41 protein-coding genes and 1 pseudogene (1 of these 42 running past the window's edge) are annotated in these 57,671 nt (G+C 67.1%); 25 read left to right on the top strand and 17 right to left on the bottom strand.

The window, feature by feature from the left end:
* Positions 1–289, bottom strand: the beginning of a protein-coding gene (yghU, locus tag QO207_RS26385) for a glutathione-dependent disulfide-bond oxidoreductase (RefSeq protein WP_301535210.1). It extends 548 nt beyond the left edge of the window; 289 of the gene's 837 nt are visible here — the first part of the coding sequence; its start codon is at positions 287–289; its stop codon lies off the left edge, out of view.
* A gap of 254 nt (positions 290–543) precedes the next feature.
* Between yghU and QO207_RS26380 the strand changes: the two genes are divergently transcribed.
* From QO207_RS26380 to QO207_RS26350, 7 genes are all read left to right on the top strand, one after another.
* Complete coding sequence (locus QO207_RS26380) at positions 544–2,076, top strand: sugar ABC transporter ATP-binding protein (protein WP_301535209.1); 1,533 nt, start codon at positions 544–546, stop codon at positions 2,074–2,076.
* A 13-nt stretch (positions 2,077–2,089) separates the two neighbouring features.
* Complete coding sequence (locus tag QO207_RS26375) at positions 2,090–3,112, top strand: ABC transporter permease (protein WP_301535208.1); 1,023 nt, start codon at positions 2,090–2,092, stop codon at positions 3,110–3,112.
* Positions 3,113–3,140: 28 nt separating this feature from the next.
* Entirely contained in the window at positions 3,141–4,196 is a 1,056-nt protein-coding gene (locus QO207_RS26370; protein WP_301535207.1) for a substrate-binding domain-containing protein, read from the top strand.
* 3 nt (positions 4,197–4,199) lie between these two features.
* A complete protein-coding gene (locus QO207_RS26365) occupies positions 4,200–4,871 on the top strand; it encodes a sulfite oxidase-like oxidoreductase (protein ID WP_301535206.1) in 672 nt (223 codons plus the stop codon).
* A gap of 371 nt (positions 4,872–5,242) precedes the next feature.
* A complete protein-coding gene (locus QO207_RS26360) occupies positions 5,243–7,624 on the top strand; it encodes a TonB-dependent siderophore receptor (RefSeq protein ID WP_301535205.1) in 2,382 nt (793 codons plus the stop codon).
* A 57-nt stretch (positions 7,625–7,681) separates the two neighbouring features.
* Positions 7,682–9,058: an APC family permease gene (locus tag QO207_RS26355; RefSeq protein WP_301535204.1), complete on the top strand. Its 1,377-nt coding sequence runs from the start codon at positions 7,682–7,684 to the stop codon at positions 9,056–9,058.
* Positions 9,058–9,510 carry a DUF3574 domain-containing protein gene (locus QO207_RS26350; RefSeq protein ID WP_301535203.1) on the top strand — a complete coding sequence of 151 codons (453 nt, stop codon included), beginning with the start codon at positions 9,058–9,060 and terminating at the stop codon, positions 9,508–9,510. The genes QO207_RS26355 and QO207_RS26350 overlap by 1 nt, the downstream gene beginning before the upstream one ends.
* On the opposite strand, the gene speE is transcribed toward QO207_RS26350, so the two are convergent.
* The 5 genes from speE to QO207_RS26325 form a co-directional block, all read right to left on the bottom strand.
* Positions 9,495–10,361, bottom strand: a complete 867-nt coding sequence (gene speE, locus QO207_RS26345; protein WP_301535215.1) for a polyamine aminopropyltransferase — start codon at positions 10,359–10,361, stop codon at positions 9,495–9,497. The genes QO207_RS26350 and speE overlap by 16 nt on opposite strands.
* Positions 10,355–10,813, bottom strand: coding sequence for a DUF3574 domain-containing protein (locus QO207_RS26340; RefSeq protein WP_301535202.1), 459 nt, complete (start codon positions 10,811–10,813; stop codon positions 10,355–10,357). Before QO207_RS26340 ends, speE begins: the two co-directional genes overlap by 7 nt.
* A 140-nt stretch (positions 10,814–10,953) precedes the next feature.
* Entirely contained in the window at positions 10,954–11,544 is a 591-nt protein-coding gene (pnuC, locus tag QO207_RS26335; RefSeq protein ID WP_301535201.1) for a nicotinamide riboside transporter PnuC, read from the bottom strand.
* Between the two features lie 33 nt (positions 11,545–11,577).
* Positions 11,578–12,717, bottom strand: coding sequence for a phosphotransferase enzyme family protein (locus QO207_RS26330; RefSeq protein ID WP_301535200.1), 1,140 nt, complete (start codon positions 12,715–12,717; stop codon positions 11,578–11,580).
* Between the two features lie 177 nt (positions 12,718–12,894).
* Positions 12,895–13,788, bottom strand: coding sequence for an acetoacetate decarboxylase (locus QO207_RS26325; RefSeq protein WP_301535199.1), 894 nt, complete (start codon positions 13,786–13,788; stop codon positions 12,895–12,897).
* 251 nt (positions 13,789–14,039) lie between these two features.
* Here QO207_RS26325 and hflK (QO207_RS26320) point away from each other — a divergent pair, with 251 nt between their 5' ends.
* From hflK (QO207_RS26320) to QO207_RS26305, 4 genes are all read left to right on the top strand, one after another.
* Positions 14,040–15,995 (top strand): protease modulator HflK, encoded by a 1,956-nt coding sequence (gene hflK / locus QO207_RS26320; RefSeq protein ID WP_301535198.1) that lies wholly within the window; start codon positions 14,040–14,042, stop codon positions 15,993–15,995.
* Positions 15,996–16,022: 27 nt separating this feature from the next.
* Complete coding sequence (gene hflC, locus QO207_RS26315) at positions 16,023–17,090, top strand: protease modulator HflC (RefSeq protein ID WP_301535197.1); 1,068 nt, start codon at positions 16,023–16,025, stop codon at positions 17,088–17,090.
* On the top strand, positions 17,083–18,111 hold the full coding sequence (gene hflK / locus QO207_RS26310) for a protease modulator HflK (RefSeq protein ID WP_301535196.1): 1,029 nt from the start codon (positions 17,083–17,085) through the stop codon (positions 18,109–18,111). Before hflC ends, hflK (QO207_RS26310) begins: the two co-directional genes overlap by 8 nt.
* A 91-nt stretch (positions 18,112–18,202) precedes the next feature.
* The gene (locus QO207_RS26305) at positions 18,203–20,146 is read left to right on the top strand and encodes a heavy metal translocating P-type ATPase (protein WP_301535214.1); all 1,944 of its coding nucleotides are present in this window, start codon (positions 18,203–18,205) and stop codon (positions 20,144–20,146) included.
* Between the two features lie 19 nt (positions 20,147–20,165).
* On the opposite strand, the gene QO207_RS26300 is transcribed toward QO207_RS26305, so the two are convergent.
* Positions 20,166–20,501 (bottom strand): hypothetical protein, encoded by a 336-nt coding sequence (locus tag QO207_RS26300; RefSeq protein ID WP_301535195.1) that lies wholly within the window; start codon positions 20,499–20,501, stop codon positions 20,166–20,168.
* Between the two features lie 119 nt (positions 20,502–20,620).
* Here QO207_RS26300 and QO207_RS26295 point away from each other — a divergent pair, with 119 nt between their 5' ends.
* The 7 genes from QO207_RS26295 (at position 20,621) to QO207_RS26265 (ending at position 35,490) form a co-directional block, all read left to right on the top strand.
* Positions 20,621–21,268, top strand: coding sequence for a TetR/AcrR family transcriptional regulator (locus QO207_RS26295; RefSeq protein ID WP_301535194.1), 648 nt, complete (start codon positions 20,621–20,623; stop codon positions 21,266–21,268).
* Positions 21,269–21,346: 78 nt separating this feature from the next.
* Entirely contained in the window at positions 21,347–22,129 is a 783-nt protein-coding gene (locus QO207_RS26290) for an efflux RND transporter periplasmic adaptor subunit (RefSeq protein ID WP_301535193.1), read from the top strand.
* On the top strand, positions 22,126–23,469 hold the full coding sequence (locus QO207_RS26285; protein ID WP_301535192.1) for an efflux RND transporter periplasmic adaptor subunit: 1,344 nt from the start codon (positions 22,126–22,128) through the stop codon (positions 23,467–23,469). The genes QO207_RS26290 and QO207_RS26285 overlap by 4 nt, the downstream gene beginning before the upstream one ends.
* Positions 23,470–23,471: 2 nt before the next feature.
* Positions 23,472–25,571 carry an HlyD family efflux transporter periplasmic adaptor subunit gene (locus QO207_RS26280; RefSeq protein ID WP_301535191.1) on the top strand — a complete coding sequence of 700 codons (2,100 nt, stop codon included), beginning with the start codon at positions 23,472–23,474 and terminating at the stop codon, positions 25,569–25,571.
* 149 nt (positions 25,572–25,720) lie between these two features.
* Positions 25,721–26,545, top strand: a complete 825-nt coding sequence (locus tag QO207_RS26275; protein WP_301535190.1) for a sulfotransferase — start codon at positions 25,721–25,723, stop codon at positions 26,543–26,545.
* Between the two features lie 147 nt (positions 26,546–26,692).
* The gene (locus QO207_RS26270) at positions 26,693–33,940 is read left to right on the top strand and encodes an Ig-like domain-containing protein (RefSeq protein ID WP_301535213.1); all 7,248 of its coding nucleotides are present in this window, start codon (positions 26,693–26,695) and stop codon (positions 33,938–33,940) included.
* 53 nt (positions 33,941–33,993) lie between these two features.
* A complete protein-coding gene (locus QO207_RS26265) occupies positions 33,994–35,490 on the top strand; it encodes a TolC family protein (protein WP_301535189.1) in 1,497 nt (498 codons plus the stop codon).
* Positions 35,491–35,745: 255 nt separating this feature from the next.
* Here the strand turns inward: QO207_RS26265 and QO207_RS26260 are convergent, their stop codons facing one another.
* Positions 35,746–37,134 (bottom strand): aldehyde dehydrogenase family protein, encoded by a 1,389-nt coding sequence (locus QO207_RS26260; protein ID WP_301535188.1) that lies wholly within the window; start codon positions 37,132–37,134, stop codon positions 35,746–35,748.
* Positions 37,135–37,274: 140 nt separating this feature from the next.
* On the opposite strand from QO207_RS26260, the gene QO207_RS26255 reads away from it, so the two are divergent.
* The 6 genes from QO207_RS26255 to QO207_RS26230 all read left to right on the top strand — a co-directional run bounded on the left by QO207_RS26255 (position 37,275) and on the right by QO207_RS26230 (position 47,000).
* A complete protein-coding gene (locus tag QO207_RS26255; RefSeq protein ID WP_301535187.1) occupies positions 37,275–38,159 on the top strand; it encodes a LysR family transcriptional regulator in 885 nt (294 codons plus the stop codon).
* Positions 38,160–38,240: 81 nt separating this feature from the next.
* Entirely contained in the window at positions 38,241–39,824 is a 1,584-nt protein-coding gene (locus QO207_RS26250) for a response regulator (protein WP_301535186.1), read from the top strand.
* 103 nt (positions 39,825–39,927) lie between these two features.
* Positions 39,928–40,761, top strand: a complete 834-nt coding sequence (locus QO207_RS26245; protein WP_301535185.1) for a hypothetical protein — start codon at positions 39,928–39,930, stop codon at positions 40,759–40,761.
* A gap of 47 nt (positions 40,762–40,808) precedes the next feature.
* On the top strand, positions 40,809–45,248 hold the full coding sequence (locus tag QO207_RS26240) for a YadA-like family protein (protein ID WP_301535184.1): 4,440 nt from the start codon (positions 40,809–40,811) through the stop codon (positions 45,246–45,248).
* Positions 45,249–45,298: 50 nt separating this feature from the next.
* Entirely contained in the window at positions 45,299–46,123 is an 825-nt protein-coding gene (locus QO207_RS26235; protein ID WP_301535183.1) for an OmpA family protein, read from the top strand.
* A 10-nt stretch (positions 46,124–46,133) separates the two neighbouring features.
* Positions 46,134–47,000: a hypothetical protein gene (locus tag QO207_RS26230; protein ID WP_301535182.1), complete on the top strand. Its 867-nt coding sequence runs from the start codon at positions 46,134–46,136 to the stop codon at positions 46,998–47,000.
* A gap of 45 nt (positions 47,001–47,045) precedes the next feature.
* Here the strand turns inward: QO207_RS26230 and QO207_RS26225 are convergent, their stop codons facing one another.
* From QO207_RS26225 to QO207_RS26185, 9 genes and pseudogenes are all read right to left on the bottom strand, one after another.
* The gene (locus QO207_RS26225) at positions 47,046–47,489 is read right to left on the bottom strand and encodes a hypothetical protein (protein ID WP_301535181.1); all 444 of its coding nucleotides are present in this window, start codon (positions 47,487–47,489) and stop codon (positions 47,046–47,048) included.
* A 448-nt stretch (positions 47,490–47,937) separates the two neighbouring features.
* Entirely contained in the window at positions 47,938–48,528 is a 591-nt protein-coding gene (locus QO207_RS26220; RefSeq protein WP_301535180.1) for an NAD(P)H-binding protein, read from the bottom strand.
* A gap of 76 nt (positions 48,529–48,604) precedes the next feature.
* Entirely contained in the window at positions 48,605–48,919 is a 315-nt protein-coding gene (locus QO207_RS26215) for an AzlD domain-containing protein (protein WP_301535179.1), read from the bottom strand.
* Positions 48,916–49,614, bottom strand: coding sequence for an AzlC family ABC transporter permease (locus tag QO207_RS26210; RefSeq protein ID WP_301535178.1), 699 nt, complete (start codon positions 49,612–49,614; stop codon positions 48,916–48,918). The genes QO207_RS26215 and QO207_RS26210 overlap by 4 nt, the downstream gene beginning before the upstream one ends.
* A gap of 96 nt (positions 49,615–49,710) precedes the next feature.
* Positions 49,711–49,917 (bottom strand): annotated as a pseudogene (locus tag QO207_RS26205) (SulP family inorganic anion transporter); the annotation flags it as partial.
* A gap of 246 nt (positions 49,918–50,163) precedes the next feature.
* Positions 50,164–51,123 carry a hypothetical protein gene (locus QO207_RS26200; protein WP_301535177.1) on the bottom strand — a complete coding sequence of 320 codons (960 nt, stop codon included), beginning with the start codon at positions 51,121–51,123 and terminating at the stop codon, positions 50,164–50,166.
* On the bottom strand, positions 51,114–53,828 hold the full coding sequence (locus QO207_RS26195) for a toxin VasX (RefSeq protein WP_301535176.1): 2,715 nt from the start codon (positions 53,826–53,828) through the stop codon (positions 51,114–51,116). The genes QO207_RS26200 and QO207_RS26195 overlap by 10 nt, the downstream gene beginning before the upstream one ends.
* A gap of 5 nt (positions 53,829–53,833) precedes the next feature.
* Complete coding sequence (locus QO207_RS26190; RefSeq protein WP_301535175.1) at positions 53,834–54,394, bottom strand: DUF4123 domain-containing protein; 561 nt, start codon at positions 54,392–54,394, stop codon at positions 53,834–53,836.
* Positions 54,391–56,829 (bottom strand): type VI secretion system Vgr family protein, encoded by a 2,439-nt coding sequence (locus QO207_RS26185; protein WP_301535174.1) that lies wholly within the window; start codon positions 56,827–56,829, stop codon positions 54,391–54,393. Before QO207_RS26185 ends, QO207_RS26190 begins: the two co-directional genes overlap by 4 nt.
* A 225-nt stretch (positions 56,830–57,054) precedes the next feature.
* Between QO207_RS26185 and QO207_RS26180 the strand changes: the two genes are divergently transcribed.
* Positions 57,055–57,671 (top strand): methyl-accepting chemotaxis protein (locus tag QO207_RS26180; RefSeq protein ID WP_301535173.1); only part of this gene is annotated, 617 nt, incomplete at its 3' end.

Genomic DNA, 57,671 nt, shown 5'->3' with positions numbered 1-57,671 from the left:
GGTTGATGCCGACGAAGCCGCTGCCGAACTGGTCGCCGTCGCCGATCTTGATCAGCCAGGCGTCGTACTCGGCCGCGCTCACGCCCAGCTCCAGCAGTTCTTCCAGCAGGATGGTGACCTTCACGCCGTTGGGCGTGGCCAGCGAGTACAGCTGCAGCGGGTGCTTGCCCCGTGGCAGTTCCTTCTCGTGGGTCGGGCCGGCGATGGGCCGGTTGATGCTGGCGAAGGCGCCGCCGTTGCCCTTGTCCCAGGTCCAGACGCGGGGTGGAGTGTAGGTATCGTTCGCCATCGTGAGTGCTCACCTTGTGGGTTGAATGCTGTCGATGCTACCCGCCCGGTCTGCGTCGCGTCAGCCGTTTTTCCAGGCTGCTGTTGCTGGGTGAACAGTGCACGTCGCTGCGCTCGGGCGGTTGTTAGCTTATGCATAAACGATATTAAAATTTAGTTGATGCATGGTTTGAGATTATAAAAGAATCGCCGCTCAGTCCAACGGCGAAGCTCTGATACGACGCTTTCGCTCTGCCGCGTCGTATCGAGAACGTCATGTCCGTCCAGCCCGCTTCCACCGCATTCCTCCGCCTCGCAGGCGTCGGCAAGTCCTTTGCCGAGAACCGCGTGCTGGTCGACCTGGACCTGGAGATTCGTTCCGGCGAAGTGCTCGCCCTGCTCGGTGCCAACGGTGCGGGCAAGTCGACACTGGTGAAGATCATCGCCGGCTCCCACGGCCACGATGCCGGGCAGTTGCTGATCGATGGCGAGGCGGTGCGTTTCGCCTCGCCCCACGATGCCCGCCGCCACGGCATAGTTGCCGTCCACCAGCAGGTGGAGCAGGGCGTGGTGCCTGGCCTGAGCGTCGCGGAAAACCTCCTGCTGGACGAACTCTGCGGTGCCTCCGGCGCGCTGTTCTTCCGCCCCGGCAACGCGCTCAAACGCGCGGCTGAAATCGCCGCCGGCCTGCAGTTGAACCTGCCTCTGCAAGCGCCCATCGAAACCCTTGGCACCGCCGAACGGCAACTGGTGATCCTGTCCCGCGCGCTCGCGTTGAAGCCGCGTCTGCTGATCCTCGACGAACCCACCGCATCGCTGTCGACCGTCGAAGCCGAGCGTCTGTTCCAACTCATCGACCACCTGCGCGAACGCGGCGTGGCGATCCTCTACATCTCCCATCGGTTGTCTGATCTGCAGCGCGTGGCGGATCGCGCGCTGGTGTTGCGAGACGGCCGCCTGGCGGGCGAGTTCGCTGCGCCGCTGGACCTCGCCGCCGCCGTGGAATCCATGCTCGGCGCCGCTTTGGGTGAAGTGAAGTTGCAGCCGCTGGAGCGCGGAGAGACGGTGCTGGCCCTGCGCGACTGGCAGCTCGAAGCCCACAGCGCTGCCTTCGACCTGGACCTGCACGAAGGTGAAGTAGTCGCCCTGACCGGCCTGCTTGGCGCCGGCAAGAGCGAGATCGCCGAAGTGCTGTTCGGCCTGCGCCGCCACCACACCGGATCGATCCGCCTCGATGGCCGCGACTGGCTGCCACGCACGCCGCGCGAAGCGATTGCCGCCGGCGTGTTCTTCGCCGCCGAGGACCGCGCGCGCAATTCGCGGGTGCCCGGTTTCTCGGTGCGCGCCAGCATGACGCTGCCGTTCCTGCGCAGCTTCAGCCGCTTCGGCTTCATCGACCACAAGGCCGAGCGCGCCAGAGTTGCCGAGCAGATCGAAGCACTCGGCATCAAGGGGCCAGGCGCAGAACACCCCCTGGAACTGCTCTCCGGCGGCAACCAGCAGAAGGTCATCCTCGCCCGCTGGCTGCTGGGGCAGGGCCGCGTGCTGATCCTCGACGAACCCTTCCAGGGCGTCGACGTGCGCGCCCGCCGCGACATCGGGCAGCGCATCCGCGCCAGCGCCGCCGGCCGCGCCACGCTGGTGATCTGCAGCGACCCGGATGAAGCCCTGGAAATCGCCGACCGCATCCTCGTTGTGCGCGACGGAGCGGTGGTTGCCGAGCTGCCCCGGCACGACCTGCAGCGCAGCGAGATCGTTGCCCATCTCACCCCATCCAACCCTTCACGCCAGGAAATGGCGCGTATCTAGAAAGGAGCCATGCGTGTCCAGAACTGCCGTGGGCAGCCCGGCGACGTCACCCGTCGCACGCTTGCTCGACTTCCTCATCCACTACGCGCTGCTCCTGCTGCTGGCCTTGCTGGTGCTGGTGTTCGCGCTGCTGGAGCCGGCCTTCCTGCGGGTCGGCAACCTGTTCCTGGTGCTGCAGTCGGTGTCCATCGTCGCACTGCTCGCCCTGGGCGTGACCCTGAGCATGGCGGTGGGCGGGCTGGACCTGTCCATCGGCGCGGTCGCCGCGCTGAGCCTGATGACCGCCAGCTACGTGATGGTGGTGCTGGACTGGGGGTCGCTGGCGGCGATCCTCATCAGCCTCGGCCTCGGCACCCTGGTGGGGCTGCTCAATGGCTGGCTGATCGTGCGTATGCGCGTGCCGGACATCCTCGCCACCCTGGGCAGCATGTTCCTGGTAGTCGGCGTGCAACTGATCCCCACCGGCGGCCGCTCCATCGCCGTCGGCATGACCCTGCCCAATGGCGATGAAGCACCGGGCGCCTTCGCCAGCTGGTTCCTCGCCCTCGGCCGCGCTCAACTGTGGGACCGTGTGCCGGTACCGGTGGTGATCATGCTCGGCTGCGCGCTGCTGGTCTGGTTGTTCCTCGAACGCACGCGGCCGGGCCGGCTGTTCTACGCCATCGGCGGCAACGAGCAGGCCGCGCGCCTCGCCGGGGCGGCGGTGGAGCGCTACAAGTTGCTGGCCTACGTGCTCTCGGCGCTGCTCGCTTCGCTGGGTGGGTTGTTGCTGGCGGCGCGCCTCGGACGTGGCGACGTCAGCTCCGGCAACGGGCTGGTGCTCGATGCCCTCGGCGCCGCACTGATCGGCTTCGCCGTGCTCGGTGCACAGAAGCCCAACGCCTTCGGAACCCTGGTCGGCGCGGTGCTGGTAGCCACGCTGCTCAACGGCCTGACCATGCTCAACGCGCCTTACTACGCCCAGGATTTCGTCAAGGGAGCCGTGCTGGTCTCGGCCCTGATGTTCACTTTCGGTCTGGCCCGGCGCGGGCGCTGATCGTCACCTTATTTCGGAGATTCAACGGATGAAGTTCACCCCCGCCAAATCCCTGCGCGCGCTGTTCGCCGCGGGGCTGTTGTTGTCCGGCGCAGCCAGCGCCGTAGCAGCCGGCTTGCCCGGTGCCCCGGCACCGTTCGACAAGGGCGGCGTGCAGATCGCCCTGGTCGGCTACCTGTTCTCCGGCGACTTCCCCGAAGCCTACCTGCGCGGCGTGGAGAAGCAGGCCGACGCGCTGGACGTGAAGCTGCGCGTGTTCGACGCCCGGCAGCAGGCGGCCACCCAGCGCGAGATGCTGGAGCAGGCCATCGACCTGGGCGTGGACGGCATTATCGTGCAGCTCGGCCTCGCCGAAACACTCAAGGACTCCATCGACAAGGCGCTGGCCAAGGGCATCAAGGTGGTGACCTTCGACGTCGATGTGAACGACCCGCGCATCACCCGCGTCGAGCAGGACCACCGCGAACTGGCACGCCTGGCGCTCAAGCAGGTGCTGCAGGACAACGGCAACCAGTTCGACGCCGGTTACGTGTACATCGACGGCTTCACTCCCATGGAGCGCCGCGACGAAATCTGGCGCCAGGTGAAGGCGGAGAACCCCGGCATCGTCGAGAAGGCGCGCTTCGGCACGCTCAACGCACCCATCGCCAACTCGGTGGCCGACCAGGCCAGCGCGGTGCTGCGCGCCAACCCTGATATCACGGTGTTCTTCGCGCCCTTCGACGAGTTCGCCAAGGGCGTGAAGATCGCCGTGGACGAAGCCGGGCTGGGCAGCAAGGTGAAGATCTACAGCGCCGATATTTCCACCGCCGACATCCAGATCATGAAGGAGCAGGGCAGCGCCTGGAGCGCCACCGCCGCGGTCAACCCGGAAGTGGCCGGCGCCATCAGCGTGCGCAGCCTGGCCCTGCGCATCGCCGGGGAGAATCCGGGCGAGCAGGTGCTGGTGCCACCGACCCTGATCACCCGCCAGCAACTGCTCGACCTCGACGTGAAGAACGTCCGCGATCTGGCGCGCAAGGTGCCGGCCTTTGGCGAGGCGCAGAAGGTGGCGCAGGCGCCGTGGATTCCACTGGCGAACTGAAGCATGAGCGTCCATGACAAGGCCCGACGCCTGAAGAAGGCGCGCTCGCCGGCTGGCGACCCGCGCTACGGTGAGCGCCTGCCGCCGGGGCAGGTGCTGACCGAGCGCTTCCCGATCCTCCATGAAGGCGAGGTGCCGGAGTACGACCGGGCGACCTGGCGCCTGCGCCTGTCCGGGGCACTGTCCAGAACGCTGGAACTAAGCCTGGACGACCTGCTGGCGCTGCCGCAGCGCGAGCTGGTCTGCGATATCCATTGCGTCACGCGCTGGTCGAAGTTCGACACCGCGTGGCGCGGCGTGCACCTGTCCGACCTGCTCGCGCACTACGGTGTGGAGCCGGCCGGGCAGTTCGTCATGGCCTACGCCGACCACGACTACGAGACCAACCTGCCGCTGGAACACCTGCTGCGCCCGGACAGCCTGCTCGCCACCCATTACGCCGGCGAGCCGCTGACCCCGGTGCATGGCTGGCCGCTGCGGCTGGTGGTCGCCGGGCGCTATTTCTGGAAGAGCGCCAAGTGGTTGCGCGAGCTGGAGTTCAGCGACAGCGACCGCCTCGGGTTCTGGGAACGCAACGGCTTCCACAACGCGGCGGACCCGTTCCAGGAGGAGCGTTTTTCCGGCGCGGAACTGGATATTCCCGAGGACGAATGGGAGCGCAAGGCCTTCGATTGAAGAGGGCAGCTGTTGCTGGAAAGACACCAGGAGCTGTTGCTCGGCGAACACAGCAAGCGGTTATAAACAAAGCATTTTTTATTCGTTTGAAAGCATTCTGCCACTAGCTAGGATGAGGCCTTCCCCATCTGGTCAGGGATGACCGGCGATACCGAGAGCCGCGCCTTTTCGCTCATCACGAAGAGAGACCGGCCGTGACACCTGGAGCGCTTTCCCGAGCACTGTCTTCTCCACCCTGAGGGGAACAGTCGCTCGCGGTTTCCGGACTTCCGACACCAACCGCTCGAGCCAATCCGAAAACACATCAGCGGAGTTCCGGACTCGCCGCCAACGGCGAGTGGCGCTCTTTAAGCGAGACAGGAGTACTTCGCGTGTTATCCCGTTCCCTCATTGCCGTTGCGGTGGCCTCGGTCATCGCCCAGTCTGCTGCACACGCCGACGACAGCTCGTCGACCCCCGAAGCCACCACCAAGCTGGAAACCGTGCTGGTTACCGGCGCCCGTGGCAACCACCGCACCCTGCTGGATTCCCCCGTGCCGGTGGATGTGCTCACCGCCGACGACCTGAAGTCCACCGGCGCCGTCGGCGGCGAGCTGGGCCAGGCCCTGGCGACGCTGCTGCCGTCCTTCAACTTCCCGCGCCAGTCCAACTCCGGCGGCGCCGACCACGTGCGCGCCGCCCAGCTGCGCGGCATGAGCCCGGACCAGGTGCTGGTGCTGATCAATGGCAAGCGCCAGCACACCTCGGCGCTGGTCAACGATTCCTCGAAGATCGGCCGCGGCACCGCGCCGGTGGACTTCAACTCGATCCCGATCAGCGCCATCAAGCGCATCGAAGTGCTGCGCGACGGCGCCGGTGCGCAGTACGGCTCCGACGCCATCGCCGGGGTGATCAACATCATCCTCGACGACGCCCCCGAAGGCGGCGAGGTGACCACCAGCTACGGCGCCTACCACACCCACCAGGACGCCATCGGCAAGACCACCACCGACGGGCAGAACTCCTACACCGCAGCCAAGGCCGGCACGCGCCTGGGCGAAGACGGCTTCGTCCGTGGCGGCGCCGAGTTCATCAACCGCGAGCCGACCAACCGCGCCGGCTACGACGGCTTCGCCGATACGCCGGGGCAGCGCAACTACGTGATGGGCGATGGCCTGGCGCGCGACGTCAACGCCTGGTTCAACGGCGACCTCGTCCTGGGCGGTGGCAAGCTGTATTCCTTCGGCCTGTACAACGAGCGCCACACCACCGGCGCGGAGTTCTACCGCTACCCGGACGAGCACCCGGAGATCTACCCCAACGGCTACCTGCCGCAATCCCTGGGCGACAACACCGACCTCTCCGCGACCCTCGGCTACAAGGGCCTGCTGGCCGACACCTGGGACTACGACGCCAGCGTCACCCACGGCCGCAACCGCTTCGAGTCCTCGACCCGGCGCACGCTCAACGCATCGCTGGGCGAAGACACGCCGACGCGCTTCGACACCGGCGACTACGAGCTGCGCCAGAGCGTCGCCAACCTCGACCTCAGCCGCGAGCTGAGCCTTGCCGGGCGGCCCTTCGTGCTCGCGCTTGGCGGTGAGTATCGCTACGAAAACTACATCACCACCGCCGGCGACGAGGCCTCCTACTACGGCGTCGGTGCCGATGGCGCCAACGGTCTGCGCCCGAGCGAAGAGGTGGACATCGACCGCAATGTCTTCGGCACCTACGTGGACCTCTCGGGCGACCTCACCGACGACTTCTTCGTCGATGCCGCCGCGCGCTGGGAGCGCTACGACGACGCCGGCAGCAAGCTCACCGGCAAGCTCAGCGGGCGCTACCAGCTGACCCCGGTGCTGGCCCTGCGCGGTGCGGCGTCCACCAACTTCCGCGCGCCGTCGCTGGCCCAGGTAGGCTTCCAGAACACCACCAGCAACTTCGGCGACGGCGGCACGCTCACCGATATCCGCGTGCTTTCGGTGAACGACCCGATAGCCCGCGCACTGGGCGCCGAGAAGCTCGACCCGGAGACCTCGAAGAACTTCAGCCTGGGCCTGACCGCGCAGCTGAACGAGCGCTTCGACCTGTCCTTCGACGTGTTCCGCATCGATGTCGATGACCGCATCACCCTGTCCCAGCGCATCGGCAGCGATGCCATGGAGCAGTTCATCCAGGACAACTTCGGCGTGGCCGGCGTGCATGACGTGAACTTCTTCACCAACGCCGCCGACACCCGCACCGATGGCGCCGAGCTGGTGCTCAACTACCACCAGCCCTTCGTTGGCGGGCAGCTGGGCGTGACCACCGCGTACACCTACAACCACACCAAGGTGCGCAGCACCAAGGGCACGCCGCAGCAGCTCTCCAACCTCGGCATCGGCGAGGATGCGCTGGTCGGCGTGGAGGAGCGCAACACCCTCACCGACGCCGCACCGAAGGATCGCTTCGTCCTCACCACCACCTGGAGCGATCAGCAGTGGAACCTGCTCGGCCGCCTGACCCGCCAGGGCGAAACCACCCGCGTGTTCGACTTCGGCGACGGTTATCACCCGGAGCAGACCTACGGCGCGGTGTGGCAGCTGGATGCCGAGGTGGCCTACAAGTTCACCCCGCAGTTCAGCCTGGCGGTGGGCGGCAACAACCTCACCGACAACTACCCGGAACGCTCCAGCTCGGAGATCAACTACGGCGGCAACCTGCCGTACGACGTGCTCTCGCCGATCGGCTCCAACGGCGCGTACTACTACGCCCGCGCGAGCTATTCGTTCTGATAGTGGTCGTTCTGTCCGGGCCGCCTTGCGGCCCGGCTACTTTTGCGGAGCCGATTCATGGCTGACAACTTCGCCGCTGACAAATCGGCCGGCCCGCGCCGGCACCTGGGCGCCGTCCACGCGCTGCTGCTGACGCTGGGCATGGTGATCACCAGCGACATCCTGAAAACTGCGCCCACCGTGGCGCTCAACGTCGGCCAGGAGCATTTCTACCTGGTGTGGGTGCTCGGCGGCGTGCTGTCGATGGTCGGCGCGCTGTGCTACGTGGAGATGGCCGCGGCCTTCGCCCATCCCGGTGGCGACTACCACTTCCTCGAACGCGCCTACGGCCAGCGGGTGGGCTTCCTGTTCGCCTGGTCGCGCTTCGCCATCCTGCACACCGGCTGGATCGCGCTGATGGCCTTTCTCTTCGCCGACCACTTCAGTGCCTTGCTCGGTCTCGGCCAACTCGGCAACGTGCTGCTGGCGGCTGGGCTGGTCAGCGCGCTGGTGGCGCTCAACCTGATCGGCTGGCGGGTCAGCCTCGGCACCCAGGCCGGGTTGGTGGCGCTGGTGGCGGCAGGCTTCCTCGGCATCTTCGGTGCCGGGCTGTGGCTGGAGTGGCGCGGCTTCGTGCCGCCCGCAGTCGTGCCAGTGGAGCCGGAGCAGGTCGGCGTGGCCGGCTTCTCCGCCGCGCTGATCTACGTCTTCCTCGCCTTCGGTGGCTGGAGCGATGCGGCCACGCTGTCGGCGGAGCTGCGCGATAACCGCCGGGGCATCTTCACCGCCATGCTCGGCGCGCTCGCCGCCTTGCTGCTGATCTACCTGGCGCTGAACTGGGCGTTCATTCGCGGGCTGGGCTTCGACGGCCTGGCCGCCAGCGGCGCGCCGGCGCTGGAGCTGCTCGGGCTGGCCTTCGGTGCGCCGGGCATCGGTCTGATCATGGCGGTGGTGGTGGTGTCCGCCGTCGCCAGCATCAACTCCACGCTGATCGTCGGCAGCCGCACCACCTACGCTGCTGCGCGCGACGTTCCCGCGCTGGGCGTGCTTGGCCGCTGGGACGTGCGCCATGGCGTGCCGCGCGCCGCGCTGCTGGCCGAGGGCGTGGTGGCGCTGCTGCTGATCGCGGTCGGCGGCTGGAGCGGCCACGGCTTCAACACCATGGTCGAGTACATGACCCCGGTGTACTGGCTGTTCCTCAGCCTGAGCAGCGTGGCGCTGATCGTCCTGCGCCGCCGCCACCCGGAAGTGCCACGACCGATCCGTGTGCCGCTGTACCCGTGGCTGCCGCTGGGCTTCCTCGCGGTGTGCCTGTACATGCTGTATTCCAGCGTTGCCTATGTCGGCTGGGGTGCGCTGCTCGGCGTGGCCGTGTTGGCGCTGGGCGCGTTGCTGCAACTGCTCCTGCGCCCGCGAGCGGCACCGGCGCAAGGCTGGTCGGAGGAGGGCGTGTGATGCACGCAAAAGCACTCTGGCGCAATGGCGCCGTGGCGGTGCTGCTGGCGGCATTGGTCGGCCTGTGGCTCAACGAACCGACGGCCAATGCCAATGGTGAGGCGAGCGGTCGACGCATGCTGCGCACCGAGCTGTACCTGGAGGCGGTGGAGCTGTCGCAGTGGGAAGACTTCCTCGCCCGCGAGGTGACGCCGCGCTTCCCCGATGGCCTCAGCTGGCTCGACCTGCACGGTCAGTGGCGCGGCCCCAGCGGTGAGCCGGAGAAGCTGCCGTCGCGCATGCTGATCCTCATCCACGCCGACAACCCCTACACCCGCCAGGCGCTCACGGAGATCGGCGCGGACTTCAAGCAGCGCTTCGGCACGGCGGTGCTGCAGGTCAGCAGCCCGGTTCGCGCCCGCGATCCGGACTGGACGCCGCAGCGCCTGGACAACCCTCAGCTGTTGCGCTGAAGCCCGGCTTCGATCAGGTCGAGCATGTAGCGCGGCAGGGCGAACGCCGCCTGGTGCACCTCGGGGGTGTAGTAGCGGGTCACCAGGCCGCTTTTCGCGAAGCGCTGGCGCAGGGTTTCCAGCTCGGTGCGCCGCACTTTCTCGCTGTTGGACGCCCAGCCGAAGGCCATGCTGCCGCCGATGTAGGTCGGCACCGCCGCGTGGAAGAAACCCCAGTCGGCGAAGGTCTCCGCCAGCCGCCGCGCCGTGCCGCCGAGTTCCTCCGGCTGGAGGAAGGGCACGCCGTTCTGCGTGGCGAGGATGCCGCCGCTGCCCAGGCGTTGCTGGCAGTTGCGGTAGAAGGCGTCGGTGAACAGGCTCGCCGCCGGGCCGCCCGGGTCGGTGGAATCGCAGAGGATCAGGTCGAAGGTCTCGCGGCTATTGGCGAGGTACTCTAGGCCGTCGGCGTAGATCAGCTTGAGCCGCGGATCGTCCAGTGCGCCAGCAGAGTGCAGCGGCAACAGCTCGCGGCACAGCTCGACCACCTGCGGATCGATCTCCACCGCGACGATCTGCTCGATGCCGGCGTGGCGGACTATCTCCCGCAGGATGCCGCCGTCGCCCACGCCGATCACCAGCGCGCGGCGCACCGCGCCATGGGCGAGGATCGGCACATGGGCGAGCATCTCGTGGTAGACGAACTCGTCCGCCTCGGTGGTCTGCACCACGCCGTCGAGCACCAGCACGCGGCCAAAGCGCCGGTTGCGGAAAACCTGCACCTGCTGCTGGCCGGTGTTGCCCTGGTAGATCGGCTCGTCGACGCTCAGCGCCTGCGCGTAACCGTCATGCAGCGACTCGCGGAAGATCAAAATGAAACCTGCGCCGGTTGCGACAGCCGCAGCACGGAAAGATCGCCGGTGATGCGCTTCCACGCCAGGCGGATCGCCTCGATGTCCTTGCCGCGTGCGGCAGTGTCTTCATGCAGGATCACGATGACCTTGGTGCTCAGCCGCTCCGGCTGCGGCGCCCCGTGGTCACGCCACTGGCCGTAGGCGTCATAGGCGGTGAAGCCGTCCGGGAAGCGCGGCGTCACCTCCTGGTCGAGGAACTGCCGCCAGCGCTGCTCGCTGATCTTCTCATTGCCGTTCTCCTGGCCCAGCGCGAAGTACAGCTCGGTACGCAACCACTGCGCTTGGGCCGGTCGGCTTGGGTCGCCCTGCAGGGTCGAGGTCGCAGGGTCGGTGGTATGAACGGAAGGGGCGGGCGGGGTGGCGCAGCCGAACAGCGCCAGCGCGAGACTGGCGGCGAGCAGATGGCGGAGCATGGGACTTCCTTGCGGTGATGAGGGATAAGCCAGATCGCCACTATAGGATGCCGCTTGTTATTTCCTTAAATACTGAAAAAGCATTCTCATATGCTCGTATTAAAGGATTCGCCCCTGCCCGGAATACCTGCTCCTACCGTTCAACCCGCCGCCATCACCGGCGTGTTTGGCGGCCCGTCATGCAGCTCGCGGCGCCAGGCCAGCAGGCCATAGATCGCCAGCACGATGAAGCCGGCGTAGAGCCCGGCAGTGAGATACAGCGCCTTGTAGAGGAATACCCCGGTGTAGACCACATCGAGGATGATCCATAGCCACCAGCTGGCGACGTACTTGCGCGCGGCCCAGAAGCTGGCGACCAGGCTGAAGGTGGTGAGCGCGGCGTCGAGCCAGGGCAGGGCGGCGTCGGTGTGGGTGTGCATGGCCCAGCCCAGGGCCACGGCGCCGACGGCACCGGCCAGGCAGCTGGTCAGGGCGGTGGCCGGCGGCAGGCGTGCGACGCGAACCTTGCCATGGTCGCTGCTGCCCTGGCTCCACTGCCACCAGCCGTAGAACTGCAGCACCACGAAGACCAGTTGCAGGAGCATGTCGGAGTAGAGCTTCACGCTGAAGAAGATCCACGCGTAGAGCAGCACCGCCACCACGTTTACCGGCCAGCACCAGCGGATGCGCCGGGCGGTGAGCCAGACGCCGAGCACGTTGATGATGACCGCGATGATTTCCAGAGCAGACATGCCCGTTTTCCTCAGAGTGCGTGTCCGGGCGAGTCAGTTCGTCCGGGTTGCCAGTTGGCGCAGATGGTCGAGCAGCCGCTGGCCTTCGCTGCCCAGGAACCAGCGGGTGTGGCCGAGCAGGTAGTTGTCGTAGGCCAGGGAGGCATTTTCCTCCGAGCCGAGCAGGCCGTGGAAGTAGCCGATCTCGGACAGGGCGAAATCCGCATGCACCAGCGGCAGCAAGGCGGCGAGGGCGAGCAGGTCGTCGCGGCTCAGCGGGCGCACGCTGGCGTAGCCCTGCAGCAGGGCGTCCAGCGCGTCGAGGTCGGCCACGGCGGTGCGGCCCTGGTCCAGTTCCAGCCAGGGCACCAGGTTGCGCTCGATGGCGGTGGCCAGGTCGAACAGGGCGAAGGTGCGGTCGCTGAGGCCGAAGTCCAGCACCGAAACGACCTGCGCCTGCGGGCCGTCCTCGCTCCACAGCAGGTTGGAGGCGTGCCAGTCATTGTGGGTCCACAGTGCCGGCTGGCGATCCAGATAGGGCAGCAGGTGGCGTTGCAGCGGCAGGTGCAGCTCGCTCAGGGCTTCCTTCCACGGGCGCGCCTGCAGGTACTCGGCGAGCGCGGAGGAGTGGGGGAAAGTCGCTTCGATGGCGGCAATGGGGTCCTGCGCGCCGAACAGATTCAGGTTGCTGAACAGCACATCGGTGCTGCGCGACGGCGCGTCGAAACCTTCAGCGGCGCGGTGCAGCTGCGCCAGTGCGGCGCCGGCGGCGAAGGCATGGGCGTTGTGCTGGAAGGGCGTCCAGGACAGGGCGTCGCGGTACAGGTCCAGCCCCTCGGCCTTGGAGTGCACCTCGTAGGTCCAGCCGTCGCGCTCGATGGCGCTGCGGCCGCTGGCATCGCGCAGCACGCGGGCGACTGGCGCGCCATGGAGGGCGAGATGATCGAGGAAGGCATGTTCTTCCGCCAGCTGCGTGGTGGTGCGAACGCTGGGGTGGTGGCGTTTGACGAACAGCTCATCGCCGGCGGTCTGCACCAGCGCGGCGGCGGAGAAGGGCCGGGGGCTGTGCCAGGTCAGGCGGGCGTCGGTGTGCCCGTAGCTTTTCAGCAGGGCGACAACTTCCACCTCGGTCAGCGCCGGCCAGTCGGGCTCCACGGGCTCCAGGCCCATGCCGTGGCTCAGGCGTTTACTCATGCTGGGGGCTTCTCCGCTTGCGGGTGCTGCTGTGCGCAGCGCTCATCATTCAGGCAGCAGGGCTGCGGTGATCATGCGCGTGGCTCGCCCCGGAGCAGCCGGGGCGACGCGCGGCGGAGAGTTTGCCAGCATCCGCCGGCGAATGGGCGGAATGCTGCTGGGTGGAGCCGCGCCGGCTTACTGGTCGAGCGGTGTCGGCAGGTGCAGGACGATCTGCGCATCCTTCACCACGTCCAGGCGCAACATTCTGCGGGCGCCGAGGCCGTCGAGCAGTTGGCTCAGCGGGCCGCCATTGCGGGTGAGCTGCACGTTGCCGGGGAACAGGCGCTGGGAATAAGTCAGCGTATTGCTCTGTACCTGAGTCTGCTGCCAGCGGCCATCGACCTGGTGGACCATGGTGGTGGTGCCCAGGCGCGATTGTGGCGCGGCCTCGCTGAAGGTCGGCAGCGGTGCCTGCAGCAGCAGGTCGGTGGTGCCGTCTGCACGATTGATGCGGGCGTGAACCTGGCTGCCGAGGTCCAGCTCGATGCCCGCGCGCCATTTCGGTAGCTGGTAGCCATGCACCCCGCGCACCCGCGCGATTTCGGTGGAGACCGGTAGCGCCAGGACATGGGCGACGAAGCTGCGCCGACGCATGGCGTCGAGCAGTTCCAGGGCGTGGCTGCCACGGGCGCCGGGGCGGCGAATCACAATCGCGACGGAGACTTCGTCATACGGGTCGTTGTCGCACACCGAGTAGGAGAAGAAGGTCAGCGCCACCAGCCCGTAGCCGGGCAGGGCGCGCAAGGGTTGCAGCGGGGCCGGCAGGCTGGCGCGCAGGCGGCCCAGGGGGGCGAGGAATAGCAGCTGGATGCTGCTGGTGCGGTAGTAGAAGTTCGGCGCCCAGGTCGGCCCGACCCGCGAGGCGGTCAGCTGCTTGGGGATGCGCCGGAAGTAGTCGATGTTGCCGGCGGCCGGGTCCCGCGCCACTTCATCGAGGTCCGGGTTCATCCGGTAGCGGTCGTAATAGCCACCTTCGATCACTTCGACACGCTGCGAACCGAAGTCGATTTCCTTGAATTGCGCTGTCATCTGCCTGGCCTTCCTCAAGATTTTTTCGGATACCGCCCGATTCGGGGGGCGGCGGACGAGGCAACGCTAAGTTTAAAGTTAACTTCAATGTCAACGGTCTTTTGTGGGTGGATGGCCTGACATATTCGTTAACAAATCCTTAACGTCCTGGGTTATAACATTACTTTTTCTCCCGCTCGGGCGCCCGCCGGCTGCCCGGCGATGGCACCTCCCGCTCGCTGTCGGGGCCGCCTGGCATTCCTGGAGTCTTCATGAGAGTCGATCTGGACATCGAGGCGGAACCACTCGATGGGCTGCCGCGCTTCCAGCGTTCGCTGACGCTGGCGCGCCCGCTGGTGCTGCTGACCTGGCTGCCGGCGCTGGCCGCCGTGCTGCTGTGGGCGCTGGGTTATCTCATCGGCCTGTTCTCCGCCGACTCCCACTGGATCGCGCTGCTGGCCGCCAACGCCGCCTCGCTGCTGTTGCTCAGTGCCAGCGCCCAGTCGGCCTGGCGGGTTGCCAGTTGGCGCGCCGCAGCCATCGGCCAGCGGCCGGCGGCGCTGCGTTTCTGGCAGCGCGGCGAGGCCAAGGCAGTAGCCGAGCCGGAGCAACTCAGCGGCTACGAGCGCTGGCTGGAACGTGTGCTCGGCGCCTGCCGACGCCAGGTGCAGCGCATCGGCGGCGAGACGCTGTGGCTGTTCGCCCTGGCCGGTCTCGCGCTGCTGATGGTGAAGGGTGCCTGGCGCTTCGACCTGCCGGTGCCGGTCGCGGCGGGCCAGCTGACCTGGATCGCCGTCGGCATCCTGGTGACAGCGGCGTTCGGCCTGGTGGTGGTCGAGCGCCATCTGGCTGCCGACACCGAGGCGACCTGCCCGGAAGCCGAATCGCTGGCGGCCATGCTGCGCCTGGTCATCGTCGTACAGGTGCTGACCGTCGCCTGCCTGGTGCTGGTGGATGGCCAGCGCCTGTGGCCAGCGCGCCTCGCGGTGCTGATCGGCTTGTTGCCGGCACTGGCGGCGCTGGAACTGCTGTTGCGCGCGGTGCTGTCGCTGTTCAGCCCGCGTCGTCCGCGCCAGGAGCCGATGCTGGTGGCACGCAGCCTGGTGGCCGGCTCGCTGCAATGGCCGCCGCGGCCGCTGGCATTCATCCAGGGCGAGCTGAAGCAGCGCCTGGGCATCGACCTGCGCCAGGTCTGGGCCTTCGATTTCATGCGCCGCGCCTTCCTGCCGGTGGCTGCGCTGGTGCTGCTGGCCGGCTGGCTGCTGACCGGCGTGGTCGAGGTGCCGTTGAACGGGCGCGGCGTCTACGAGCGCTTCGGCAACCCGGTGCAGGTCTACCAGCCGGGGCTGCATGTCGGCCTGCCGTGGCCGTTCGGCAAGGTGCTGAGCGTCGACAACGGCGTCATCCGCGAGCTGGCCACTTCCGGCTCGGACAGCACCTCCGATCCGCTGGCACCCGCCGAAGGGCCGGCGCCGGCCGCCGCCAACCGCCTGTGGGACGCCACCCACCTGAGCGAGAATTCCCAGGTCATCGCCGGCGACGACGGCGGTCGGCAGAGCTTCCAGATCGTCAACATGGACGTGCGCTTCATTTACCGCATCGGTCTCAGCGACCAGGCCGCACTGGCGGCGACCTACCACAGCACCGACGTCGCCCAGCTGCTGCGCAGCATCGCCAACCGCGTGCTGGTGCACGACTTCGCCGGGCGCTCGCTGGACGGCGTGCTCGGCGCCGAACGCGAAGCCCTCGGCCGCGACATAGGCCGCGCCGTGCAGGCCGACCTCGACAGCCTGGACAGCGGCGTGGAGCTGCTCGCCACCTCGGTGGAGGCCATCCACCCACCGGCCGGCGCGGCCAATGCCTACCACGCTGTGCAGGCGGCGCAGATCACCGCCCAGGCGCTGATTGCCCGTGACCGGGGCGTCGCCGCGCAGAAGGCGAATACCGCACAACTCAATGCCAGCAAGCTGACCGATAACGCTGTCGCCGACGCCCACGAGACCACCAGCAAGGCGCGCACCGCCGAGCTGCGTTTCGGCGCCGAGCGTACCGCCTGGCAGCGTGCCGGCCAGGCCTTCCTCCTCGAACAGTACCTGGGCCGTCTGAGCCAGGGTCTGAACGGGGCGAACAGCCTGATCATCGACCACCGCCTGGCCGCCGGCCAGGCGCCGACGCTGGACCTGCGTGGCTACGCCGGCCCCGGCGCCCCTTCATTGGGTTTCCCCTGATCCCGCCGCAGCCCAGGAGCGCGTCCTTTGAGCTCGAACGCTACCCACGCCCATGACGGGCATTCCCACCACGACCGCGGCCATGATCATTCCCACGACCATGACCAACATCCGCACGGGCATGGCCACGACCATGAGCACGGCCGTGGCGAGTCCGGCCACGCCTGGCGGCGCATCGGCGTCGCTGCGCTGCTGCTGCTGGCGATGGCGGCCACGGCCTGCTTCGTCCAGGTGCGAGTCGGCGAGGCGACTGTCATCACGCGTTTCGGCAATCCTTCGCGGGTGCTGATCGAGCCGGGCCTGGCCTGGCGCTGGCCGGTGCCCTTCGAGGCGGCGGTGCCGGTTGACCTGCGCCTGCGCACCACCTCCAGCGGCCTGCAGGATGTCGGCACCCGCGATGGCCTGCGGATCATCGTTCAGGCCTACATCGCCTGGCAGGTGGCGCCGGAGCCGGAGAGCATCCAGCGCTTCATGCGTGCCGTGCAGAACCAGCCCGACGAGGCCGCGCGGCAGATTCGCACCCTGGTCGGCTCGGCGCTGGAAACCACCGCCAGCGGCTTCGAGCTGGCCGATCTGGTCAATGTCGACGGCAGCCGCGTGCGCATCGACGCCTTCGAACAGCGCCTGCGCCAGCAGATCGACAAGCAGCTCAGCGACACCTATGGCGTGCGCGTGGTGCAGGTCGGCATCGAGCGCCTGACCCTGCCCAAGGTGACCCTCGACGCCACCGTCGATCGCATGCGCGCCGAGCGCGAGACCATCGCTACCGAGCGCACTGCAGAAGGCAAGCGCAAGGCCGCCGAAATCCAGTCCGCCGCCGAGCGCGACGCGCGCATCCTGGAAGCCGACGCCAGCGTGAAGGCGGCCGGTATCCAGGCGCAATCCCAGGTCGAGGCCGCGGAAATCTACGGCAAGGCCTATGCCGGCGCGCCCGAGCTGTACAACCTGCTGCGCTCCCTCGACACCCTCGGCACCATCGTCAACCCCGGCACCCGCCTGGTCCTGCGCACCGACGCCGCGCCGTTCCGCGTGCTGGTGGACGGCCCGACGCTGCCAGCCGGCACCGCTCATTCCAGCGGGTCTGCCCATGAGTAAGCCGGAGCAGGGGCAGCCGAGCCCCTGGCTGCAGGCCGGCCGTACAGGCTTCCTCGCGCTCTACGCGGTGACGCTGCTGGCGGCGCTGGGCTGGCTGGCCGGCAACGTCCGCCAGATCGGCCCGGAAAGCCGCGCAGTGGTGCTGCGCCTGGGCGCCGAGAACCGCATCCAGAACGCCGGCCTGCTGCTGGCCTGGCCGCGCCCCTTCGAGGAAGTGATCATGCTGCCCTCGGCCGGCCGCGTGACCGAGCGCAGGGTCGAGTTGCTGCTGCGTTCGGAGCAGGCGCAGAAGACCGATTACGACGGCACCCTGGCCAACGACTCCACCGCCGGCTCCGGCTACCTGCTGACCGGCGATTCCGGCGTGGTGCAGCTGGACGTGCGGGTCTTCTACAAGGTCAGCGATCCCTACGCCTTCGCCCGGCAGGGCGCCCACGTCGAGCCGGCGCTGGATCGCCTGGTGGAGCGCAACGCCGTGCAGGTCTGCGCGTCCCGCGACATGGACGCCATCCTGGTGGCGCGCCCGGAACTGGTGGGCGGCGATTCCGCCCTGGCCGAGCGCCGCGAACGCCTGCGCGGCGACCTGCAGCAGGGCATCAATGCCAGCCTGGCGAAGCTGCATGACGAAGGCGCGGGCCTGGGCATCGAGATTGCCCGCGTCGATGTGCAGTCCTCGTTGCCGCTGTCTGCGGTCAACGCCTTCAACGCCGTGCTCACCGCCAGCCAGCAGGCCGAACAGGCCGTGGCCATGGCCCGCAACGACGCCGCGCGCAAGCAGCAGACGGCGACCCAGTCGGCTGACCGCATCGTCCAGGTGGCGCAGGCCGAGGCGACCGAACGGCTGTCCCGCGCACGCAGCGATACAGCCAGCATCGTCAGCCTTGGCCAGCAGAAGGATCCGGGCCTGGCGCTGCGCCTGTATCGCGAACGGGTGCCGGCGATTCTCTCCCGCGCAGGCTCGGTGACCGCGGTGAACCCCGACGACGCGGGACGAATGATCCTGCAGGGGCCCAAGCAATGATCGAGTCCGTTCCGTCTTTCTCTGCCAGCAGGAGCTTCCCGGCATGAGTGGCCATCACCACCACGGCCATGACCATCACGGTCACAGCCACATGCACCTGACCTCCGGGCTGCTCTCGGTCGACGAGCGCCGCCGCGCCGCGCGCCAGCTCAGCCTGGCGATGCTTGCCCTGGGCCTGCTCGGCCTCGGGTTGGCCTGGCGCTGGCTGGCGCCGGAGCAGGAGGGCGTCACCCAGCTGCTGCTGGGCATTGCCTCGCTGCTGGTGGCCGTGCCGGTGCTGCGTTCGGCCTGGCACAGCCTGCTGCATCCCAGCCTGCACGGCCTCACCGACCAACTGATCGGCCTCGCCATGCTCGGCGCCTGGGCCACCGGCGACCTGGCCACGGCGGCGCTGCTGCCGATCATCATGATCTTCGGTCACGTCCTCGAAGAGCGCAGCGTGCTCGGCTCACAGGAAGCCATCGACGCCCTCGGCCGCCTGACCCGCAGCCAGGCGCGGCTGATCGGCGCCGACGGGCAGATCAGCGAAGTGGACAACGCCAGCCTCAAGGCCGGCGATCAGGTCGAAGTTCGCGCTGGCGACCGGGTGCCGGCCGACGGCCGCGTGCTCGACGGGCAGGCCAGCCTCGACACCGCGCCGATCACCGGCGAGGCGGTGCCGGTGGAAGTGGCGGCCGGCGCGGACATCTACGGCGGCGCCATCAACCTCGATGGCCTGCTGCGGGTGGAAGTGACCCGCACCGGCGACGATTCCACCCTCGGCAAGGTGATCGCCCTGATGCAGCGTGCCGAGCAGGCCAAGCCGCCGATCACCCGCCTGCTGGAGCGGTACGCCGGGCGTTACCTGTTGCTGGTCCTGCTGATCGCCGCGGTGACCTGGTTCGTCACCAGCGACGCCCAGGCGATGCTCGCCGTGCTGGTGGCGGCGTGCCCCTGCGCGCTGGTGCTGTCGGCGCCGGCCACCGCCGTGGCGGGCATTGCCGTGGCGGCGCGGCACGGCATCCTGATTCGCGGCTCGGCCTTCCTCGAAGAGCTGGCTGACCTGTCCTCGCTGGTGATCGACAAGACCGGCACCCTGACCTACGGCGAACTGCGCCTGCACAGCATCGTCAGCGATGACTCCAGCCAGCCCCGCGAAGCCGTCGCGCGGCTGGCCGCCAGCCTCGGTGCTGCCAGCAGCCATCCGGTCAGCCGCGCCCTGGCGGCGCTGGTGCCCCACGCGCAACTGCTGCCGCTGAGCGAGCTGCACGAGCGCCAGGGCTTCGGCGTGGTGGCGCAGACGGAGGAGGGCGAGGCGGCGCTGGGCCGGCCTGAACTGTTCCAGCGCCTGGGCATCGCCATCCCCGATGTCCCTCTGCACGACGGCCCGATTGCCGGGCTGGCGCTGGACGGACGCTTCCTCGCCTGGCTGCTGCTGGCCGACAACGTGCGTGCCGAGGCCGGCGAGGCCATGGAGCAGCTGCGTGAGCTCGGGCTGCGCCGCCAACTGTTGCTGACCGGCGACCGCCGCAGCGTCGCCGATGCGGTGGCCGCCCAGGTCGGCATCGGCAGCGTGGTGGCCCAGGCCCTGCCGGAAGACAAGCTGCACCAGGTGAACCAGGAACTGCAGACCGGCTTCCGCCCGCTGGTGGTCGGCGACGGTATCAACGACTCCCTGGCGCTCAAGGCCGGCGCCGTGGGCGTGGCCATGGGCGCGGGCGGCGCCGACATCGCCCTGGCGGCGGCGGACATCGTGCTGATCAATGGTGACCTGCGCCGGCTCGGCACCTGCATCCGCCTGAGCCGCCTGTGCCGGCGCACGCTGCAGGTCAACGTGCTGATCGGCCTCGGCTGGACCCTGGCCATCGTCGTCGCGGCCGCCTTCGGCCTGCTCGGCGCGGCGGGCGCGATGATCGCCGCGCTGCTGCACAACCTCAGCACCCTGCTGGTGCTGGCCAACGCCGGGCGCCTGCTGCGCTACGACGAACGCCTGCCGGAGCGCAGTGAGCCGGCGACCCGGCCGTTGCCGCCGGCTGCCGCGCTCACGGCGGGCTAGCCGGGGCTTGCCCTGAGGTTCAGCAGCAGGACAGGGCGCAGGCGATGAAGGCGGTGGTCAGCGTCGTCAGCGTCAGGCCGAGGAGGAACAGCAGGTCGGCGATGCGTTCCAGCCGGTGGTTGCGCTGCAGCTTGCGGGTGCGCAGGCCGAAGTAGGCGGCGAGGCTGGTGGCCAGGTAGATCACCGTATTGAGCGCAAGCATGTCCTGGCCGATCAGGTCGACCCGATGCAGGTTGACGATGACGTGGAGGATGCCCACCACCGTCAGGCACACGCCGACCATGGCGCCGGAGGCGGCGAAGATGTGCACGCAGATGTCGTCGTCCAGTTGCGCGGTGTGGGGCTTGTGGCTCATGGCAAAAGGCTCCCGAGCGCCGGAGGTGCGGTTCATCCGCCAAGCTTGCCGGTCTCGATGTGGCTGCCATGATAGAAAGGTCGCGGGTTTGGCTGTACTCGCTTTCCCGGAGCACCTCCATGCCCAGAAAACCCGAGGAAATTCAGCCGGATAGCCGCCGCCTGCCACGCCAGGCACGGGCCATGGAGAAGGTCGAACTCATATTGGAGGCGTCCCGGCGCATCCTCGACCGCGACGGCCTGGACGGTTTCACCACCAACCATGTGGCGGAGCTGGCCGGCGTCAGCGTCGGCACGCTGTACCAGTACTTCCCCAACAAGGATCGCGTCCTCGACGAGCTGGCCCGCCGCGAACTGGCGCAACTGGCCAGCGGCGTGATGGCGGCGCTGACCGATCATCCCGAGGAAACGCCCGGCGCACGCATCCGCGCGGTCATCCATGCCGCCGTCAGCGCCTATGGCGGACGCACCGGCGCGCACCGGGCGCTGATGCACTACCTGCTCACCCGCGGCGGCGGCAGCCCGTTGCCCGGCCTGCGCGGCAACATCATTGCGCACCTGATCAGCCATGGCGTGGCCGGTGCCGACCAGCATCTTCGCAGCCTGGACGAAGCCCAGGCGTTCGTCCTCGCCCATGCCGTCAGCGGCGTGCTGCGGGCCATGCTGGAAGACCCGGAGACCCTGCGCCCGGAGCGCCGGCAAGGCATCGAGGATGAGCTGGTGCAGCTGGTGCTGGGGTTCTACCGGGGCGCCGAGCAGAATAAATAGTGGCAGAGTGCTGTACGGATATTTCCTACGGCCGGGCGCTCACATAGACTTCGCGCTTCGTGAAGTGGAGGGCGAAGGATGCGCAGGCAAGTCGGTTGGGGAATCTGGGGAGTCTTGGCCTTGGCGGTTGGCGCGCAGGCGGCCGAGCCGTTGCCCGATCCATTGTTGCCAGCCCCCGCCAGCAGCTCGGGCGAAAGCGCCGGCCGCGATGTGCGTGGCGTGTTGCATGCCCGCGAGCAGGCGATGCTGTCCAGCGAACTGGCCGGGCGCATCCTGGAGATGCCCTTCGCCGAGGGCCAGGCGTTCAAGAAGGGCGATGTGCTGGTGCGCTTCGACTGCTCCGCCTACCAGGCCCAGCTGAATGCCGCCCAGGCCGGAGTGCGGGCGGCAGCTGAAGAACTGTCGCACAACCGCCAGTTGGCCTCGCTCAATTCCGTGGGCCGCTACGAAGTGGCCCTGGCCGAGGCCAAGCAGGCCGAAGCCCAGGCGCAAGCGCAGGTCTATCAGGTGCAGGTGCGCCGTTGCGGCGTGCAGGCGCCCTATGACGGCCAGGTGGTGCAGCGCAAGGCGCAACCTTTTGAAAGTGTCGCCAGCGGCGCTCCGCTGCTGGAGATCGTCGACAACCGCAGCCTGGAAATCCGCCTGCTGGTGCCGTCGCGCTGGCTGTCGAAGCTCAAGCCGGGCGAGCATTTCAGTTTCACCCCGGACGAAACCGGCCAGCCGCTGCAGGCTGAGGTCAAGCGCCTGGGCGCACGCATCGACGAAGCCAGCCAGACCCTGCTGCTGATCGCCAGCGTACCGCCCAGCGCCGGCCTGGTCGCCGGCATGAGCGGCACCGCGCGCTTCGCCGAGTCGCCATGAACAGCGCCACTAATTCCACCACCAACTCCGCCACCAGCGGGGCCATCGAGCGGGCCTTCGCCCAGTTCCTCGGCCTGCAACGCCAGGCGCGCGCCGCCGACAGTCTGGAGCGTCTGTGCTTCGCCATGGTCAACGACGGCCAGGCGCTGTTCGGCTATCGCCATGCCGCGCTGCTGATTGCCGGCAAGGTGCGGGCGCTGACCGGCGTCAGCGTGGTCGAGCCGAACGCGCCGTTCGTGGCATTCATCGAGCGGGCCTGCGTCGAGCTGGACGCCAGGGGTGCGCTGGAGCAGCCCGGCGTGGCCGACTGCAGTCTGCTGAGCGAGCAGACCCGCCAGGACCAGCAGCAGATGAGCCTGCCGCAGGTGTTCTGGCTGCCGCTGCGCGACCGTGCTGGCGTGCGCTTTGGCGGCCTCTGGCTGGCTCGCGAGCAGCCCTGGTCGGTGGCCGAGAAGGCCCTGCTGAGCGAGCTGGGCGATACCTATTCCCATGCCTGGCAGGCCTTGCAGCCGCGCCTGCCGTGGCGCCTGCGCTGGCCGAAGAAGCGCCTGGCGGTGCTGCTGGGCGCGGTGCTGCTGCTGTTGCTGGTGCCGCTGCGCCAGTCCGCGCTGGCCCCGGCCGAAGTCGTGCCCAAGGGCGGGCGGGTGATCGCCGCGCCGCTGGACGGCGTGATTGCCCAGGTGGTGGTGCGGCCCAACCAGGCGGTGCAGCGCGGCGATCTGCTGGTGCGCTTCGACGCCACCACCCTCAAGGCCCAGGCGGACGTCGCCGAACGCGCCCTGGCGGTGGCCGAGGCGGAACTGAAAGCCAACAGCCAGCGCGCCTTCCAGGACGGCGAATCCGCCGCGCGCCTGGACCTGCTGGCTGCCCGCGTCGAACAGAAGCGCGCCGAACGTGATTACGCCCGCGAACTGTTGCAGCGCAGCGAAGTGCGCGCCGAGCAGAATGGTGTGGCGGTGTTCGCCGACGCCGAGCGCTGGACCGGCAAGCCGGTGCGCACCGGCGAGCGCCTGATGGAAATCGCCGACCCTAACAGCGCCGAGCTGCGCATCGAACTGCCCACCGGCAACGTGATGCAGCTGGAGAATGACGCCGAAGTCGCGCTGTTCCTCGACAACCAGCCGCTCACATCGGTGCCCGCGCGCCTGCAACGCATCGGCTATGAGGCCGAACCGGTGCCCGGCGGTGGCCTGGCCTATCGCCTGGTCGCCGGCTTCGAAGAGGCGCCACCGCGCATCGGCCTGCGCGGTACCGCCAAGCTCTACGGTGAGCGTGCCCCGCTGGGCTATTACCTGCTGCGCCGGCCGCTCACGGCGCTGCGCCAGACCCTGGGGCTGTGAGCTTGAACCTGCCCGCGCTGCGCGACGACCTGCAGCTGTCCGAAGCTGCGCCAGCCTTCGATGGCGCGGCCCAGTGGGTGCTCAACGATCCCTTGCGCGGTCGCTACTTCAAGCTGGACGAGGCCGCCGTGCGCCTGCTGCGGCAATGGGGGCAGGGCGCGCCGTTGGCGGTGCTGGCGGCTGCCAACCGGGGCGCCGGCCGCGCCCTGGGTGAAGGCGACCTGGAGCAGTTGCTGCGCTTCCTGCGCGAGCACGACCTGATCGCCGCCAGCGACCCGGAGCAGCGCGACAGCTACCTGGGCAAGTCCCATGCCCGGCGCGAGAGCCTGTGGCAGAAGGCGCTGCACCAGTACCTGTTCTTCCGCATCCCGCTGTGGCGGCCCGACCCTTTCCTCAACCGCACCTGGCCCTGGCTGGCCCGGCACGGCGGCACAGTGCTGCGCTATGGCCTGCCGACGGTGCTGGCGCTGGGGCTGTTCCTGATGTTGCGCGACTGGGACCGCTTCATCGGCAGCTTCTCCTACCTGTTCAGCTGGTCCGGCGCGGCAGCGTTCGGCGTCGCCCTGTGGTTCGCCAAGTTCTGCCATGAGCTTGGCCACGCCTACATGGCCAAGCGCGCCGGCTGCCGGGTGCACAGCATGGGCATCGCTTTCGTGGTGCTGCTGCCGATGTTCTATACCGACGTGTCCGACGCCTGGCGCGTCAAGGATCGCCGCAGCCGCCTGCTGATCGGTGCCGGCGGCGTGCTGGCGGAGATGCTGCTGGCCTGCGTGGCGCTGCTGGCCTGGTCGTTGCTGGCCGACGGGCCGCTGCGCACGGCGGCCTTCCTGCTGGCCAGCGCCACCTGGCTGACCACGGTGGCGATCAACCTCAACCCGTTCATGCGCTTCGACGGCTACTTCCTGCTCAGCGACCTGCTGGGCGTGGACAACCTCCAGGGCCGCGCCTTTGCCCTGTGCCGCTGGCGTCTGCGCGAAGCGCTGTTCGGCTACGGTGTGCCGCAGCCCGAGCCGCTGCTGCCGACCTTGCGCCTGCGCCTGCTGGCCTGGGGCTATGCGTCCTGGGTCTGGCGCGCGCTGCTGTTCTTCGGCATCGCGCTGGCGGTCTATCACCTGTTCTTCAAGGTGCTGGGCATCCTGCTGATGCTGGTCGAGCTGGGCTGGTTCATCGCCTTGCCGATCTTCCACGAGCTGAAGTTCTGGTGGCAGAACCGCGAGCATGCGCAACCGCGCCGCAGCCTGCCGACCCTGGCCGCGCTGGGCCTGATCGGCCTGGTGCTGCTGGTGCCGTGGCGCACGGCGGTGGAAGTGCCGGCAGTGCTGGAGGCTTCCCAGGTCAGCGAGGTGCATACCCCGGTGGGTGCCCAGGTGACCCGCGTGCTGGTGGGCGAGGGGCAGCCGGTGAAGGCGGGCGACCTCCTGCTGGAGCTGGCCTCGCCGGACGTCGAGGCGCACCTGCGGATCATCGGCCTGCAACTGCGCGCCTTGCAGCTGCAGATTGCCCGCACCCGTGCCAACCCGCTGCTGGTGGCCGATGCCGGGGTGCTGGAAAGCCAGCTGGCGCAGCAACTGGCGGACTACCGTGGCCTGGCCGCCGAGCGCGAGCGCCTGCAACTGCGCGCGCCGCAGGATGGCGTGGTGCGCGACCTCGACCGCAGCCTGCAGGAGGGTGTCTGGCTGGCGCCGGACCAGGTATTGCTGCGGGTGGTCGGGCAGCAGCGGCCGAAGTTACGCGGCTATGTCGAGCAGCAGTCGCTGGAGCGCCTGGAGCCGGGCAACGAAGGTCGCTTCGTCGCCGAAGACCCTGGCCTGCCGGCACTGGCGGTACGCCTGAGCGAGCTGGACGCCACCAGCAGTTCGGTGCTTGCGCTGCCGCTGCTGGCCTCCGACCAGGGCGGCCCGCTGGCGGTGCGCCGCGATGCCGAGCAGCGCGCGGTCCCCGAGCATGCGCAATACGGTGCGCGGCTGGAGTTGCTGGCCGACAGCCCGGCGCCGCAACAGGCGATTCGTGGGGTGGTCAGCCTGCGCGGACGCAGCGAATCGCTGCTCGGTGGCTTCCTGCGGCGGTTGGCGGCGCTGGGGGTTCGGGAAAGCGGCTTCTAGCCTGCAGGTGTCTAGTTCGGGGCTTGCCGGGGAGGGCGTAGCGGCGGCCCTGTCAATGCTCCCGCGGAGCGTCTGAAAAATCTGTACGAAGTTTCTTAAAACCCCTAGCATCCAGCAATTGCAAAGTGCCATTGAGTTGTTGCGCAGGGATGCAGAAATATCACTTCATATCGGGTTTGCCGCGGTCGGGCAGTACGCTGCTTTCCGCCATTCTCCTGCAGAACCCACGCTTCCACGCGGGCATGTCGAGCCCCGTTGGCGGGCTGTTCACCGGTGTCCGTGAACAATGCAGCGCCGGCAGCGAATTCGCCCCGCTGGTGAGCGCCGAGCAGCGCCGCCGCCTGTTGCGCGGCCTGTTCGACTCCTATTACGCCGACCAGCACGACAAGTCCGTGGTGTTCGACACCAACCGCCTCTGGTGCGCCAACCTGCCGGCCCTGCGCGAGATGTTCCCGCAGGGCAAGGTCATCGCCTGCGTGCGCAACGTCGCCTGGATCATGGACAGCCTGGAAAAGCTGTTCCGTGCCAATCCCTTCGAGAACACCAAGCTGTTCGCTGACGCCAACGAGCGCAACACCGTCTACAGCCGCGTCGAGACCCTGGCCCAGCGCAACCGCCTGGTGGGCTTCTCCTGGAGCGCGCTGAAGGAAGCCTTCTACGGCGAGCAGGCCGACTCCCTTCTGCTGATCGATTACGACCTGCTGGTGCAGAGCCCGGAGAAGGTGCTGCGGCTGGTCTACCAGTTCATCGATGAACCCTGGTTCGAGCACGATTTCGACAACCTCGCCTACGACGCGCCGGACTTTGACGCGGCGTTGGGCGTGAGCGGGTTGCATCGAGTGCGGCCGAAGGTGGCGGTGCAGGAGCGCCGCACCCTGCTGCCGCCGGACCTGTTCGAGCAGTACAGCAAGCTCTCCTTCTGGGAAGACGGCAGCGCCAGCGCGGCCAACGTGATTCGAATCAAGAACAACTGACAGGAATGGTCACGGCGGCAACAGATCGCCGGTGCCGAAGAGGTGCATTGCATGCAGTGGATCAAGCGCGTGTTCGGCGAGGCTGCGCGTCGCCAGGAAGAAACCGGGGTATCCCAGCCGACGCTGATCATGGCGCTGGAACCGCGCATGATGTTCGACGGCGCGGTGGCTGCCACCACTGCCGAAGTGGCCAAGCCCACTGATGCCCAGGATGGCGCCGCCGCCGACAAGGCCGGCGCGAGCAGCGCCAGCAAGGACAACGCCGCTTCCCATGCTGCCATCGGCGACGCCCGCAGCGATGCAGGGCAGGGCGCGGAAGCCGGCAGCGGGCGCAACGTGGTGTTCGTCGATTCCCGCGTGGAAGATGCCCAGCAACTGCTGCAGGGCGTGGCTGCCAACACCGACGTGGTGTTCCTCGATAGCCATGGCAACGGCGTGCAGCAGATGGCCCAGTACCTGGCCGCGCACCCCGGTGCCGCTTCGGTGCAGATCATCGCCCACGGCAATTCCGGCGACCTGTGGCTGGGCAACAGCTACGTCAGCGCCGAGAACATCGCCGACTACGGCAACTCCCTCAGCCAGCTCGGCGCCAGCATGCAGGCCGGCGGCGACATCCTTATCTATGCCTGCAACACCGCCCAGGGCGAGCGCGGGCAGACCTTCGTCAACGAACTGGCCAGCCTGACCGGACGCGATATCGCTGCTTCCGACGACCGCACCGGCAATGGCTCGGACTGGGACCTGGAGGTCACCACCGGCGTCATCGAGGCGCGGCCGGTGCTCTCGGCCGCTGCTGAAGGCGCCTACCAGCACAGCCTGGCGATTCTCACGGTAACCACTAACAACGATAGCGGCGCTGATCTGACCTTCGGCGCCAATCAGGCCGCCGACCTTGCAGATGGCGGCGGGCTGTCGTTGCGCGAAGCAATCAACTGGGCGGCCAGCAGCGGCGACACCATCACCTTCAGCAGCGCAATGACGGTGGGCCTGACCAGCCAGTTGGTCATCAACAAGAGCCTGATCATCGACGGCGACATCAACAACGACGGCGTCGCCGATGTGACCCTGGACGCCAACTACCACAGCCGCGTTCTGCAGGTGCAGGCCAGCAGCAACGTGACGCTCGACGGCCTGGTGATCACCCGCGGCCTGGTGTCCGGCGATGGCAGCGACGCCGGCAGCGGCTTGGCCGCCGCCAATGCCTTCGGCGGCGGCATCTGGAACGCCGGCACGCTGACCCTGCTCAACACCTCGGTCACCGCCAACGCGGCGGCCGGCGGTGGTGGTGGCGGCGGTAATTTCTCCTACGACGGCGGCGGCGGTGGTGGTGGCGGCGCGTTGGGTGGCGGCATCGGCGGTCGCGGCGGCGAATCGGGCGTCTCCGACAATCCGGGCACCAGCGGCAGCGTTAACCAAGGTGGGCGTGGCGGCGCCGATAGCGGCTTCCCCGGCATGGGCGGACAGGGCGGCACTGGCGTCGGCGGCGCTGGCGGCAGCTACCTGGGCTATTCCACCGGCGGTTCCGGCGGCACAGCGACTAACGGAAGCATCAGCATTGGCGGCGGTGGCGGCGGGCTGGGTACCGATGCCACCGGTGGTGCCGGCGGCTCGGCGGCGGGCGGTATCTACAACGCGGTCGGCGGCACCATCAACGTCATCGGTAACTCGGTCATCAGCAACAACCTGGGTGCCGGCGGCGGCGGCGGAGGAGGCGGCGCGGGAGGCTCGCTGGGCAACCAGAACGGCGGCGCCGGTGGGCGCGGCGTTGGCGCGGTGTGGAACAAGGGCACCTTCAACATCACCGCGGACAACACCGCGGCCATGACCAACAATGGGGCCGGCAGCGGCGCTGGCGGCCAGGAGCTGGGCACCGGCTCGCCCGGTCCCAGCTCTGCGGCGGTCACCGGCATCTACAATGACGGCGGTGTGCTCGATACCGCCTACGTCGCACCGCCGACGGCCACCATCGCGATGTCCGACACAGCGCTGAACATCGGCGAAACCGCACTGGTGACCTTCACCTTCAGCCAGCCGGTGACCGGGTTTACCAATGCCGACCTGACCGTCACCAACGGCACGCTGACGGCGCTCAGCAGCAGCGACGGTGGTCAGACCTGGACCGCGACCTTCACGCCGAATCCGGGGGTCACCAGTGCCAGCAACGTCATCACCCTGGACAACACGGGTGTCACCAGCGTGGCGGGGAGTGTGGCGGGCTCCGGTACCAGCACCTCCAACAACTACACCATCGATACCGTACGGCCGACCGCGAGCGTGGTGGTCGCCAGCTCCGCACTGAAAGCCGGCAGCTCGACGACGGTGAACATCACCTTCAGCGAGCCGGTGACCGGTTTCACCCTGGGGGATATCAGCGCGTCCAACGGGACGCTGAGCAACCTGACCACCAGTGACAACATCCACTGGACCGCGACCCTGACGCCGGACGCCGGCAACAGCAGCGGCGGCAACGTTGTCGTCCTCGACAACACCCTCTACACCGATGTCTCGGGCAACACCGGCAGCGGTGTCACCCTGTCCAACACCTACTCAGTCGATACTGCGCTGCCGACCGCGACCGTTGTGGTCAGCAACACGTCGCTGAACGTCGGTGGCTCCTCCCAGGTGACCATCACCTTCAGCGAGACGGTGAGCGGCTTCACCCTGGATGACCTGAGCGCCAGCAATGGCACCCTGAGCAACCTGACCACCAGCAATGGCCTCGTCTGGACCGCCACCCTGGTGGCGAATTCGGGCATTACCCAGTCCAGCAACGTCGTCACTCTTAACAACAGCGGCTATACCGACGTGGCCGGCAACACCGGCCTCGGCACCACCACGTCCAACAACTATGCCATCGACACCCAGCGGCCAACGGCGACCATCGTGTTCTCCAACCCGCACATGGGTATTGGCCAGACTTCGCTGGTGACCATCACCTTCAGCGAGGCGGTGACCGGTTTCAACAATGCCGACCTGGACCTGTCCGGCGCCAATGGTACCCTGAGCGCGGTCAGCAGCAGCGACGGCGGCGTCACCTGGACTGCTACCTTTACCCCGACATCGGGCATCGACAACGCGACCAACGTCATCACCCTGCAGAACGCCGGTGTGAGCGACGCAGCGGGCAACGCCGGTAGTGGCACTACCACGTCCAACAGCTATGCCATCGACAGTGTGCGCCCCAGCGCGACCGTGGTCGTCGGCAATAGCTCGCTGATCATCGGCCAGACGGCGCAGGTGACCATCATCTTCAGTGAAGCGGTGATCGGTTTCAGCAACGCCGACCTGACCGTTTCGGGCGGTACCCTGAGCGCAGTGAGCAGCAGCGACGGCGGCATCACCTGGACGGCGACCTTCACGCCGACCTCGAACATCACCAACGCCAGCAACGTCATCACCCTGGACAACACCGGCTATACCGACGTGGCCGGCAACACCGGGACCGGCACCAGCCTGTCGAACAACTACGCCATCGACACCCAGCGTCCGACCGCTACCATCGTCGTGTCGGATCCGGTGCTCAACGCTGGTGAAACCACCCAGGTGACCATCACCTTCAGCGAAGCGGTGACCGGTTTCACCCTGGCCGACCTGAGTGCCAGTCACGGCAGCCTGACCAACCTGAGCAGCAGCGATGGCGGCGTCACCTGGACCGCGACCTTCACCCCGGATGCCAACACCCACAGTGCCAGCAACGTCATCACCCTGGCCAATACCGGCCTTGCCGATGTCGCCGGCAACGCCGGTGTGGGCACCACCAGTTCGACGAACTACAGCATTGATACCGTGCGCCCGAACGCGACCATCGTGGTCTCCAACCCTATGCTGGCGATCAACGGCACGTCGCTGGTCACGATCAGCTTCGACCAGGCGGTGACCGGCTTCACCAACTCCGACCTGACCGTGGTGGGCGGTACCCTGAGTGCGGTGAGCAGCTCCGACGGTGGCATCACCTGGACCGCGACCTTCACCCCGGCCGGCAACATCACCAGCCCGAGCAACCACATCACCCTGGACAACAGTGGCCTCCAGGCGGCGACTTCAGGTAACACCGGCGCGGGTATTACCACTTCCAACAACTACTCAATCGACACCCAGCGGCCGACCGCGACCATCGTCGTGGCGAACGATCACCTGGGTATTGGCGGCAGCTCGCCGGTGACCATCACCTTCAGCGAGGCGGTCACCGGTTTCACCCTGGCCGACCTGACGTCCCCCAACGGTACCCTGAGCAACCTGTTCACCAGCGACAACGTCACCTGGACCGCCACCCTGACACCGGCAGCGGGTGTGAATGCGGGCAACAACCATGTCAGCCTGGATAACACCGGGGTGACGGATCTTGCCGGCAACGTGGGTTCTGGCAGCACCAATTCGAATGCCTATGCCGTGGACGGCATCCGGCCGACGGCAACCATCGTGATGGATAAGGCGACCCTGGCGGCTGGCGAGACCTCCACGGTGACCGTCACCTTCAGCGAGGCGGTGACTGGTCTCGACAACACCGACCTGAGCGCGCCCAACGGCACCCTGGGCGTGTTCGGCAGCAGCGATGGCGGGATCACCTGGACGGCGACCTACACGCCGAACGCCGGCGTGCGTGACACCACCAACGTGCTCACCCTGAACAACACCGGCTATACCGACCTGGCTGGCAACACCGGTACTGGTGTGACCACCTCGGCCAACTTCACTGTCGATACCGTGCGCCCGACCGCGACCATCGTAGTCGCCAGCCCGGCGCTGAATGCCGGCTCCACCTCGCTGGTGACCATCACCTTCAGCGAGGCAGTGACCGGTTTTACCAACGCCGACCTGTCATTGGCCGACGCAAACGGTACCTTGAGCGCGGTGAGCAGCGCCGACGGCGGCATCACCTGGACCGCGACCTTCACGCCGTCGGTGAACGTCACCGACACCACCAACCTCATCACGTTGGACAACAACGGTGTGCAGAACGCGTCGGGCAATAGCGGCAGCGGCACCACCACGTCGAACAACTACGCCATCGATACCCAGCGGCCGACTGCGACCATCACCGTGGCGAACCCCAACATCGGCATTGGCCAGACCACCACGGTGACCATTGCTTTCAGCGAAGTGGTGAATGGCTTCAACCTGGGCGACCTCAGCGTGCCCAATGGCACGCTGTCCAACCTGGCCAGCAGCGACGGCGGCAAGACCTGGACCGCGACCCTGACGCCAACGGCAGGGCTCACCGACCCGACCAACCTGATCGTGCTCGACACCGCGCTGGTTACCGATGTTGCGGGCAATGCCGGTTCCGGGGTCTCGATTTCCAACAACTACGTCGTCGACGGTGTGCGACCCACGGCAAGCATTGTCGTGGCCGATGATGTGTTGGGTATCGGCGAAACCAGCCTGGTGACCATCACCTTCTCCGAGCAGGTGAGCGGGCTGGATCTGTCCGACCTGGTGGTCAGCGGCGGCGTGCTGTCCAACCTGGCGACCGGCGACGGCGGCAAGACCTGGACTGCCACCCTGACGCCGAGCGTCGAAACCACGCAGAGCGGCAACCTGATTTCCCTCGACACTTCGCTGGTGCAGGACATGGCCGGCAACAGCGGTGCCAGCAGCGTCAGCTCCAACGCCTTTGCCGTCGACACCCAGCGCCCGACCGCCAGCATCGTGGTGGCCGACAGCGCGTTGAAAGCCGGCCAGTCCACCCAGGTGACCATCACCTTCAGCGAAGCGGTCAGCGGTTTCGACAACAGCGACCTGACGGTGAACAACGGCACCCTGAGCGCGGTCAGCAGCAGCGACGGCGGCATCACCTGGACCGCGACCTTCACGCCGGGCGCCAATGTCACCGACGCGACCAACCTGATCGTGCTCGACAACAGCGGCGTCAGCGACCTGGCCGGCAACACCGGCAGTGGAAGCACCGCTTCGAACAACTACGCCATCGACACCGCGCGCCCGACCGCGACCATCGTGGTCGCCGAGCCGAGCCTGGCGATCGGCCAGACCAGCCAGGTGAGCATCACCTTCAGCGAGGCGGTGAGCGGYTTCGACAATGCCGACCTGAGCGTGGCCAACGGCACGCTGAGCGCGGTGAGCAGCAGCGATGGCGGCCTGACCTGGACGGCGACCTTCACGCCGAACGCCAATGTCAGTGATACCCGCGCCGTCATCAGCCTGGACAACAGCGGCTATACCGATGCCGCCGGCAACACCGGCAGCGGCACGACCCTGTCCAATGGGGTGGCCATCGATACCGCACGCCCGACCGCCAGCATCGTGCTGGGTGACAGCGCGCTGAAGGCCGGCCAGACGACGACGGTGACCATCACCTTCAGTGAGGCGGTGAGCGGTTTCAGCAATGCCGACCTGAGCGTCGCCGGCGGCACCCTGAGTGCCGTGAGCAGCAGCGATGGTGGCGTCACCTGGACTGCGACCTTCACCCCGGCGGCGAACCTTACCAGCACCGGCAATGCCATTGTCCTGGACAACACCGGCTACACCGACGCGGCCGGCAACAGCGGCGCCGGTACCACCAGCTCTGGCAACTATGCCATCGACACCCAACGCCCGACGGCCACCATCGAGGTCGCCAGCACCGACCTGCGCCTGGGCCAGTCGTCCCAGGTGACCATCCGCTTCAGCGAAGCGGTCAGCGGGCTGGATCTCTCCGACCTGAGCGCCAGCAATGCAACGCTGTCCGGCCTGAGCTCCAGCGATGGCGGCCGCACCTGGACCGCGACGCTGACGCCGCTGATCAACGTGGTCGGTTCGAGCAACGTGGTGACGCTGAACAACCTCGGCTACACCGACGCCGCCGGCAATACCGGGCTTGGCGTCAGCCAGTCGAACAGCTACGCGATCAACAGCATCGCCCAGGAAGGCGACCCGCAATACCGCACCGAACAGGGCGTGCGCCCGGTGCAGGGCAACAACGGCCTGTCGGGCAATGCGCCGCAGGTACCGTCAGTGCTGGTCAACGCCGGCCCGCCGAGCCTCGGCCAGGTGCCGCTGCTCGACAGCAGCAACCGTGGCGCCGCGCAATCGACGTTGGGCAGTGTGTTCCGCGATGGCCCGAGCCAGACCCAGCTCGCGCTGATCTTCTCGAACAACGGCAATAGCGCCTTCGGTGACGGTGGCGGACGTGGCTTCCTCGGTTTCGGCGGCGGCGATGCGGGGGTGTTCAGCAGCAGCACGCTCGGCTCGATCTTCGGTGAGGCCCGCGAGGGTGACGAACAAGCGCTGTCGGCCTTTGGCCAGCGGCAGGGGGGAATTGCGGGCGGCCTGAGCGGTGTCTTCGCCGGTACGGGCCTTGGCCAGCAATTGCAGGAAATGAACCAGCGTGAGCAGCGTCAGGTCGCCGACCTGGCGCAGGCTTTCGGCGAGCTCGGCCAGGTAAGGCCGGCGAGCTGAAGGTGGCAGGGCGGACAATCACAAGAAGCCGTACAGGGGGCGGCTCCAACACAATGAACAAGCAATTCCGATTCCTCAGCGTCAGCCTGCTGGCGTTGGCCATCAGCGGCTGCGCCGTGACCAGCGAACCGATCAGCCGTGCCGACAGCGAGCAGCGTGCGCGCGACGACCTGTCCGGCATGTTCAAGACGCAGGAGCCGCTGGGCGGCGCGCTGACGCTCAACGAAGCGCTGGCCCGCGCCATCAAGTACAACCTCGAAGGCCGCCTGAAGGTCATGGAAGAAGCCCTGGCCAGCCGCCAGGTCGACCTCGCGACCTTCGACATGCTGCCGCGCATGGCGCTGGAAGCCGGCTACGCCGGGCGCAACAACGTCAGCGCGTCCTCCAGCAAGAGCGTGCTGACCAACCAGCAGTCCCTGGAACCGTCCACCTCGCAGGACCGCGACCGCGACGTCGCCGACCTGACCATGGTGTGGAACGTCCTCGACTTCGGCGTCAGCTACGTCAGCGCCAAGCAGCAGGCCGACCAGCGCCTGATCATCGAGGAACGCCGCCGCAAGGTACGCCAGACCATCGTCCAGGACGTGCGCTCGGCCTACTGGCGCGCCGTGGCCGCCGAACGCCTGCTGGGCCGTATCGACAGCCTCAGCGCCCGCGTCGAGCAGGCCCGCAAGGACAGCCAGAACCTCAGCAGCCAGCGCATCGGCGACCCGGTCCAGGCGATGAGCTACCAGCGCTCGCTGATCGAGGCGACCCGCCAGCTGGAAGTGCAGCGCAAGGCGCTGTCGCTGGCCAAGACCGAACTGGCCACCCTGATCAACCTGCCGCCGGGCACCGACCTCAAGCTGGCCATGCCGGCTGACGGCTACCCGCTGCCGGAGCTGAAGGTGAGCATGGAGAGCCTGGAGCTCGAAGCGCTGGCCTCGCGCCCGGAACTGCGCGAGCAGGACTACCAGGGCCGCATCAGCGCCGCCGAGACCAAGAAGGCCATGCTGCGCATGCTGCCGGGCCTGGAGTTCTCCGCTGGCGGGCACTACGACAGCAACTCCTACCTGGTGAACCAGAGCTGGGCCGACTACGGCGTGAAGGTCACCTGGAACCTGTTCAACGTGCTCTCTGCCCCGGCCGCGATCAAGGTCGCCAAAGCCGGCGAAGACGTCGCCGCGGCGCGTCGCCAGGCGCTGTCCATGGCGGTGCTGGCGCAGCTCTACGTGGCCCAGGCGAACTACCAGGAAGCCCGCCGGCAGTTCCAGACCAGCGAAGAACTGGCCAGCCTCGACGGCCAGATCACCCAGGAACTGCGCAACCGCCACCAGGCCCAGGGCATCGGCGAGCTGGAGCTGATCCAGGGCGAGCTGAACACCCTGCAGGCCGACCTGCAGCGCGACCTGGCCTACGCCGAACTGCGCAACGCCTACGGCCAGGTGTTCGCCAGCGTGGGCCTCGACCCGCTGCCGGCGCAGCTCAAATCCGACTCCCTCAGCGACATCGGCCAGGGCCTGGCCAGCCGCGAGGAGCAGTGGCAGCGCGGCGAGATCGCCAATCCCTGATAGCGCTTGCTGCAAAACAAAAGCCCCGGCCATGTGCCGGGGCTTTTTTATGGGGATGCCGCCTGGTGCAGCCCCACCTGGCGATCTGCTTTTCGTAGGAGCGAGCTTGCTCGCGAACCGCCCCACCGACAAACCCGCCGGGAAACACCGTTCGCGAGCAAGCTCGCTCCTACAGGTGCTTCCAGCACCGAGCAGCCGGCATGAAAAAGCCCCGGCGCGTGCCGGGGCTTTTCATTCAGGCCGCAGGGTACCGCCTCAGCGGCGATCCACCCACACGGTCTGGGCGTTGCAGAACTCGCGCACGCCGAAGTGCGACAGCTCGCGACCGAAGCCGCTCTTCTTCACGCCACCGAAGCCGACGCGGGGGTCGCTGGCGCTGTAGCCGTTGATGAACACGCCACCGACATCCAGCTCGGCGGTCATCTGCCGGGCGCGGGCGAGGTCGGCGGTGAATACCGTGGCGGTCAGGCCGAAGTCGCTGTCGTTGGCCAGCTCCAGCGCGTGGCGGGCGTCCCTGGCGCGGATGATCGAAGCCACCGGGCCGAACAGTTCCTCGCGGAACGAGGTCATGTCCGGGGTGACATCGGCCAGCACCGTGGGCTGGTAGAAGTTGCCAGTACCTTCGGCCTTTCCGCCGCCCAGCAGCAGGGTGGCGCCTTCGGCCAGGGTGCGCTGCACCTGGTCGTCCAGTTCGTCGCGCAGGTCGAAGCGGGCCATGGGGCCGACGTAGGTCTGCGCCTGGGTCGGGTCGCCCATCACCAGTTCGCGGGTGGCGGCGACGAAGCGTTCGGTGAAGGCATCGGCGATGCTGTCTTCGATGATGAAGCGCTTGGCGGCGGCGCAGACCTGCCCGGAGTTCTGGAAGCGCCCGGCAACGGCGGCCTTCACCGCAACCTCCAGGTCGGCGTCGGCGAGCACGATAAAGGCGTCCGAACCGCCCAGCTCCAGCACGCACTTCTTCAGCGCAGCGCCGGCCTGGGAGCCGATGGCGGAGCCGGCGCGCACGCTGCCGGTGACGGTCACGGCGGCGATGCGGTCGTCGCGGATGGCCTGGGACACCAGGTCATTGCCGACGTTGATCACCTCGAAGGTGCCGGCCGGGAAGTCCGCCTGCTGGAAGGCCTGCTGCATCAGGTAGGCGCTGCCCATGACGTTGGGTGCGTGCTTGAGCACATAGGTGTTGCCCGCCAGCAGCGCCGGCACCGCGCCGCGCAGCACCTGCCAGATCGGGAAGTTCCACGGCATCACCGCGAGGATCGGGCCCAGCGGGCGGTATTCGATCCAGGCGCGTTCCTGCTCGACGCTGGTCGGCTCCGGGGCGAGCATCKGCGGGCCGTTGGTGGCGTACCAGTCGCACAGGCCGGCGCACTTTTCCACTTCGCCACGGGCCTGGCTGATGGGCTTGCCCATCTCGGCGGTGATGGTGGCGGCGAAGGCGTCGGCGTTGGCGCGCAGGGCCTGGCCGAGGCGCACCAGGGCGGCGGCGCGCTGCTCGATGGGCGTGCGCTTCCAGCTGGCGTAGCCTTGGGCCGCGCGGGCCAGGGACTGTTCCAGGGCCTCGGCGGACTCGAAGGCGTAGCTGTCGATCACCTCGCCGGTGGCGGGGTTGCGGGAGATCGCGTGGGTCTGCGGGGTGATACTCATGGCTCGCTCCTGGTGGGTGGTCGATGAATGATCAGCGGCGAGAGCTCGGTGGTGAAAGCTCAGTGAAGCCAGTGTCGCGTTGAATCATGCTTATGAAAACTGAATAATAATGACGATTACGCTCTCGTATGGAGAATGAAATGGACCTCGTCCAGCTGGAAATCTTCTGCTCCGTAGCCACCCACAAGAGCATCGCCGCCGCGGCCCAGGCCATGCACCGGGTACCGTCGAACCTGACCACGCGGATCAAACAGCTGGAGGCGGACCTGGGTGCCGACCTGTTCATCCGCGAGAACAACCGCCTGCGGCTGTCCCTGGCCGGGCATGACTTCCTCGTCTACGCCACGCGCATTCTCGGCCTGGTGGAAGAGGCGCGGGTGGTGGTGTCGGGCAAGGAGCCCACCGGGCGCTTCCCCATCGGCTCGCTGGAAAGCACCGCGGCGGTGCGCATTCCGCGCCTGCTGGCGCGCTATCACCAGCAGTACCCCAAGGTGGAGCTGGACCTGTCCACCGGGCCTTCGGGCGAGATGATCGACGGGGTGATCGCCGGTGAGCTGATCGCCGCCTTCGTCGACGGGCCGATCCGCCATCCGGCACTGGAGGGCATGCCGGTGTTCGACGAGGAGATGCTGGTGGTCGCGCCCTCGCACCACGCGGCGATCCGCCGCGGCCAGGATGCCGACGGCGAGATGATCTACGTGTTCCGCGACAACTGCTCCTACCGCCACCACTTCGAGCGCTGGTTCGCCGCCGACGGGGCAGCGCCGGGCGCGATCCGCGAGCTGGAGTCGTACCACAGCATGCTCGCCTGCGTCAGCGCCGGCGGTGGGCTGGCGGTGATGCCGCGGAGCATGCTGAGCAACATGCCCGGCAGCGCCTCGGTCAGCGCCTGGCCGATGGCGGACGACTTCGCCCGGCTGAACACCTGGCTGATCTGGCGCAGCGACTCGCGCTCACGCTCGCTGGAGCTGTTCCGGCAGATGGTCGAGGAACAGGCCGCAGCGCTGGACATGGCGGGCGGCTGATCGCGGCGGCAACTTCTGCTCGCCCGGGCAGGGTTGTGCCTATGCTGCTCTGGATGGAAATCGGCTTGAGGCAGGGTAGCTATGGCCAGGGTTCTGCTCGCGGATGCGACACCAATCGTGCGCGATGCGTTGCGCACGTTGCTGGAGGAGATGGGCCAGGCGGTGGTGGCCGAAGCCGTTGACGTGCCCACGGCACTGAGCCTGGCGCGCGAGGAGCGGCCGGACCTGGTGATCCTCGAACTGAACCTGCCCGGAGCCGGCGGCCTGGACCTGTTGCGCCGCCTGCGCGCCCGTGATGCGCGGCAGAAGGTGCTGGTCTACAGCCGGCAGAACCCGGCGCACTTCGCGCCGCTGTGCTTCCAGGCCGGAGCCAGCGGATTCGTCAGCAAGAGCGATGACACCGCGCTGCTGCGCAAGGCCATTGTCGATGTGCTGGCCGGGCGCGCCCACTTCGCCCGCGAGCACATGCAGCCCGGTGGTGGTGACGTGCTGGGCAGCCTGACTCCGCGTGAGCTCTCGGTGCTGCAGCTGATCGCCGAGGGCCACTCGAACGTGCGCATTGCCGAGCAGCTGCGGATCAGCTTCAAGACGGTCAGCACCTACAAGGCGCATCTGCTGGAGAAGCTGCACGTCGGCTCCAGCGTGGAGCTGGCCGAGATCGCCCGGCGCAACGGGCTGGTGGCCGGCTATCCAAGCGTTGCCGCCGTGGCCGAGAACCTGCCGGCGGAGATCGCCCTGTTGCGCGAGCTGGTCGATGCGGCGCCCAACCCGATGTTCGTGCGCGATGTCGACAGCCGCCTGCTGTTCTGCAACCAGCGCTTTCTCGACTATCACCGGGTCAGCGCAGACCAGGCGCTTGGCACAGGCTTCAGCGACAGCCCCTGGCTGTCGCCGGAGTACCGCGACTCGTTGCCTGCAAGGTTCCGAAAAGTGGTCGAGCAGGGCGTTCCGGTGACGGTCACCCTGCGTATCGAACTCTCCGGCAGCTACCGCGTGGTGCATGCCTGGATGGTGCCCTGTCGTGACTCCAGCGGCCAGCCGACCGGCGTGCTGGGCGGCCTGCAGGACATCACCGACAGCGAGGGCGAGCTGCTCGAATGGCGCGACCGTGCACTGGCCGCCGAAGCCCAGCTGCATCGCATCCGCGAGATCGGCACGGCGGCCATGGAGGAGCTGACCGCGCAGGTTGCAGGGCTCGAACTGCATCCGGCGACTCCCGGACTGGCCGGCGTCCTCGAGGCACTGCGCCGGCTCAGGAGCACCAGCAACCCGCGCGATGACCACCCCGCGCCGGCATCCCGGCCCTGCGACCTGGGGCAGGTCGTCGTGCGCTGCCTGGCGGGTTACCCCGCCTGCCACTTCAAGCAGCCGCATGGTGAAGCGCTACGTGGCTGGCTGGATGCCGAACTGTTCGGCCAGTGGCTGGCGGCGGCGCTGGAGCTGATCGGCGAGCCGACCCGGGTCAGTCTGGCTACCCGCGCGGCGCGCCAAGGGCAACTGCTGGTGCGGCTGGAGGCCAGCGGTGCGCAAGGGCCGCACAGCCTGATCCTGCAACAGTACGTGCTGCGCCTGGCGCAGCGGCTGAATGCGCGGATAGGTATCGAACGCAGCGACCAAAGCCTGGCCATCGACCTGGAACTGGAGCTGGCCCTGGCGGCTACCTGACTGCAGAAGAACTCTGATGCGCAGGCGGGAAGGACTCTGAGTTCGCAGCGCCCGCGGCCTTCCTAGCATGACGGCAACTCGAACTTCTACAGGAGTTGCCACCATGAACCATCATCCGAAAACCCTCGCCACGCGCCCGTTGCGCCTGCTCTCCGGCATTGCGCTGGCATTGCTCGTCGCCAGTGGCGCGGCCCTGGCCGATCCGGCGCAAGCACCTGCCCAGGGCGTCGCCCAACCGCTGGTGCTGCTGGCCCACCAGCAGCTGCTCGAAGGCGACCTGGCCTCTGCCCAGGCGCTGCTGCGCGAAGCCGGCGCACAAGGGCAGGGCGGTACCCGCGCGCTGGCCGAGCAGGGCTTCATCGAAGATGCCGGCGGCCGCCACATGCGCGCCCGGCAGTTCTACGACGCCCTCAAGGGCAGCGACCAGGCGGCGGTGATCGCACTGCCGTCGGCGGTCAACCTCGCCGCCCTGGGCCGCTTCGAACAGGCCGGCAAGGCCTTCGCGCAATTGCAGAAGAGCTCGCCCAATCCGCAGCTGCAGGCCTACGCCGGCTTCTGGAACCTCTGGCTGAGCGCCCGCCAGGCCAGCGACGCCGGGGTCAAGCCGGACGTCGTCAAGGCGCGGGTGGCGAAACTCGCCCGCAGCATCAAGCCGGTGGATGAGCATCAGCGCGCCATGCTCGCGCTGTTCCAGGGCAAGTCCGACAGCTCCGCGGTGTTCGCCCAGATCGATGGCCTGCAGGCTCCCGACGCGGTCAAGCGCGACCTGCGCACCGAGGCCGGGCTGTTCGCCGGTGGCTACCTCGACTACGTCCGCCAGGACCACGCCGGCGCCCTGCGCCTTTACGAGCGCGCCCTGCAGCAGTCGCGCCCGACGGCCATGGAACGCCCGCAACTGATCCAGTCCAGCCGCGCCCTGCAGCTGTCCTCCCGCTGATTTCCCCTTGCCGAGTCCAGGGGCAGGTCCTCTGGAAGGAGCTTTTCATGAACAGGATTTATCGTCTGGTGTGGAGTGCCACGCGCCAAGCGTGGGTCGCCGCTTCCGAATTCGCCACGGCGCGCCGCAAGGCGGGGCGAGGTGTGGTGGTCGGTACGCTGGCCGTCTCGATGCTCTGCAGCCCGCTGAGCGCGACCTTCGCGGCAACGCCGTACAAGAACGGCTCTGCCTTCGAGAAAACCGTTTCCGGCAACCCAGGCCTCTACGTCAATGACGCCAGCAACGATTCGGGCTGCATCTTCGTCCACGACACCGGGGATACCGGCAGTACCGGCTGGAAATACGACAGCAACAACACCAACTGCCTGACCAGCGACAAGGCCAGCCAGACCGCCCGCGTCCTCTTCTACGGCTCCGGTGCCCGCACCGATGGCACCGACTCACTGACCCTGGGCAACGAACTCTATGTGAACGGCGGCCGTATCGGCCTGAACAACAAGTTCGGCACCGATCCCACCAACTCCATGGCCATCGGCAATATCGGCACCGATGCCGGCGGCAACCCCACCGGCACCCGCGCTACGGCCAAGGACTCGGTGGCCATCGGCAACGATGCCGTGGCCAGCCAGCAGAACGCCATGGCCCTGGGCACCGGTGCGCAGGCCAACGTCAACGGCGGCGTAGCCCTGGGCTCCGGCTCCGTGGCCGGCACCGTTGCCGGCCAGCCGGGCTACGTGCCCGATGGCGCGGCCCCGGACCGGGTGGCTGCCATCTCCGCTACCACCAGCACCCTGGGCGCCATCGCCGTGGGCGATGCCGCCACCGGCAACTACCGGCAGATCACCGGCCTGGCCGCCGGCACCCTCGACAGCGATGCGGTCAACGTCGCGCAGCTCAAGGGCGTCACCGGCCAGCTGGCCCAGGACGCCTTGCTCTGGGACCCGAACGCCAACGGCGGGCAGGGCGCGTTCAGCGCCAGCCATGGCGGCAACGGCCGCAACAAGATCACCAACGTGGCCGATGGCGACGTCAACGCCAGCTCCACCGATGCGGTGAACGGCTCCCAGCTGAACCAGACCAACCAGAACGTCACCAACGTCGACAATCGCGTGAGCAACGTCTTCGGTGACGACAGCACCACCAACATCCAGCAGAACGGCCGCGGCATCCGCTACGTGCGCACCAACGACAACGGCCTGCCGGTGACGGACGCCTATGCCAAGGGGCAAGGCTCCACGGCAGTCGGTTACCAGGCCACGGCCACTGCTGCCGATGGCCTGGCCGTAGGGCGCGGCGCCCTGAGTGACAGCGTGGGCGCCACCGCCATCGGCGCTGGCGCCAAGGTCGACGCACTCTCCAGTCAAGGCCTGGCGGTGGGCAACAACGCCCAGGTGCAGGGCACCAAGGGCATTGCCATCGGCAACGGTGCGCAGACGCTCTCGAACGACGCACTCACGCTGGGTAACGGCGCAACGGTCAACCATGGCGCCACCGACAGCCTGGCGCTGGGCAACAACAGCCAGGTCGCCACCGACGCCAACAAGGCCACCGCGCTGGGCTACGGCGCCAATGCGCAAGCCAGCGGCTCCATGGCGCTGGGCGAAAGCTCGGTGGCCGGTGCGGCGAATTCCGTCGCCCTGGGCAGCGGTTCCAAGGTCGGTCAGAGCGCTACTGACAGCCTCGCCCTGGGTACCGGCAGCCAGATCGCTGCGGGGGCCCAGAACGCCGCGGCGCTGGGTAAGGGTGCTACGGCCAATGCCAATAATTCGCTGGCCCTGGGGACCTCCGCAGTGACCGGTGCGACCAATTCCGTAGCGCTGGGTAGCGCTGCAGTGGTCGGTACCAACTCCAGCAATGGCCTGGCCCTTGGCAGTGGCAGTCAGATCGGCGTCAACGCGAGCAACACCGTTGCGCTGGGTACCGGCACAGTCGTCGGTGACCGTGCCAGCAACAGCATGGCCATGGGCAATGGCAGCCAGGTTGCGGCGGATGTCAGTAACGGCCTGGCGCTGGGTACTGGCAGCCAGGTCACCAAGAGCAACTCCGTCGCCATTGGTCGCGAGGCCAGTGCTACATCGTCCGATGCCTTGGCGCTGGGACGTGAGGCCAGCGCTGCTGCGTCCGAGAGTGTTGCCCTGGGGCGGGGGGCCAGCACCGTCGCCGGAGCTTCCGGCAGCCTTGCTCTGGGGCGCGGTGCCAGCGCGCAGACCAGCAAGAGCGTTGCCCTGGGTTCCGACAGCGTGGCAGACCGTACGGCTGCTCAACTGGCAGTGTCTGGCTACATCCCGGCCGGCGCCACCAGCGTCGCCGCCAGCACTGCAAGCGGTGAGGTATCTATCGGTGCCAGCGGCAGCGAGCGCCGTTTGACCAACCTGGCCGCCGGCGCCCAGGACACCGATGGCGTCAACGTCAGCCAGCTCAAGTCCCTGGGCAGCCAGGTGGCCGACAACGACGCCGGCGCGGTCAAGTACGAGCGCAATCCCGACGGCACTATCAACTACAACAACGTGGTGATGCAGGGCGATATCTACAACTCGGTGAACAAGACCGGCGGCACGAAGATCACCAACGTCGCCCGCGGCGCGGACGACAGCGATGCGGTGAACATGTCGCAACTCAACGAGACCAACGAGAACGTCAGCAACGTCGACAACCGGGTAACCAACGTCGACAACCGTGTGAGCAACGTCTTCGGTGACGACAGCGAAGCCAACGTCGCCGAGAACGGCCGTGGCATCCGCTACGTGCGCACCAACGACGACGGCCTGCCGGTGGATGACGCCTATGCCAAGGGCCAGGGCTCCACGGCGGTTGGCTACCAGGCCCAGGCAACGGGTGACAACGCCCTGGCGCTGGGCCGCAACGCCAACGCCAGTGCCGACAACAGCGTGGCGCTGGGGGCTAACAGCACCACCACGGCCAATCTGAGTCATCCTGCGTACAGGGCAGGCGGCTACCCGGCGATGGGCAATGCTATCGGCGAGGTCTCGGTCGGTTCCGCAGGCTCCGAGCGCCGGGTGACCAACGTCGCCGCCGGTGCTGACGAAACCGATGCGGTGAACGTCTCGCAACTCAAGGGCGTCGCCGAGCGCACCGACCAGCTGAGCCAGGACGCATTGCTCTGGGACCCGACCGCCAATGGCGGCAACGGTGCCTACAACGCCAACCACGGCGGGCGCGGGCCGAACAAGATCACCAACGTTGCGGCCGGCGATATCAACGCGAGCTCCACCGACGCGGTGAACGGCTCGCAGCTCTACGAAGTGACCACCCAGATCAACAACATCACCCTGGGCGGCATCAAGTACTTCCACGCCAACTCGCAGAAACCCGACTCCATCGCCAGCGGTACCGACTCCATCGCTGTCGGCCCGGCCGCCCAGGCCTCCGGGACGTCCTCCCTGGCCATGGGCGACGGCGCCAATGCCAGCGCCAGCAATGCCAGCGCCATTGGCAGCAACGCCGTGGCCAGCGCTGACAACGCCACGGCGGTCGGCACCGGCTCCAGTGCAAGCGGCGGCTCCTCGACGGCCATGGGCGATGGCGCCTCGGCCAGCGGCGAGCGCAGCTCGGCGATCGGTGCCGGGGCCAGTGCCGAGGCCGCCAACAGTGTGGCCCTGGGCGCCGACTCGGTGGCCGACCGCGACAACAGCGTTTCGGTGGGCAGTGCCGGCAACGAACGGCAGATCACCAACGTCAAGGCTGGCGAGGCCGACACCGATGCGGTCAACGTCTCGCAGTTGCGCGACCACGGCGACACGATCAACAGCACCATCAACAACGTCGACAACCGCGTCACCCAGGCGAAGACCGACATTACCCAGCTGCAGAACGGCACCGACGGCATGTTCCAGGTGAACAACAGCAGCAACCTGCCCAAGCCGCGCCCCACCGGTACCGATGCCGTGGCCGGCGGCGCGGGAGCCGAGGCCTCCGGCAACAACAGCGCGGCCATCGGCACCCGTGCGCGGGCCCGCGGCAGCAATGCCACGGCCCTGGGCAACGGCTCCAGCGCCCAGGCCGACAACTCGGTAGCGCTGGGCGCCAACTCGGTGGCCGACCGCGCCAACAGCGTCTCGGTGGGCAGCGCCGGCAACGAGCGACAGATCACCAACCTCGCCGCCGGCACCGCGCCGACCGACGCGGTGAACGTCAGCCAGTTGCAGCAGAGCATGGGCGACATCTCCAACCAGTTCTACGACTACACCGACTCCCGCTACAACGCGCTGCGCCACGACCTGAAGAAGCAGGACGACATCTTGAGCGCCGGCATCGCCGGGGCCATGGCCATGGCGACCCTGCCGCAGCCGCACTCGGCCGGGGCCAGCATGGCCACCGTCGGGCTGGGCAACTACCGCGGCCAGGGCGCCCTGGCGATCGGCGTGTCGCGTATCTCCGACAACGGCAAATGGGTCACCAAGCTGCAGGGCAGTACCAGCAGCCAGGGTGAAGCCGGCGTCGCCGTCGGTCTCGGTTACCAGTGGTAAGTCATTGCAGGCAGGCCCGGCTGCGGTCGGGCCTGCCCAAGGAGGTCAAGATGAACACTTTCACCATCCGCAACCTGTGCACCCTGGCCCTGGCCTGCAGCGGACTGCTGCTGGCAGCCTGCGGCAGCCACAGCGTGGTCGATGCCCAGGGCCACAGCGCCGACCCGCAATTCCCCGCGATCAGCGATTCGTATCGCCCGCAGGGCAGCTACGTGAACCTGGAGAACCTGGGCAAGGTACAGCCGGGCATGGGCAAGGCCCAGCTCTACGAGCTGCTCGGCACTCCGCACTTCCAGGAAGGCCTGTTCGGCGTGCACGAGTGGGACTACGTGCTGCGCTTCCGTCGGCCCGGCCAGCAGGACCTGGTCTGCCAGTACAAGGTGCTGTTCGACAAGGACATGCAGGCGCAGACCTTCCTGTACTCGCCGGCCGATTGCCTGGACCAGGCCCGGCCGGCACCGGCTGCATCCCCCGTGGTGGCACCGGCTGCGGCGCAGCGCGTCACCCTTGGCGGCGATGCCACTTTCGCCTTCGACAGCGCTGAACTCAGCGCCGCCGGCCGCGCCAGCCTGGCGCAACTGGCCGGGCAGCTGAAGGCTCAGCAGCCAGAACACATCAGCATCACCGGGCACACCGACCGCCTCGGCTCGCCGGCCTACAACCTCGACCTGTCGCGGCGCCGTGCCGAAGCGGTGCGCGACTACCTGGCCGCCGCCGGTGTGCCGAGTGCCTCGATGCGCGTGCGCGGCGCCGGAGCGGCCGAACCGGTCGCCGATTGCCCGAGCCTGCCCCGTGCCCAACTGATCCGCTGCCTGGCGCCCGACCGCCGGGTCGTCATCGAATCCAGCGCCGTTGCGGCGCAAGCCCAAGAGTGAGGACCATGCCATGAACATCCAGAGCAAATGGCTGACCGCGATGCTGATTCCCGCCTGCCTGCTGGCCGGCTGCAAAGGCTCCGACCAGCCCGCCGTCACCGCCAGCAAAGCCATCGTCCAGCAGAACCTGGGCACCCTCGACTACCCGGCGCTTCCGGTGATCCGCAACGCCATCTTCAGCATGAGTCCGCTGGTGGACGGTAAGCGCAACCCCGTCGTGATGCAGCAGCTCTGCGGCCTCGCCCGTGGCGAGACCAGCCAGGCGGAGGTCGATCGCTTCGTCGCCGCCAGCGGCGAGACGGCGCAGCACCTGAAGGACAAGGGCGGCGTGACCGCGTTGCTGGTCAGCGGCAACCACACCGGCCAGCAGATCGCCTGCGCCGCCTACCTGGCTACCGCGCCGCTGATCCAGGTGGACGGCAACGAGTTCATCGCGCCGCAGAAAGGTGCCGACGGCAAACTGCAGGTCGACCAGGCGCGCCTCGGTGAAGTCATGGCCGTGCGCATGGCCCTGGCGCGCACTGATGCCGAGTACTTCAGCCTGATCGCCGAGAAGCTGCAGCAGACTCCCGGCCTCACCGATGCCCAGTACCAGGCGCGTACCCGCGAGCTGTTCTCCGAACTGGCGCCGGCCTACCTCAAGCGCGTGAAGGAAATGATGCCGCCGGCCGGCACCCGTTTCGACCTGAAGCAGATGGACAGCGAACGCTTCGCCTTCGGCACCTCCAACGGCGGCGAATACGAATACACCAGCGACGGTATGATCCTGCGCCAGGACAACATCACCTGGTATGGCAACGGGCAATTGATGGGGCAGGCGCACACCCTGAAAGTCGCCTACTACCCAGAGACCGTCACCCAGGTGCTGGGCAAGTGACCTGTGACCAGGCAAACGCAAGACGGCCCGTCCGGGCCGTCTCCATTATCGTGGCTCTATCCTGACTGCCCGTGCCGGGCGCGCCGGCCGAGCCGCCTGGATGATCTTGTTGGCGTCATAGGAGGTGCGGTAAAGGATGTACAGCGCCAGCAGCGGAACCAGCGAGATCAGCGTCCGGAACATGGCATAGCCCACGGAGCTGAGCCGCTTGTTGAGCCGGAAGATGTACACCAGCATGGCGATCCACAGGACAGGCGAGAGATAGCCGAGGATCAGCACCAGCAGCGGCATGCCGCCGGCCAGCGAGAGGAACAGCGAAGGTGCCATTCCCAGCACCACTGACCCCATGAAGCAGTACTGCATGCGCTTCTTGAGCTGCAGGAGCGGCTCGGTGGATTGCGGCTCCAGCAGGTCGGCCGTGGGCGGGGCGTAAGCGTCTCTGACAACCGGCGAACCGATATCGCCGCTGCCGATGTTCCGGTCTTGCATTGCTGCGTCCTTGTTCTTGTTTTTTTTCGTGTTGTCATCAGGCGTTGGCCGGGGTCGGCCAAGGTGCTGCAAGAGAAGCCGGCAGTGGCTTTCGCGAGGAGTTCCAGGCGTCGGTCCGAGGAGTTGCTCCAGGAACGCATCCGAAGGTCATCTTGTCGGTCTTCTTACAAACGGCGGCATAGTGCCAGTTGCCGAAATCCACGCAAGTGGGGCAAGCGCCATATCCGAGGGTGGTTTCACCGGTCGTCGCAAGCCGACAGTCGTCCTGTCACTGCCTGGGATTGCCTGATGCCGCTCCTCTCCGGGACGAGAGCGGCAAAGCATGCGCTGACCGGCAATTTGCCGGGCTGCCGATGCGCATGGCTTGCAGGTGATTGTCCCGTCCCGAACACATCGTCAGCCGTCGAGTTCCGAAGAACTGGAGGAGTGCGTCGAGCCGGATCTGCGACTACTCCACGCCACTGCGCAGGCGCAGGCACTCCCTGCGATGCAGCCCCAGGTCCATCTCATCGAGCAGCGCCTCGGCGTAGGAGCGGGCGAGGGCGGTGTCGTCGCCGCCGGCACGGCTGAAGTCGTCGATGTGCAGGCCTTCCGGCACGCCCGGCTCCTCCACCAGCATCCAGTCCAGGCCGCTGACTTCCAGGCTGCGCGCCAGGCCCGCGCCGAGCTGTTCGTCGGCGCTGTCGGCGGGGTCCACCAGCCATTGCCAGTGGCCCACCAGCACCAGCCGCGGCAGCTCCGCACGCAGGGCGCCGTCGATCAGCGCGCCGCACAGGGGGGGCAGGTCCTGCGGGGACTCCTCGCCGAGAAAGGCCACCGCCACGTCCAGCCCGGCCACCGCTTCGCCGACCACCGCCGAGGAGTCCAGGCTGCCCAGCTTGCAGCGCAGGCCGGGGCGTGCGCGCAGGCGGTTGAGGTCGTCGAGCAGCACCGTCACCTCGTGCTGGCGGTGCAGGGCGCCGGCGATCAGCGCCTGGGCGAGGCTGTCGCCGGGGTGGAAGATGCCGAGCTTGAAGGTGGGCGTTTCGAGGTTGTGCATGCTGCCTCCTGCGGGTGGCCGTCCTCGTTCGAAGGCCGGTCGCCGCAGGAGGTTCAAGCCGATTGCACCAGCGGTGCTACAGCCACCAGCGCAGCAGGTAGAAGGCGCCCATGCTGAGCAGCACACTGAGCAGCACGTTGCGCGTCCACAGCACCAGCGCCACGGCGACGACAGCGCCGAGCAGGTAGGGGTTGTCCAGGCGCAGGTTCAGTTGGTGCTCGGGAAGGAACACGATGGGCCCGCAGATCGCCGTGAGCATGCCCGGCACGGCGAAGCCGAGGAACTGCCGCACGTTGCTGCCCAGGCGGATAGGCAGGCGCGGTTCGAGGAACACGTAGCGGTTGAAGAAGACGATCAGCCCCATGCCGAAGATCACTGCCCAGGCCATCATGCGCGCACCCCCGAGAATTTCTGGCAGAGGAAGCCGGCGAACATCCCCGCCAGCCCGGAAAGCACCAGCGCCGAGCCGATGTGCAGGTAGCTGAGCAGCACCGAGCAGAACAGCGAGACGGCGACGCAGACCACGGTGGGGATGTTCTTCACCACCGGCACGATCAGCGCGACGAAGGTGGCGGCGATGGAGAAGTCCAGCCCCAGGTGTTCCAGGCCCGGAATGCTGGTGCCGATCAGCACGCCGGCGAGGGTGAACAGGTTCCAGGCGATATAGAACGTCAGGCCCACGCCCAGGGCGTACCAGCGGTTGAAGGTCTGCTTGTCGTGGCTGCTGGTGAGGGCGAACAGCTCGTCGGTGAGCAGAAAGCCCAGCCCGGCGCGCCAGCGCCCCGGCAGCGGGGAAATCACCGGGCGCATGGTCATGCCGTAGAGCAGGTGCTGGGAGGTCAGCAGCAGGGTGGTGACCATGATCGAGAAGAACCCGGCGCCGCCCTTGAGCATGCCGATGGCCACCAGCTGCGCCGCACCGGCGAAGACGATGGCGGAAAGCCCCTGGCCGTGCAGCGGCGACAGCCCGGCGTCGATGGCCAGCGAGCCGGCGAGCAGGCCCCAGGGCAGCACCGCGAGCGACAGCGGCATGATATCGATGGCGCCCCGGAGGAAGGCGCGGGAAGGAAGCTGATCTTGGGACATGAAGGCTTCTAGCAGGCAGATAAGTGCCTTCAGCGTGGCAGAGATCGGTGCCAGCTGGCTTGAACAATCTTGCTATTGGCCCTGAGCGGTATCTGTCGGCGGCACCGCGCGGGTCAGCTTCGGCAGCAGATAGACCACCGCCATGGTCAGCGCGACCAGCCCCAGCATCACGTACAGCGGGTTGCCGCTGAGCCAGTGCTCGCCGTCCTTGAAGTGCTTCAGCTGGGCCATGGCGATGACGATCGCCAGGCCGTTGACGAAGCCCAGCATCACCGGATACGGCACCATCCGCACCAGCTTGCCCTGGCACAGCAGGCGTCCCAACCACCCGCCTGTCGCTCGCGCAATGTTTCTGGCAGAGCTCCGCGCTACTCCTTCTGAAGTGAGCTCATCCGTTGGCGTGGAAAATAAATCTGTCCCCTTTTTACTCGTTGATGCCGCTGTTGATGACGGCCGAGAAGTCACGCTGCATCGGCTCTGGGCGACAATCATGCAAAGAAATGCCGGATAAGACGTGCGGCCTAATCCGGCCTATGGCTCGTCCCACGGCTACACCTTCATGCCCTGGGCGCGTTCGAGGTCTACCAGTCGCGTCGTGGGGCCATCGGGGCGTAGGCGCTCCTTCACCAGTTCCGGCCACTGGCCACGGGAGCGGCGTTTGGCGATGTCGTAGGTGAAGTCCTGCAGCCAATGCATGGGATAGAAGATGATTTCGCCCACCAGCGTCGCAATGTCCATCCACTCAAAGTAGAGGCTGTTCTCTTGGGCTTTCTGCTTTTCCGCAATAGTGCGCCAAGTGCTTTTATGCCAGTCACGTGGCCGTAGTTGGCCTGCCTCGATCACTCCTTTGACATAGGCATCCGACTCACTGTGCCGGCCGTTCTCATCGAACCAGGGGCCGTTGTCCATATAGGCCTGCAACCAGGCCCAGAAGCCACACTGCATCTCCAGTGTCTTGCCCATGGGCGGACTTAAGCTAATGAATACCGCCTGCTCTGCATCGCCATAACGGCGCACCACCGTTTCCAGAGTGGTGTTGTCCATACCGCCGCTGTGCGGCCCCACGGTCATGAACTGGCAAGCCACTGCTTGTGCCTCATCCCATGGCATGTGGTACAGCTCACCCTCGTGGTTGTAATAGATTTCGCGGGTGCGGCGATTGAACAGGATAGGCAATGGGAGGGGCTGACTGACCTCCCACAAGAAGGGCAGTATGAGAGCAGCCGCAATTATCCCTAATGAAATCCAAACACCATCCCAGTCGCCTTTGAGCGCAAACAGGATGGCAAAAACGCTGAATCCACAGAGCGCTGTGCCGCCTAGCATTCCAGTGACTATACCTCGATAGCCTTCCCCGCCTGTCTTCAGCGCCAGGTAATGCTCGGTATGCTCTTCGGTGACGAACATTTCCCAAGGCTGTTGTCCGGTCTGCTCCTTGGCCCTCAAGATCACGCCCGGCGTGTTGCCGTGGCGCGTCAACGCTTGCCGCATCAGCGCATTCAGATCCATAACCGCTCCTCCACATCTACCGGTGGCAGAACCAGGCCTGGCTGCGGGCTGTAGTGCAAAACGCCCTCGAGAACGGCCAGGGTGCGGCCATCTTCCGGGTGGTAGACCCGGCGGTAGAGCGGCTTGTGGTGTTGCCAGTTGATGCCGCTGTTGATGACGGCGGAGAAGTCACGCAGGGTCCAGATGACGGGCCGTTGCTGGGACTTGACGCCGGGCAGGTACTCCCAGCCCTCCAGCCCGGAAAACTCCACCTGGGCACCATCGGGCAGGAAGGTGCCGCCGGTGTAAAGCAGCAGGTAGACGGCGGAAATGGTGTCCCCGCTGTAGGGATGGGTTTCGTTAAGGCGATGCAGGCTGAGGTTGATGGGGAAAAGGATGGTGTAAAGCCTGTCCAAAGTGGCTGGGCCGTCCGCCGCCCAGTCGGCCGGGTTGCGGCCGAAGCGATTCTGCTTGATCCAAGCTTCCAGCGGGGTGTGCTTGACGTACCAGTCAACGAATAAGCCGGCGACAACCGTCAGTGTTAGTGCCAGTCCCTTGGCAACAAGGTGCGGAGCAACCCGCAGGCCGTTTGTCAGAGCCGAGACTTCGCTTAATACCACTGCCGCCCGGGCTGCGCGCAATTCGCGGAACAGCTGTGCGCCATTACGTACCAACATTCCTGAGGCAGTGGACTGCACCGCTCTGACGCTGGCGCTGGCATAGTCGCCCTCTTGGTAAGCTTCCAGTGCATCCAAGCCATAGAGCAACGCATCGAAGGCTGAGGTTACTGCTTGTAGTGCTGCTGTTGCAGCGCCTCGCCCCAGAGCTCTTTTAAGTGTTTCTTGTGCAGGACCAGCTGTTTTGCCGAAGGCGCCTACCATTGTTTCCCAATTACTTTCCGCCAGTTTCTGGAGAACGGCGGAGGTGGCCGTACTTAGGCCAAGTGCAGTTCCCAATGCATTAGCGCTATTTCTTGCCGATTTATTATCTAAGAATTGGGTACCTGCAAAGCCAAAGTTCACCCCCGCCGTCCCCAACAACACTATCTTCAGCTGCGCGCTCTTGAGATTGTCGAGATTCAGCAGCCTGCTCAGAGGCTGGTTGGTTGCCAGGGTGGGGGGCACGGTCGGCAGACGCTGGGCCGCGCTGGCCGCCACCGGATAGAGGAACAACAGGCGATTGGCACTCTGTACCTGCCCACCCAGGCTGTCAGGCATGTGCTTGGGATGCGAAGGCGGCATGCGGGTGCCCATGGTATCGCTGAGCCACTCACCGAACTGTTGCTGGCCGACACCGGCCAGGGCCAGGCGTTGGTGCCCACGCGCTAGGGCTGCAGCAAAGTAGCGTTGCGCTGCCAAACGCTGCGCGCGTGCAAGCTGGCGCGCAGTCGGGGCGCCAAGCGCAAAGGCAAAGACGGCATCCAGGGCATCGAGCAGCATTTCTCCTGCAGCACTCAACTTCTTCGCGCTATGAGCGAGAAGCTTTTCAGCCGTCTGGTTCATGGCCGCAGCCCAGAGCGGTAGCTGTTTGAGCAGGTCCTGACTGTCGTCGATCAGGCCATCGAGGCCGCCGAACAGTTGGTCCAGCTCTCCGGGTCCCACCTGGCGCACCACACCGAGTACGGCCCAGAGCAACCAGGGCTTGTTTCCTCCACCCTCACGGCCCAGCTCCTCGGCGACGGCCTTGAGGCCCAGGCTGGTGGAGGCCGCCCCCAGGCAGACGCTGGCGAAATGCGCTTGCAGGTCGTCACGAGCCTCTTCCTGCATGATATCGAAATGGCCGCAGGCGCTATCGAGGGCTTGAGGCGCGCACTGGCCACTGAGGGTTGTGAACCATGCGACCCAGGATTGCGTCAATTGGCGCAGGGCAGTTGCGTGACGATCCTCGGCCTGATCATGCTCCGCCCAGACACGCTGCAGGGCTGGATAGTTGGCCATGCTCGGCAGGTTACGCTCGGTTTGCTTGTCGTTTTCGGCCAGGGAGCGAATCAACCCGGCGATGTGCCAGTCCTCGCCTCGAATCTGGCGGATGTCCTGGAAGGCCTGTTGCTTTAGGCGAATCAGCTTGGCCAGGTCGAGCTGTACGCCCCAGGCGTCGTCGATGATGGCGTAGGCTTGCTGCTCGCATTCGCGCATGTTCTTGAGCAGTTTTGGCCAGTCGGGCAGGTGGTGCTCTGCGTCGGTCCAGTCGTAATACTCGGGCTCGTGGTAGTCGGCGATGCTTGGCTTGAACCCGGCGACCTGGCCACTGAAGGGGGCGGCGCCTGGTATGACGTCGCGCATGATGCGTTGACGTACATCGGCCCTTTCCCCGGCATTACGGAACTGCGTATCGCTCCATTGGATGGGTGACCAGACCAGGCTGGCGGAGTGACCGGCAAAGCAGATCAGGTAAGGTTTGCTGCGCGTGTCGATGGCCTTGCCGCCACGGTCGGTCTGGCTCAGTTGGGCGCGTTCGACGCGGTATTCGGCCAGGGCATCCTTGTGCCAGACGTAGAGCCAGCCATTGCGCAGCAGGCGTGCGGTGTAGTTGAGGCTGCGTCCCTCTTCCGGCTGTGGCTTCAGGCGTGGGCCGAGGTCGGGGAAGCTGCCTTGCAGCTTCGGTAAATCATAGGCGCTGACATCCAGGGCCGGCTCACTGGGGCCAATGGCATAGCGCAAGGGCAGGATGGCGGTGAGCAGGGGGCAGGCGGCTACGTTCGGTTCGTTGGGTGCTTGTGGTTGCACAGCACTTACTCCGGCTGAGGTGGGTTAGCGCCCAGGGCGCGCAACAGGGGCCAGTCGAGGGTGAGCTGGGCGCTCAGGCCCAGGTCTTTCGGGGCCGCGTCCTGCTCAGGGGCAGGGTTGTGCCAGAGGCACACTGGCTGCTGCTCATGTAATGCCCAGACGCGGGTAATGCGGTGCCAGAAACCTTCTGGCCAGGCGGCCCCGGCCCGCCAGGCATGACGCAGCGGCAGGGCGTCGCCCAGGCGCAGCCAGAGCTCGGTTCCGTCCGGGCTGATAACCCGCAGGCGGCGCTGCAGGATCAGCCATAGCTGCTCCGCCGCCAGGTCGGTATCCAGCCAAAGGGCGTCGGGGAAATCGCTGCCCTGTCGCCAGGCTTTGTGGACGCTCTCGCCTTCCGGCGCCGCCAGCAGAATCGGCCCGGTATCGGCAATCGTGTCGTAGTCGCTTCTGCTGAACAGTGGAAAGGCCTTGTGCTCGGGCCAGTGGCGCTTCAGCCAGGCGAAGGCATCTGGGTAGCGCGCGCCGTCAAAGAGCAGGCAGGCGCTGGCGCGTGGGGCGAGACTCATGGGTGATCACCTTCGGTGGTTCGTGCGGCTTCACACACTTCACAAACCCCGGCGCGGGTATTGCGGAACTGGTCGGCTTGCTTGAGCAGGGCAGGCGGAGCTGTGGAGGCCTGCCGAGCTGGAAGCAGGGTGAACTCCGGTGGCTGTTGCGCCGGCCCAACCAGGCCGAAATGCGCCGCCTTGATATTGAAATCGCCCTGGGTGCCCAGCTCGATGCGGTGCGGGTCGAGGGTGATGTAGGTACCGCCGGCGTTGAAGGTGATTTTCTTCTTCGCGGTGATGTGGATTTCGTCTTCGCTGCTGACGATGTCCAGGCCCTGGCGGGCCAACAGTTCCAGGTTGTCGTTCTGTGCCTGGATGATCACCGGGCCCTGGTTGGCGAAGAGCTTCATGCCTGCCTTGCGCACGAACAGGCTGATGTTCTGGCCCACGGCGGCGGTGAAACGCTTGACCACGCTGACGTCCATGTTGGCGCCGGCGCTGGCGATCAGGTTCTGTGTGGCGGCCAGTTGCAGGTGGTTGCCGCTGGTGAGCGCGATGCCCTTGGGAGCTGAAGCGAGGATGCCCGGTTGCTGGAGCAGGTCGAGGGCGGCCTTGAGCTGCTCGGGGGCGTGCTTGTCCGGCTCCTCGACCATGGCCAGGGCGGCATCGCGAGCCATTGCACGGATCTGCTCCAGTGACTCCTGCAGCTTCAGGAGCGCTGGGTTCATGTCGAGCACTTTACCCTGGGCGGCAGCCTGCCCATCGGCGCTGATGAACACTCCCTTGCCGGCCCGCACCGAGCCCCAACCATCGGTGCGCAGCTCGAAACCTTCGCCACGCTGTTCGCGCTGGGCGTCCACCAGGTGCCCGAGGTTGAGCTGGCTCTTGCCGCTGTATTCGGTGCTGAGCTTGATGTGCTCTTTTCCGCGCGAATCGTCCAGGCGCAGCTTGTTGTTGGCCGGCGTGCGCAGGACGTTGCGCTTGTAGTTCTTCAGGGTGACGTGGTCGGGGTGCTGTGAATCGTGGATGGCGTGGGCGATGTAGGGGCGGTCCGGGTCGCCGTTTTCGAAGGTGATGCGCACTTCGGTGCCCTGGATCAGTGGGAAGTGCAGGCCGTAGGTATCTCCGGCATAGGGGCGCGCCAGGCGCAACCAAAGCGACTCGCGGCCAGCGGGCCAGGTGTCGCGGTCGAACAGGAAGTGGCATTTGTAGCGGCCTTCCATGTCGATATGGCCGTACAGGTCATTGGGCTCGGGGCTGGTGACGCGGGCGGGGATGGTGCCGGCGATGACCGGGCGGGCCGGTACTTCGGGGCGGAAGCAGACCTGTTCGTCGTAGGGGATGGCTTCGAAGCTCACCTCGAAGCTGCGGTCACGGGCGGCACTGCTGCGCAGGCGGACGACGACCGCGCCGGGCGCAAAGCTTGCCGCTGCGCCATCGACCTTCAGTACATGGCCGGGAAGCAGGGTGGGGCTGCTGGTGGAGCCGCTCAGGCGGGTGCGCTGGTTGAGGTAGCGCTCGTGGGCAAGACGCGCGTAGAAGTAGCCGCTTTCGATTTCCAGGTCCTCATCCTGGGCGTAGGCATCGCCGAGTTTCTGGTGCGGCTCGCCGTAGTGGTAGGCCTCGCCGTAGGTGGTTTTCGGTGACTTCAGCAGGTCGATATTGGCGTCCAGTTGCGCCGCGGCATCGCGATAGTAATAGGCGCGATTGCTGACCTGCTGTTGCACCAGTTCGTGGCTGCTCTGCAGGTTCCACACGGCGTCCTGGCCGGTGGACTCCAGCGATGACAGCTGACGCAGAGGCAACAGCGATGCGGGTTGGTAGTGGCGCTGGTCGTCGTGGAATTCCAGCACTTCGATGCGCAACCGCTCGTCCATGCTGAAGCAGTACCAGATGCCCACTTCGGCGGCGAGGCGCTGGATGAAGGCCAGATCATCCTCACCGTACTGCATGGTCTGTTCGCGCTGCGGGTAGTTGCGGGTCAGCTGGAAGAGAAAATCCTGCCCCTCGAAGTCATTGCGCCGCAGCACCTGCTCGACGATCTGCGGGACGCTCTGGTTCTGGTAGATACGGAACTGGCGGCCGCGGTCAAGCAGTTTGACGCGGGGCTCCAGCAGCACTTCGTAGCGGGCTTCATCGCGGGAGACGGACAGCAGGGCGAAGTGGCTGATGGTGCCGTACAAGGTGCGCAGTGGTGGGGCAACCGGCGGCGTGTAGCCGGGGATGCCCAACTGCTCCGGCGCGGCGCGCAGGCTGAAGCTGGCGTCCTTGCAGAGGAAGGTGTTGGCGTCGAGGTCGCGGTGGCTGCTGGTGAATTCGATGCGGTAGGCGAAGGGCTGGCTGAGGGCTTCTTCACCGGTGAAGGCGAGGACGTCGAGCGGTGCTGCAACGTCCCTGACCTTGAGGGTGTGGCGGCTGTGATCGAAGAACAGGTGGGCGGCGTTGATGAGCATGGCGGGCGTCCGTTCCTGAGAGCCGTCAATCCCACCAGTTAGCCTGTAGCCCTGTCATTCAGACACGTCTGGAAAGTCCGTCTGATCGGTCGCCAGCTGCCGGGAGCCGGAGTTATTCCGATCCCTTACTCCATCCCCTAGGGCCCCCTAGGGGATTCCCCGATTTTCCGCTGAATCACCGTTCACTATCGTTCGCGGCCTCTGCCACCTTCCGCGAGCGCTGCCGTGATCTTCTATTCCATCCTCTGGGCGGGCATTGCCCTGGGCCTTGCCGGGCTCGGCCTCGAACAGCCCTGGGCGACGCTGGCGGGCATCGTCATGGTCGCGGCTGCCGGCGTACCGTTGCGGCCGCGCGCCGGCAAGCCGGTCGAAACGTCGGCCGTGGTGATTCAGGAGGCGCGGGCAGTGGACTGCCAGCCGCTGCTGGTGGCCGTGCTGCCGGCCTGGGAGCAGAGCCTGGGCCAGGTGCGCAAGCTGCTCTCGGGCAGCGTCGCCGAGCTGTTCTCGCGCTTCGCCGGGCTCACCGACCGCCTGCAGCAGTCCCTGGCGCGCTCGGAGAGCGTCACCGGCGCCGAGGGCGTCAGCCAGAACCTGCGCCGGGCCCAGCAGCGCCTGCAGGAAGTCACCACCGCCTTCCACGCCGCCAGCGCGCACAAGAGCGAGCTGCTGGCCACCATTGGCCACCTGAACAGCTACGCCAGCGAGCTGCAGAGCATGTCCAAGCACGTCCAGGACATCGCCAGCCAGACCAACCTGCTGGCGCTCAATGCCGCCATCGAAGCGGCCCGCGCCGGCGAGTACGGCCGTGGCTTCTCGGGGGTCGCCGATGAAGGACGCAAGCT

This window comes from Pseudomonas sp. CAN1, assembly GCF_030462585.1.
GTDB lineage: Bacteria > Pseudomonadota > Gammaproteobacteria > Pseudomonadales > Pseudomonadaceae > Pseudomonas.
Note: the sequence above shows the minus strand (reverse complement) of the source record. Positions and strands in the feature narration are given on the sequence as shown.

Coding starts and splice junctions, on each gene's coding strand:
- QO207_RS26230 (WP_301535182.1), top strand. CDS start 46,134: ATGAACATCCAGAGCAAATGGCTGACCGCGATGCTGATTCCCGCCTGC.
- QO207_RS26215 (WP_301535179.1), bottom strand. CDS start 48,919: ATGATGGCCTGGGCAGTGATCTTCGGCATGGGGCTGATCGTCTTCTTC.
- QO207_RS26265 (WP_301535189.1), top strand. CDS start 33,994: ATGAACAAGCAATTCCGATTCCTCAGCGTCAGCCTGCTGGCGTTGGCC.
- QO207_RS26370 (WP_301535207.1), top strand. CDS start 3,141: ATGAAGTTCACCCCCGCCAAATCCCTGCGCGCGCTGTTCGCCGCGGGG.
- hflK (WP_301535198.1), top strand. CDS start 14,040: ATGAGAGTCGATCTGGACATCGAGGCGGAACCACTCGATGGGCTGCCG.
- QO207_RS26220 (WP_301535180.1), bottom strand. CDS start 48,528: ATGCACAACCTCGAAACGCCCACCTTCAAGCTCGGCATCTTCCACCCC.
- QO207_RS26240 (WP_301535184.1), top strand. CDS start 40,809: ATGAACAGGATTTATCGTCTGGTGTGGAGTGCCACGCGCCAAGCGTGG.
- QO207_RS26325 (WP_301535199.1), bottom strand. CDS start 13,788: ATGACAGCGCAATTCAAGGAAATCGACTTCGGTTCGCAGCGTGTCGAA.
- QO207_RS26185 (WP_301535174.1), bottom strand. CDS start 56,829: ATGCTCATCAACGCCGCCCACCTGTTCTTCGATCACAGCCGCCACACC.
- QO207_RS26350 (WP_301535203.1), top strand. CDS start 9,058: ATGCACGCAAAAGCACTCTGGCGCAATGGCGCCGTGGCGGTGCTGCTG.
- QO207_RS26255 (WP_301535187.1), top strand. CDS start 37,275: ATGGACCTCGTCCAGCTGGAAATCTTCTGCTCCGTAGCCACCCACAAG.
- QO207_RS26190 (WP_301535175.1), bottom strand. CDS start 54,394: ATGAGTCTCGCCCCACGCGCCAGCGCCTGCCTGCTCTTTGACGGCGCG.
- QO207_RS26235 (WP_301535183.1), top strand. CDS start 45,299: ATGAACACTTTCACCATCCGCAACCTGTGCACCCTGGCCCTGGCCTGC.
- QO207_RS26330 (WP_301535200.1), bottom strand. CDS start 12,717: ATGAGTAAACGCCTGAGCCACGGCATGGGCCTGGAGCCCGTGGAGCCC.
- QO207_RS26365 (WP_301535206.1), top strand. CDS start 4,200: ATGAGCGTCCATGACAAGGCCCGACGCCTGAAGAAGGCGCGCTCGCCG.
- QO207_RS26290 (WP_301535193.1), top strand. CDS start 21,347: ATGCGCAGGCAAGTCGGTTGGGGAATCTGGGGAGTCTTGGCCTTGGCG.
- hflK (WP_301535196.1), top strand. CDS start 17,083: ATGAGTAAGCCGGAGCAGGGGCAGCCGAGCCCCTGGCTGCAGGCCGGC.
- QO207_RS26295 (WP_301535194.1), top strand. CDS start 20,621: ATGCCCAGAAAACCCGAGGAAATTCAGCCGGATAGCCGCCGCCTGCCA.
- QO207_RS26305 (WP_301535214.1), top strand. CDS start 18,203: ATGCACCTGACCTCCGGGCTGCTCTCGGTCGACGAGCGCCGCCGCGCC.
- QO207_RS26340 (WP_301535202.1), bottom strand. CDS start 10,813: ATGCTCCGCCATCTGCTCGCCGCCAGTCTCGCGCTGGCGCTGTTCGGC.
- QO207_RS26225 (WP_301535181.1), bottom strand. CDS start 47,489: ATGCAAGACCGGAACATCGGCAGCGGCGATATCGGTTCGCCGGTTGTC.
- QO207_RS26355 (WP_301535204.1), top strand. CDS start 7,682: ATGGCTGACAACTTCGCCGCTGACAAATCGGCCGGCCCGCGCCGGCAC.
- pnuC (WP_301535201.1), bottom strand. CDS start 11,544: ATGTCTGCTCTGGAAATCATCGCGGTCATCATCAACGTGCTCGGCGTC.
- QO207_RS26300 (WP_301535195.1), bottom strand. CDS start 20,501: ATGAGCCACAAGCCCCACACCGCGCAACTGGACGACGACATCTGCGTG.
- QO207_RS26245 (WP_301535185.1), top strand. CDS start 39,928: ATGAACCATCATCCGAAAACCCTCGCCACGCGCCCGTTGCGCCTGCTC.
- QO207_RS26250 (WP_301535186.1), top strand. CDS start 38,241: ATGGCCAGGGTTCTGCTCGCGGATGCGACACCAATCGTGCGCGATGCG.
- QO207_RS26275 (WP_301535190.1), top strand. CDS start 25,721: ATGCAGAAATATCACTTCATATCGGGTTTGCCGCGGTCGGGCAGTACG.
- QO207_RS26285 (WP_301535192.1), top strand. CDS start 22,126: ATGAACAGCGCCACTAATTCCACCACCAACTCCGCCACCAGCGGGGCC.
- QO207_RS26200 (WP_301535177.1), bottom strand. CDS start 51,123: ATGGATCTGAATGCGCTGATGCGGCAAGCGTTGACGCGCCACGGCAAC.
- QO207_RS26380 (WP_301535209.1), top strand. CDS start 544: ATGTCCGTCCAGCCCGCTTCCACCGCATTCCTCCGCCTCGCAGGCGTC.
- QO207_RS26210 (WP_301535178.1), bottom strand. CDS start 49,614: ATGTCCCAAGATCAGCTTCCTTCCCGCGCCTTCCTCCGGGGCGCCATC.